The sequence below is a fragment of the Sphingomonas sp. Leaf407 genome (genome assembly GCF_001425385.1).
Classification (GTDB): Bacteria; Pseudomonadota; Alphaproteobacteria; order Sphingomonadales; family Sphingomonadaceae; genus Sphingomonas.
In genome coordinates, this window is record NZ_LMQO01000004.1 from 344,293 (window position 1) to 400,359 (window position 56,067).

Annotated in this window: 54 protein-coding genes and 2 tRNA genes (2 of these 56 cut by a window edge); 26 read left to right on the plus strand and 30 right to left on the minus strand. The window is 68.7% G+C overall.

Features of this window, described 5'->3' with window-relative positions; all coding sequences use genetic code 11:
* From ASG37_RS13790 to argH, 5 genes are all read right to left on the minus strand, one after another.
* Positions 1 to 742: the 5' portion of a CorA family divalent cation transporter gene (locus ASG37_RS13790; protein WP_055761327.1), read on the minus strand. The gene continues 212 nt to the left of window position 1, outside the view; the window shows 742 of its 954 coding nt (coding positions 1-742); it begins with the start codon at positions 740 to 742; its stop codon lies off the left edge, out of view.
* The gene (locus tag ASG37_RS13795) at positions 739 to 1,500 is read right to left on the minus strand and encodes a bifunctional precorrin-2 dehydrogenase/sirohydrochlorin ferrochelatase (protein WP_055761330.1); all 762 of its coding nucleotides are present in this window, start codon (positions 1,498 to 1,500) and stop codon (positions 739 to 741) included. The genes ASG37_RS13790 and ASG37_RS13795 overlap by 4 nt, the downstream gene beginning before the upstream one ends.
* Positions 1,491 to 2,756 carry a diaminopimelate decarboxylase gene (gene lysA / locus ASG37_RS13800; protein ID WP_055761334.1) on the minus strand — a complete coding sequence of 422 codons (1,266 nt, stop codon included), beginning with the start codon at positions 2,754 to 2,756 and terminating at the stop codon, positions 1,491 to 1,493. Before lysA ends, ASG37_RS13795 begins: the two co-directional genes overlap by 10 nt.
* A gap of 153 nt (positions 2,757 to 2,909) precedes the next feature.
* On the minus strand, positions 2,910 to 3,146 hold the full coding sequence (locus ASG37_RS13805) for a hypothetical protein (RefSeq protein WP_055761336.1): 237 nt from the start codon (positions 3,144 to 3,146) through the stop codon (positions 2,910 to 2,912).
* Complete coding sequence (argH, locus tag ASG37_RS13810; RefSeq protein WP_055761339.1) at positions 3,146 to 4,510, minus strand: argininosuccinate lyase; 1,365 nt, start codon at positions 4,508 to 4,510, stop codon at positions 3,146 to 3,148. The genes ASG37_RS13805 and argH overlap by 1 nt, the downstream gene beginning before the upstream one ends.
* Before the next feature lie 16 nt (positions 4,511 to 4,526).
* Between argH and ASG37_RS13815 the strand changes: the two genes are divergently transcribed.
* Positions 4,527 to 5,108: a TlpA family protein disulfide reductase gene (locus ASG37_RS13815; RefSeq protein WP_235525246.1), complete on the plus strand. Its 582-nt coding sequence runs from the start codon at positions 4,527 to 4,529 to the stop codon at positions 5,106 to 5,108.
* A gap of 125 nt (positions 5,109 to 5,233) precedes the next feature.
* Here ASG37_RS13815 and ASG37_RS13820 read toward each other — a convergent pair whose 3' ends face one another.
* Positions 5,234 to 5,572 carry a hypothetical protein gene (locus ASG37_RS13820; protein WP_055761344.1) on the minus strand — a complete coding sequence of 113 codons (339 nt, stop codon included), beginning with the start codon at positions 5,570 to 5,572 and terminating at the stop codon, positions 5,234 to 5,236.
* Positions 5,573 to 5,619: 47 nt separating this feature from the next.
* On the minus strand, positions 5,620 to 5,949 hold the full coding sequence (locus ASG37_RS13825) for a hypothetical protein (RefSeq protein ID WP_055761349.1): 330 nt from the start codon (positions 5,947 to 5,949) through the stop codon (positions 5,620 to 5,622).
* A 181-nt stretch (positions 5,950 to 6,130) separates the two neighbouring features.
* Here ASG37_RS13825 and ASG37_RS13830 point away from each other — a divergent pair, with 181 nt between their 5' ends.
* Positions 6,131 to 7,234 (plus strand): Gfo/Idh/MocA family protein, encoded by a 1,104-nt coding sequence (locus ASG37_RS13830; RefSeq protein WP_055761352.1) that lies wholly within the window; start codon positions 6,131 to 6,133, stop codon positions 7,232 to 7,234.
* Complete coding sequence (locus ASG37_RS13835; protein ID WP_055761355.1) at positions 7,231 to 7,683, plus strand: cupin domain-containing protein; 453 nt, start codon at positions 7,231 to 7,233, stop codon at positions 7,681 to 7,683. Before ASG37_RS13830 ends, ASG37_RS13835 begins: the two co-directional genes overlap by 4 nt.
* A gap of 130 nt (positions 7,684 to 7,813) precedes the next feature.
* Here ASG37_RS13835 and cobA read toward each other — a convergent pair whose 3' ends face one another.
* From cobA to ASG37_RS13880, 9 genes are all read right to left on the minus strand, one after another.
* Positions 7,814 to 8,602 (minus strand): uroporphyrinogen-III C-methyltransferase, encoded by a 789-nt coding sequence (cobA, locus tag ASG37_RS13840; RefSeq protein WP_055761360.1) that lies wholly within the window; start codon positions 8,600 to 8,602, stop codon positions 7,814 to 7,816.
* Complete coding sequence (locus tag ASG37_RS13845; protein ID WP_235525247.1) at positions 8,592 to 11,219, minus strand: nitrate reductase; 2,628 nt, start codon at positions 11,217 to 11,219, stop codon at positions 8,592 to 8,594. Before ASG37_RS13845 ends, cobA begins: the two co-directional genes overlap by 11 nt.
* A gap of 73 nt (positions 11,220 to 11,292) precedes the next feature.
* Positions 11,293 to 11,646 carry a nitrite reductase small subunit NirD gene (nirD, locus tag ASG37_RS13850; protein WP_055761365.1) on the minus strand — a complete coding sequence of 118 codons (354 nt, stop codon included), beginning with the start codon at positions 11,644 to 11,646 and terminating at the stop codon, positions 11,293 to 11,295.
* Positions 11,643 to 14,123, minus strand: a complete 2,481-nt coding sequence (nirB, locus tag ASG37_RS13855) for a nitrite reductase large subunit NirB (protein WP_055761369.1) — start codon at positions 14,121 to 14,123, stop codon at positions 11,643 to 11,645. The genes nirD and nirB overlap by 4 nt, the downstream gene beginning before the upstream one ends.
* A complete protein-coding gene (locus ASG37_RS13860) occupies positions 14,120 to 15,319 on the minus strand; it encodes an alginate export family protein (RefSeq protein ID WP_055761605.1) in 1,200 nt (399 codons plus the stop codon). The genes nirB and ASG37_RS13860 overlap by 4 nt, the downstream gene beginning before the upstream one ends.
* 5 nt (positions 15,320 to 15,324) lie before the next feature.
* The gene (locus tag ASG37_RS13865; protein WP_055761372.1) at positions 15,325 to 16,557 is read right to left on the minus strand and encodes a nitrate/nitrite transporter; all 1,233 of its coding nucleotides are present in this window, start codon (positions 16,555 to 16,557) and stop codon (positions 15,325 to 15,327) included.
* 376 nt (positions 16,558 to 16,933) lie between these two features.
* Positions 16,934 to 18,130: a CmpA/NrtA family ABC transporter substrate-binding protein gene (locus tag ASG37_RS13870; RefSeq protein WP_055761376.1), complete on the minus strand. Its 1,197-nt coding sequence runs from the start codon at positions 18,128 to 18,130 to the stop codon at positions 16,934 to 16,936.
* Positions 18,127 to 18,708, minus strand: coding sequence for an ANTAR domain-containing response regulator (locus tag ASG37_RS13875; protein ID WP_055761379.1), 582 nt, complete (start codon positions 18,706 to 18,708; stop codon positions 18,127 to 18,129). Before ASG37_RS13875 ends, ASG37_RS13870 begins: the two co-directional genes overlap by 4 nt.
* Before the next feature lie 79 nt (positions 18,709 to 18,787).
* A tRNA-Gln gene (locus ASG37_RS13880) sits at positions 18,788 to 18,861 on the minus strand.
* 167 nt (positions 18,862 to 19,028) lie between these two features.
* On the opposite strand from ASG37_RS13880, the gene ASG37_RS13885 reads away from it, so the two are divergent.
* On the plus strand, positions 19,029 to 20,069 hold the full coding sequence (locus tag ASG37_RS13885) for a Ppx/GppA phosphatase family protein (RefSeq protein ID WP_082448485.1): 1,041 nt from the start codon (positions 19,029 to 19,031) through the stop codon (positions 20,067 to 20,069).
* Positions 20,066 to 20,761: an RlmE family RNA methyltransferase gene (locus ASG37_RS13890; protein WP_055761382.1), complete on the plus strand. Its 696-nt coding sequence runs from the start codon at positions 20,066 to 20,068 to the stop codon at positions 20,759 to 20,761. The genes ASG37_RS13885 and ASG37_RS13890 overlap by 4 nt, the downstream gene beginning before the upstream one ends.
* Here ASG37_RS13890 and ASG37_RS13895 read toward each other — a convergent pair.
* Positions 20,751 to 21,815 (minus strand): SDR family oxidoreductase, encoded by a 1,065-nt coding sequence (locus ASG37_RS13895; RefSeq protein WP_055761385.1) that lies wholly within the window; start codon positions 21,813 to 21,815, stop codon positions 20,751 to 20,753. The two genes, ASG37_RS13890 and ASG37_RS13895, sit on opposite strands and share 11 nt — an antisense overlap.
* 101 nt (positions 21,816 to 21,916) lie before the next feature.
* Here ASG37_RS13895 and ASG37_RS13900 point away from each other — a divergent pair, with 101 nt between their 5' ends.
* Complete coding sequence (locus ASG37_RS13900; RefSeq protein ID WP_055761388.1) at positions 21,917 to 22,297, plus strand: winged helix-turn-helix transcriptional regulator; 381 nt, start codon at positions 21,917 to 21,919, stop codon at positions 22,295 to 22,297.
* Positions 22,298 to 22,358: 61 nt separating this feature from the next.
* On the opposite strand, the gene rpoZ is transcribed toward ASG37_RS13900, so the two are convergent.
* On the minus strand, positions 22,359 to 22,703 hold the full coding sequence (rpoZ, locus tag ASG37_RS13905; protein ID WP_055761391.1) for a DNA-directed RNA polymerase subunit omega: 345 nt from the start codon (positions 22,701 to 22,703) through the stop codon (positions 22,359 to 22,361).
* A gap of 128 nt (positions 22,704 to 22,831) precedes the next feature.
* On the opposite strand from rpoZ, the gene ASG37_RS13910 reads away from it, so the two are divergent.
* From ASG37_RS13910 to ASG37_RS13920, 3 genes are read left to right on the plus strand one after another with little or no spacing between them, the layout of a single operon-like run.
* Complete coding sequence (locus tag ASG37_RS13910) at positions 22,832 to 23,980, plus strand: phospholipase D-like domain-containing protein (protein WP_055761395.1); 1,149 nt, start codon at positions 22,832 to 22,834, stop codon at positions 23,978 to 23,980.
* Positions 23,981 to 24,034: 54 nt separating this feature from the next.
* Positions 24,035 to 25,741 (plus strand): Hsp70 family protein, encoded by a 1,707-nt coding sequence (locus tag ASG37_RS13915; protein ID WP_055761399.1) that lies wholly within the window; start codon positions 24,035 to 24,037, stop codon positions 25,739 to 25,741.
* Positions 25,738 to 27,294 carry a hypothetical protein gene (locus ASG37_RS13920; protein ID WP_055761402.1) on the plus strand — a complete coding sequence of 519 codons (1,557 nt, stop codon included), beginning with the start codon at positions 25,738 to 25,740 and terminating at the stop codon, positions 27,292 to 27,294. The genes ASG37_RS13915 and ASG37_RS13920 overlap by 4 nt, the downstream gene beginning before the upstream one ends.
* 35 nt (positions 27,295 to 27,329) lie before the next feature.
* Here ASG37_RS13920 and ASG37_RS13925 read toward each other — a convergent pair.
* The 5 genes from ASG37_RS13925 to ASG37_RS13945 all read right to left on the minus strand — a co-directional run bounded on the left by ASG37_RS13925 (position 27,330) and on the right by ASG37_RS13945 (position 31,928).
* A tRNA-Leu gene (locus ASG37_RS13925) sits at positions 27,330 to 27,416 on the minus strand.
* A 78-nt stretch (positions 27,417 to 27,494) separates the two neighbouring features.
* The gene (holA, locus tag ASG37_RS13930; RefSeq protein ID WP_055761405.1) at positions 27,495 to 28,502 is read right to left on the minus strand and encodes a DNA polymerase III subunit delta; all 1,008 of its coding nucleotides are present in this window, start codon (positions 28,500 to 28,502) and stop codon (positions 27,495 to 27,497) included.
* Positions 28,499 to 28,990, minus strand: a complete 492-nt coding sequence (gene lptE, locus ASG37_RS13935) for an LPS assembly lipoprotein LptE (RefSeq protein ID WP_055761408.1) — start codon at positions 28,988 to 28,990, stop codon at positions 28,499 to 28,501. Before lptE ends, holA begins: the two co-directional genes overlap by 4 nt.
* Complete coding sequence (leuS, locus tag ASG37_RS13940) at positions 28,987 to 31,482, minus strand: leucine--tRNA ligase (protein WP_055761411.1); 2,496 nt, start codon at positions 31,480 to 31,482, stop codon at positions 28,987 to 28,989. The genes lptE and leuS overlap by 4 nt, the downstream gene beginning before the upstream one ends.
* 11 nt (positions 31,483 to 31,493) lie before the next feature.
* Positions 31,494 to 31,928, minus strand: a complete 435-nt coding sequence (locus ASG37_RS13945) for a DUF3576 domain-containing protein (RefSeq protein ID WP_055761415.1) — start codon at positions 31,926 to 31,928, stop codon at positions 31,494 to 31,496.
* Positions 31,929 to 32,174: 246 nt separating this feature from the next.
* Here ASG37_RS13945 and ASG37_RS13950 point away from each other — a divergent pair, with 246 nt between their 5' ends.
* Both ASG37_RS13950 and ASG37_RS13955 read left to right on the plus strand, forming a co-directional pair.
* A complete protein-coding gene (locus ASG37_RS13950; protein WP_055761417.1) occupies positions 32,175 to 32,879 on the plus strand; it encodes a hypothetical protein in 705 nt (234 codons plus the stop codon).
* A 223-nt stretch (positions 32,880 to 33,102) separates the two neighbouring features.
* On the plus strand, positions 33,103 to 33,861 hold the full coding sequence (locus ASG37_RS13955) for a sulfite exporter TauE/SafE family protein (protein ID WP_055761420.1): 759 nt from the start codon (positions 33,103 to 33,105) through the stop codon (positions 33,859 to 33,861).
* A 191-nt stretch (positions 33,862 to 34,052) separates the two neighbouring features.
* On the opposite strand, the gene ASG37_RS13960 is transcribed toward ASG37_RS13955, so the two are convergent.
* Positions 34,053 to 34,664 carry a flavin reductase family protein gene (locus ASG37_RS13960; protein ID WP_055761423.1) on the minus strand — a complete coding sequence of 204 codons (612 nt, stop codon included), beginning with the start codon at positions 34,662 to 34,664 and terminating at the stop codon, positions 34,053 to 34,055.
* Positions 34,665 to 34,739: 75 nt separating this feature from the next.
* Between ASG37_RS13960 and ASG37_RS13965 the strand changes: the two genes are divergently transcribed.
* The 5 genes from ASG37_RS13965 (at position 34,740) to ASG37_RS13985 (ending at position 39,610) form a co-directional block, all read left to right on the plus strand.
* Complete coding sequence (locus ASG37_RS13965; RefSeq protein ID WP_055761426.1) at positions 34,740 to 35,432, plus strand: cytochrome b/b6 domain-containing protein; 693 nt, start codon at positions 34,740 to 34,742, stop codon at positions 35,430 to 35,432.
* Positions 35,429 to 36,181, plus strand: coding sequence for a molybdopterin-dependent oxidoreductase (locus ASG37_RS13970; protein WP_055761428.1), 753 nt, complete (start codon positions 35,429 to 35,431; stop codon positions 36,179 to 36,181). Before ASG37_RS13965 ends, ASG37_RS13970 begins: the two co-directional genes overlap by 4 nt.
* 98 nt (positions 36,182 to 36,279) lie before the next feature.
* The gene (locus tag ASG37_RS13975) at positions 36,280 to 37,497 is read left to right on the plus strand and encodes an argininosuccinate synthase (protein ID WP_055761431.1); all 1,218 of its coding nucleotides are present in this window, start codon (positions 36,280 to 36,282) and stop codon (positions 37,495 to 37,497) included.
* Positions 37,498 to 37,619: 122 nt separating this feature from the next.
* The gene (locus ASG37_RS13980) at positions 37,620 to 39,257 is read left to right on the plus strand and encodes a hypothetical protein (protein WP_414886727.1); all 1,638 of its coding nucleotides are present in this window, start codon (positions 37,620 to 37,622) and stop codon (positions 39,255 to 39,257) included.
* A gap of 26 nt (positions 39,258 to 39,283) precedes the next feature.
* Complete coding sequence (locus tag ASG37_RS13985) at positions 39,284 to 39,610, plus strand: hypothetical protein (protein ID WP_055761435.1); 327 nt, start codon at positions 39,284 to 39,286, stop codon at positions 39,608 to 39,610.
* Positions 39,611 to 39,674: 64 nt separating this feature from the next.
* Here the strand turns inward: ASG37_RS13985 and ASG37_RS13990 are convergent, their stop codons facing one another.
* The 5 genes from ASG37_RS13990 to ASG37_RS14010 are packed head-to-tail and all read right to left on the minus strand — an operon-like array spanning position 39,675 to position 44,791.
* Positions 39,675 to 40,805: a GNAT family N-acetyltransferase gene (locus ASG37_RS13990; RefSeq protein ID WP_055761438.1), complete on the minus strand. Its 1,131-nt coding sequence runs from the start codon at positions 40,803 to 40,805 to the stop codon at positions 39,675 to 39,677.
* A 41-nt stretch (positions 40,806 to 40,846) separates the two neighbouring features.
* Positions 40,847 to 42,127 carry a mechanosensitive ion channel family protein gene (locus tag ASG37_RS13995; RefSeq protein WP_055761441.1) on the minus strand — a complete coding sequence of 427 codons (1,281 nt, stop codon included), beginning with the start codon at positions 42,125 to 42,127 and terminating at the stop codon, positions 40,847 to 40,849.
* Complete coding sequence (metC, locus tag ASG37_RS14000; protein WP_055761443.1) at positions 42,124 to 43,317, minus strand: cystathionine beta-lyase; 1,194 nt, start codon at positions 43,315 to 43,317, stop codon at positions 42,124 to 42,126. Before metC ends, ASG37_RS13995 begins: the two co-directional genes overlap by 4 nt.
* Positions 43,314 to 44,144, minus strand: a complete 831-nt coding sequence (locus ASG37_RS14005; RefSeq protein ID WP_055761446.1) for a sulfurtransferase — start codon at positions 44,142 to 44,144, stop codon at positions 43,314 to 43,316. Before ASG37_RS14005 ends, metC begins: the two co-directional genes overlap by 4 nt.
* A gap of 41 nt (positions 44,145 to 44,185) precedes the next feature.
* Positions 44,186 to 44,791, minus strand: coding sequence for a TetR/AcrR family transcriptional regulator (locus ASG37_RS14010; protein WP_200909820.1), 606 nt, complete (start codon positions 44,789 to 44,791; stop codon positions 44,186 to 44,188).
* A 166-nt stretch (positions 44,792 to 44,957) separates the two neighbouring features.
* Between ASG37_RS14010 and ASG37_RS14015 the strand changes: the two genes are divergently transcribed.
* The 10 genes from ASG37_RS14015 (at position 44,958) to ASG37_RS17430 (ending at position 53,632) form a co-directional block, all read left to right on the plus strand.
* Complete coding sequence (locus ASG37_RS14015) at positions 44,958 to 46,124, plus strand: isovaleryl-CoA dehydrogenase (RefSeq protein ID WP_055761449.1); 1,167 nt, start codon at positions 44,958 to 44,960, stop codon at positions 46,122 to 46,124.
* Positions 46,121 to 47,716: a carboxyl transferase domain-containing protein gene (locus tag ASG37_RS14020; RefSeq protein WP_055761452.1), complete on the plus strand. Its 1,596-nt coding sequence runs from the start codon at positions 46,121 to 46,123 to the stop codon at positions 47,714 to 47,716. Before ASG37_RS14015 ends, ASG37_RS14020 begins: the two co-directional genes overlap by 4 nt.
* 20 nt (positions 47,717 to 47,736) lie before the next feature.
* Entirely contained in the window at positions 47,737 to 49,578 is a 1,842-nt protein-coding gene (locus tag ASG37_RS14025) for an acetyl/propionyl/methylcrotonyl-CoA carboxylase subunit alpha (protein ID WP_055761455.1), read from the plus strand.
* Entirely contained in the window at positions 49,578 to 50,030 is a 453-nt protein-coding gene (locus ASG37_RS14030; protein WP_055761457.1) for a MaoC family dehydratase, read from the plus strand. Before ASG37_RS14025 ends, ASG37_RS14030 begins: the two co-directional genes overlap by 1 nt.
* Positions 50,027 to 50,863, plus strand: a complete 837-nt coding sequence (locus tag ASG37_RS14035) for an HpcH/HpaI aldolase/citrate lyase family protein (protein WP_055761460.1) — start codon at positions 50,027 to 50,029, stop codon at positions 50,861 to 50,863. Before ASG37_RS14030 ends, ASG37_RS14035 begins: the two co-directional genes overlap by 4 nt.
* Positions 50,864 to 50,927: 64 nt before the next feature.
* On the plus strand, positions 50,928 to 51,143 hold the full coding sequence (locus tag ASG37_RS17845) for a hypothetical protein (protein ID WP_055761465.1): 216 nt from the start codon (positions 50,928 to 50,930) through the stop codon (positions 51,141 to 51,143).
* A gap of 171 nt (positions 51,144 to 51,314) precedes the next feature.
* A complete protein-coding gene (locus ASG37_RS14045) occupies positions 51,315 to 51,680 on the plus strand; it encodes a CsbD family protein (RefSeq protein ID WP_055761469.1) in 366 nt (121 codons plus the stop codon).
* An 8-nt stretch (positions 51,681 to 51,688) separates the two neighbouring features.
* The gene (locus tag ASG37_RS14050; RefSeq protein WP_055761615.1) at positions 51,689 to 53,209 is read left to right on the plus strand and encodes a PAS domain S-box protein; all 1,521 of its coding nucleotides are present in this window, start codon (positions 51,689 to 51,691) and stop codon (positions 53,207 to 53,209) included.
* Entirely contained in the window at positions 53,206 to 53,361 is a 156-nt protein-coding gene (locus ASG37_RS17930) for a hypothetical protein (protein WP_164490752.1), read from the plus strand. Before ASG37_RS14050 ends, ASG37_RS17930 begins: the two co-directional genes overlap by 4 nt.
* 130 nt (positions 53,362 to 53,491) lie before the next feature.
* A complete protein-coding gene (locus ASG37_RS17430) occupies positions 53,492 to 53,632 on the plus strand; it encodes an entericidin A/B family lipoprotein (RefSeq protein ID WP_082448487.1) in 141 nt (46 codons plus the stop codon).
* Positions 53,633 to 53,786: 154 nt separating this feature from the next.
* Here ASG37_RS17430 and ASG37_RS14055 read toward each other — a convergent pair whose 3' ends face one another.
* Positions 53,787 to 56,067 carry the 3' portion of a diguanylate cyclase gene (locus ASG37_RS14055; RefSeq protein ID WP_055761472.1) on the minus strand. It continues 752 nt past the right edge of the window, so 2,281 of the gene's 3,033 nt are visible here — the last part of the coding sequence; its start codon lies off the right edge, out of view; it ends in the stop codon at positions 53,787 to 53,789.

The window sequence follows — 56,067 nt, forward strand, 5'->3', positions numbered from 1 at the left end:
CGCGCAGGTCGGTCAGCGTTTCGTGGATCAGCGCGGCGCGTTCGCGGATCGCATCGACCTCCTCGGCCATGCGCGCGGCGCGATCGGCGGCAGCGGACAGGTGGAGGCGATCGTCGGCCCCCAGCCAGTCACCGGGCATGGTGCCGAGCTTTTCGAGCGCGGCGCGCTGCGGCACCAGAAACCGGCGATAGCCGATCGCGCGGACGCGGGTGCGCGTCACGTCGCGGCGCTGTTCGAAGATGCGCGTCGGGTCGAGCGCTTCCTCGCAGGCGTCGAGCGTGTCGCCGAGATCGGCGATCAGCGGGTCGAGTTCCTCGGTAATCGCGGTGGCGAAGGCGACGATCAGGTCGCCGGGGTCGGCGATCCGGCCGCTTTCGACCTGGGCGATGACCGGTTCGAGCGCGGACAGGCGACGGCGCGTGACCGAATGGACATGGCCGCGGCTGGCATAGAGCCGGACCGAGGCGAGCGGATCGGCGCTCGACAATTCGTCTTGCGACAAGCCACGCAGGTTGACGAACGCACCGTGGCCGATCGCGTCGCAACGCGGGCGCGTTTCGACGGCGGTCAGCGGCTCGACGACATAGTCGGCGAGGCCGGCGGCATCGCGCAGCCATGGCGCGATCGCCTCCCCCTCGCCATGGAGATGGACCCAGACGAAATCACCCTGGGCATGGGCAGCGTCTTCGGGGGGGATGCGCGTCGCCTTGCCGGCAGTGATGACCCATGCGCGGCCGGTCATGCGATCACCACGGTGAGGCCGGGCGGCGGCGGATCGGCGGGCGGCCCGTCCAGCCGCACCGCATCGGCGCGGGCGCGGGCGAGTATCGCAGGCGGCGTGGCGGGCGCGGCATGGAGGCGATCGGCCTGCCCCAGCCAGCGTGCCTCGCGCAGCGTCAGGTCGTCGGGATCGGTCGAGCGCAGGCGGATCGTCACCACCTGCCCGGCGACAGCGGCCGCGCCGTCCAGCCAGTCGTCGACGGCGCCGTCGCCGTGCGGAACCAGCGGGTCGAGCGCGCCGCCCGGCGCCACCGCCGCGCCGATCGCGCGGCGGCGGTCGCCGCCGTCGGGGAAGCGGGCGCGGAGCGGTCCGCGTGCCGCGCCGAGCGCTTCGGCGAGGCGGCCGAGGTTCGGCGGCAGCACCGCCTCCAGCCGCTGGCGGATCGCGGCGGCGAGGCCCGCCGAGACGCCGCCGGTCGACACCGCGACCAGCACCGGCGAGCGGTCGACGATCGCCGGCAGGGTGAAGTCGCAGTCGGCCGGGCGATCGACCGCGTTGACCAGCACGCCGCGCGCCTTCAGCGCATCAATCGCGGCGCGCGCCTCGCCCTCGTCCTCGATCGCGACGACGGCGATGCGGGCGTCGGCGGCGTCCTCGACCACCATCGCGCCGCTGCGTTCCAGCAGGCGGCGCTTGGCGTCGGCGGCCTCGCCCTCGCCTTTCAGGATCACCGCCAGCCCGGCGGTGCGCAGCAGGATCGGCAGGCCGTTCACAGCCAGGGTGGCAGACGGTCGGCGTTGGCCAACGCCTCGATCGGCGGACGTTCGCGCACCACCGCGAAGGCATCGCCCGACACCAGCACCTCGGGCACCAGCGCGCGGGAGTTGTAAGTCGAGGCCATCGTCGCGCCGTATGCCCCGGCGGTCATGAACGCGACGAGATCGTCAGCCTGTACCACGTCCATCGTCCGGCCGAGCGCGAAGGTGTCCCCCGTCTCACAGACGGGGCCGACGATGTTGGCGGGCGCGGTGTCGCCGCTGGGGGCGACGGCGCGGATGTCGTGATAGGCATCGTAGAGGCTGGGGCGCAGCAGGTCGTTCATCGCCGCGTCGACGATGACGAACGGCGCGCTCGCCCCCGCCTTCACGCGGATGACCCTGCTGAGCAGCACGCCGGCGTTGGCGACGATCAGCCGGCCGGGCTCGAACATCAGTCGCGCGTCCCAGCCGGCGGTCGCGCAGGCGACCATCGCGCCATAGGCGGCAGGCGACGGCGGGACGGGCTTGGCGGGATCATAGGGTACGCCGAGGCCGCCGCCCAAGTCGGCATGGGTGATGGTGTGGCCGGCGGCGCGCAGATCGGCGATCAGCGCGCCGACGCGGCCGAACGCGGCCGCCAACGGCGCGAGATCGGTCAACTGGCTGCCGATATGCACCGCGACGCCGCGCACCTGTAACCCCGGCAGCGACGCGGCATGGGCATAGGCGGCGAGGGCGGCGTCATAGCCGATGCCGAACTTGTTCTCCTTGCCCCCGGTCGAGATCTTGGCGTGGGTGCCGGCGATCACGTCGGGGTTCACGCGGATGGCGATGCGCGCGGTCTTGCCCCTCGCGCTTGCCACGGCGGAGAGCATGTCGAGTTCGGGTTCGGATTCGATGTTGAACTGGCCGATGCCGGCGTCGAGCGCGCGGGCCATTTCGTCGGCGGTCTTGCCGACGCCCGAGAACACGATGTTTTCAGGCGCCATGCCGGCGTCGAGCGCGCGGTACAGTTCGCCGCCCGACACGACATCGGCCCCCATGCCGGCGCGCGCCAGCGTCGCCAGCACCGCCTTGTTCGGGTTGGCCTTGACCGCGAAGGCGACCAGCGGCTCGCCCTTGCCCAGCCCGGCCACCGCGTCGCGGAACACGCGGACGTGGCGTTCGAGCGTGGCGGTGGAATAGACATAGACCGGGGTGCCGACCGCCTCGGCGATGGCGGGCAGCGGTACGTCCTCGGCGTGGAGGACGCCGCCGTTCAGGGTGAAATTGTCCATGGGCGGGTCTTTTAGAAGAGAGGAACGGCGGAAGAAATCATCCTTTTCGTCATTCCCGCGCGGGCGGGAATCCATCGACGCAACGGTTGTGAGAACCCACGGACCTTTGCGTATATGGATCCCCGCCTGCGCGGGGATGACGTGTCGGGCGGATCAGCGCGGCGGCAGGACGAAGGGGTCGTCGCCGCGTGCCTTGGATTCGGTCAGCAGTTCGTCGCTGCGCGAGGGGCGTTGCTGCGTCGTCGGGTCGAGCAGCTCGGCCGGGGTCGGCGTCGCGGTCGCACCATAGGGTGCGGGCGGCAGCGCGGCATTTTCCTGCGGGCGCAGGTCGCGGCGCGATCCGCAGGCGGCGAGCGCCAGCACCAGCGCGAGGGGGACGAGGGCGCGCATCACCCTGCCGCCCGTGCGGCGGCGATGGCTTCGCGTACCCGTTCGGGCGCGGTGCCGCCGAAGCTCTTGCGGCTGGCGACCGAGGCATCGACGCTCAGCACGTCGAAGATGCCCGCCGTGATGCGGTCGTCGATGCCGGTCAGATCGTCGAGCGTCAGGCCGTCCAGCCGGCAGCCCTTGCCCTCGGCCAGCTTCACCGCGCGGCCGGTGATGTGGTGCGCCTCACGGAAGGGCACGCCCGCTTCGCGCACCAGCCAGTCGGCGAGGTCGGTCGCGGTCGAATAGCCGGTTTCGGCGGCGGCGCGCATCCGGTCGGTGCGGAAGGTGGCACTTTCGATCATGCCGGTCATCGCCGCGATCGAGAGTGCCAACAGGTCGGTCGCCTCGAACACCGGCGGCTTGTCGTCCTGCATGTCCTTGGAATAGGCGAGCGGCAGGCCCTTCATCGTCACCATCAGCGCGGTCATGCAGCCCATGATCCGCCCGGAGTGCCCACGCACCAGCTCGGCGGCATCGGGGTTGCGCTTCTGCGGCATGATCGAGCTGCCGGTCGACCATTGGTCGGAAAGGCTGACGAAGCCGAACATCTGCGACGCCCAGATCACGAACTCTTCGGCGAGGCGCGACAAATGGAGCGAGCATTGGACGCAGGCGGTCAGATATTCGATCGCGAAGTCGCGGTCGCTGACCGAATCGAGCGAGTTGCGCGTCGGGCCATCGAAGCCGAGCGCCTTCGCCGTCGCCTCGCGATCGAGCGGAAAGCCGGTGCCGGCCAGCGCCGCCGAGCCGAGCGGATTGCGGTTCAACCGCGCGCGGGCATCGGCGAAGCGGCCGCGATCGCGCGCGATCATCTCGTGATACGCCATCAGGTGATGGCCGAGCGTCACCGGCTGCGCGACTTGCAGGTGAGTGAAGCCGGGCATGACGCTGGCGGCGTGTTCCTCGGCCCGGACCAGCAGCGCGGCCTGCAACTGGCCGACGGCTGCGTCGACCGAATCGATCGCGTCGCGCACCCACAGGCGGAAATCGGTCGCGACCTGATCGTTGCGCGAGCGCGCGGTGTGGAGCCGTCCGGCGACGGGGCCGATCTTGTCGGCCAGCCGCGCCTCGGTCTGCATATGGATGTCTTCGAGGGTCAGGTCGTCGGAGACGCCGTGTTCGGCGTAATCCTCCGCCACCGCGTCCAGCCCGGCGAGGATCGTGGCGATATCGGCCGCGTCGACGATGCCCTGCGCGCCGAGCATCGTCGCATGCGCCTTCGATCCGGCAATATCCTGTCGCCACATCCGCTTGTCGAACGGGATCGAGGCGTTTATCTCGCGCATCACGGCCGAAGGACCTTCGGCGAAGCGTCCGCCCCACATGCTGTTGGAGCCTGTCATGCGCCCAGTAATCGCGCTTCTCCTTGGATTGGCGATGTTCGTCGGCGGTTGCGATAAACGCGCCGACCCGCCGGAGCAAGCAGCACCGGTCGAGGACGGCACCGTTCCCGACGTCCCCGCCGCCAATACCGCCGCCGCGCCCGAAGCGGCGGGCAAGATCGACCGCAGCCACAAGGGCGAGGCACTGCCCGCCTATGGCTTCGAGGATGCGGCGGGCAAGCCGGTAACCTTGGCAGCGTTCAAGGGCAAGCCACTGTTGCTCAACGTGTGGGCGACATGGTGCGCGCCGTGCGTGCGCGAGATGCCGACGCTCGATGCGCTGGCGACGAAGGCGGGCGATACCCTGTCGGTCGTGGCGGTGTCGCAGGATCTGGAGCCGGCGAAGGTGCAGCCGTTCCTGACCGAACGCGGACTGAAGCTCGTCGGCTACCGCGACCCGAAGTTGCAGTTCACCAGCGGCATGAGGCTGAACCTGCCGACAACGATCCTGTACGATGCCGCCGGCAAGGAAGTGTGGCGCGTGGTCGGCGGCATGGACTGGGCCGGGGCGGACGCGGCGAAGCTGATCGCCGAGGCGTAGCGAAGCGTATTGCTCCCCTCCCTGGACAAGGGAGGAGTTGGGGATGGGTCGGCATGGGGCGTGCGCTACGTTCCCTCGCGGGCCTACCCACCCCCGGCCCCTCCCTTCCAGAGAGGGGAGGGGTTCTACTCCCGGTCGGGTGCTGCCCCGGCCTGCGGGATTTCGGGGGCGGCACCGGGCGAACCTTCGTCGAAATCCTCGCCTGCCGCGCCGCCGCCCGCGCCCATGCCGCTGCCGTGCGCTTCGCCGTTGGGCGCGATCCATGCGCGGCGGCCGTTGTCGGGCGGCAGGTCGCGGCCATCCTGCGCGTTCAGCGACGGTGCGGGGCCGGCGTCGGCGCGGGCCTGATCGGCATCGCGCGTCCGGTCATATTCCTGCCCGGTGCGCCCGTCGGGCCGGTCGAAGGCGTTGTGGGGTCGGGTCCGTTCGGGATCGACGGCGGGATGTGCGGGGGTGTCGGCCATGGAAACTCTCCTCAGGCGATCAACCGCTCGGGAGCGGGCGACGTTCCCTATTCGGTCGCGGCTGGCTTGCGTTCCAGCCGGTTGCGGACGCGCAGTCCGACGAACAGCATCGTCGGCCAGAACATGGTGTTGACGATGTCGAGCGAGGTATCGCCCCAGCGCCATGACCCATAATGCAGCCGGTCGAGCAGTTCGTTGCTGAATTCCGCCAGCGCCACGACCAGCAACGGGACCGGCGTCGACAACCGCCGTCCGGTAATGACGCGGGTGGCGAGCAGCACCGCCATGCCGGCATGGACGTGCAGCAGGCTGTCGGCCATGCCGGTGCCGTCGCCGATCTCGTGGATCAACTGGGCGTAGAGCGCGGGAATATCCATGGCATGCGACGTTGGCGCAGCCGGGCCTTGCCCTCAAGCGGAAAGCGATGGGCGGGAACCGAATTTGCTGCAGTGCAGAAGGGCCGTTGCGCCCATTTTGCCGCAACCATACGAAAGCATTGAACTTTCCCGGCACCGCGCGGTAGCATGGCTGACAACGCGGTCAGGAGGGATACGGGCGATGACGATCGAACGCCGGGACGTGCTGCGATCGGCGGCGATGCTGGGGCTGGGACTCGCCGCCCCCGCGATCGGGCAGCCGACCCGCAAGCTCGGCTATGCGATCGTCGGCCTTGGCTATTATGGCCTCGGCGTCATCATCCCGCAGTTCGCGAAGTGCGCGCACAGCCGGCTGGCGGCGGTGGTCAGCGGCGACCGCGCCAAGGCCGAACGGGTCGCGCGCGAACACGGCTTGTCGCCCAAATCGATCTATTCCTACGCGAATTTCGACAGCATCCGCGACAACCCGGACGTCGACATCGTCTATGTCTGCCTGCCCAACGGGTTGCACGCCGAATACACCATCCGCGCGGCGCGGGCGGGCAAGCATGTGTTGTGCGAGAAGCCGATGGCGGTATCGGTTGCCGAAGGACAGGCGATGATCGCCGCGTGCAAGGCGGCGAACCGCAAGCTGATGATCGGCTATCGCTGCCATTTCGAACCGTTCAACCGCGAGGCGATGCGGCTGGCGCGGAGCGGTGCGGCGGGCAAGATCCGGTTCGTCCGGTCGGAACATGGCTTCGTGCAGGGCGATCCCGGCGCGTGGCGGCTGAAACGCGCGCTGTCGGGCGGCGGCTCGCTGATGGACATGGGGGTCTATAGTTTGCAGGCGGCGCGCTACATGACCGGCGAGGAACCGGTCGCCGTCACCGCGCGCGAATCGACCGACCGGCGCGATCCGCGCTTTGCCGAGGTCGAGGACATGATCGACTGGACGCTCGAATTTCCGTCGGGCGCGATCGCGGGCTGCCTGTCGATGTACAGCGCCAACCAGAACCGCATCCTGTTGATGGGCGACAAGGGCCGGATCGAGCTGGAGCCGGCCACCCGCTATGACGGCAACCGGATGTGGACCGGCCGCGACGGGCGCGAGCGCGAGGTGACGCCGCCGGACGCGCAGGCGAACCAGTTCGCGGGGCAGCTCGACCATCTCGCCGACTGTGCGGTGAGCGGTCGCGAGCCGATCGTGTCGGGCGAGGAAGGGTTGCGCGACATGGCGATCATCAAGGCGATCTATCGATCGGCGCGCGAGGGGCGGACCGTGCGGCTGGAGCGCGGGGCATGATCGGCGCGTTGTTGCTGGGCGTCGTCATCGCGCAGGCGGCCCCCGCCCCCACGCCATTCGCGGACCAGCGGACGATCGACACCGCCATCGCCGACATGCGCGCCGAGATGCGGCGCAGCGGCAGCGGTTTCGCCTATCGCCCGCTGGTCGAAGACGGGCGCAGCGTCGCGGCGATCGAGGTATGGGGGCGGCCGGGCAAACCGGCGGTCCACCCGGATGCGGCGGAATATGCGATCGTCCTCGACGGTACGGGGACATTGGTGTCGGGCGGCACGATGGCCGATCCTACGAAAAGCGCGCCCGGACTGGTCGAGGGCAGCCGGATCGAGGGCGGCATCACCCGGCGGCTCGCCAAGGGCGACGTGATGTTGATCCCCGCCGGCGTGCCGCACTGGTTCGGCGTGACCGGCGACCGGCTGGTGCTGCTGGGGATGAAGCTGGGGCGGTAGGGTTCGATTCCGCCCCAAAACACACGTCATCCCAGCGAAGGCTGGGATCTCCCAGGGCTGATGCGCGACAGGAGCCGCTGGAGGCCCCAGCCTTCGCTGGGGCGACGTTTCCGTGCAGGCGAATTGAACGCTAACCAGCCACGACGACCGCCCGGCCGGCGTCGGCCGGCGCTTCCGCCGCGAGCGTCGCGCGGACCGCTTCGCCGACGATCAGCATCGCCGGATCGTGCGCGCTGATCGCCTCGACCAGAAAGGCGAGCGACGACAGGCGGCCACGGATGATCCGTTCGGTCGGCAGCGAGGCGTTGACCACCACCAGCACCGGAGTGTCGGGTGCGCGCCCGGCGGCGATCAGTTGCTGCATTACCGTCTGCGCGGCGGCGCGGCCCATATAGACGGCCAGCGTCGTGTCGGGCGCGGCCAGCGTCGCCCAGTCGAGGTCGAGCGGCTCGCCCGCCTTCGCATGCGCCGTCACGAGCGTGAGGCGACGGGCGCACCCGCGCAGCGTCAGCGTGGCCCCGGCCGAGGCGGCGGCCGCGCTGGCGGCGGTGACGCCGGGGCAGATGCGGACCGCGATCCCCGCGGCGGTGCAGGCCGCCAGTTCCTCGGCGGTGCGGCCGAAGATCGCCGGATCGCCGCCCTTCAGCCGGACGACGCGCTTGCCGGCAAGCGCCGCCGCGACGATCAGCCGGTCGATCGTCCCCTGATCCTTCGAATGGCGGCCCGAGCGTTTGCCGACGCTGATCCGGTCGGTGGCGGCGGGAATCAGGTCGAGCACGCCCGGCCCCACCAGCGCGTCGTGGAACACCACGTCGGCGGTGGCGATCAGCCGCGCCGCCTTGCGCGTCAGCAGGTCGGGGTCGCCGGGGCCGGCACCGACCAGCCAGACGCTGCCGGCGGGGAAATCGTCATGCGGCATGGGTGTTCTCCGTGGACAGGATGCGGGCGAGCGCGGGGCGGCACGATCCGCAATTGGTGCCGGCGCCGATCGCCGCGCCGATCGCGGAAACGTCGGCAAGCTGCCGGTCGCGGATCGCGGCGACGATGGTGCGCAGGCCGAGGTCGAAGCAGCTACACACGATCGGCCCGCGATCGACCTGCACGCCGGGCGCGCGGCCGGCGAGGACGGTCGGCGCGACCTGGGGTGCGGCAAGCTGGTCGATCAGCCAGTCGCGCGTCGGCAATTCGCCGGTTTCGGTCAGGAACAGCGCGGCGACCAGCCGGCCGTCGTTCAGCACCGCCACCCGCCGCGTGCCGCGCGCGGCGTCGATCGCCTCGATCCGCTCGCCGGCGGGCAGGCAGCCATCGAGCCGCAGCGGATCGCCGTCGCCCGCCAGTTCCCACAGGCTGCCCGCCGGCACCGTCACCCGCGTCGCCCACAGGCAGTCGGGTCGGCGCGCCGGATCGCCGGTCACGATCAGGAAGCCGCGCCAGCGGGTGGCGACGGCGGCGACGCTCGCCGGGGTCGATTTGAAGCCGGGCTGGCCCGACACCGGATCGACGAGCGGACGCGGCAACAGCCCGGTACGCCCGCCGCTCGACGTCTGGTCGGTCCAGTGGATCGGCACGAACAGTTCGCCCACGCGCTGCGCATCGGTGACGCGCGCGCGGTAGAGGCTGTCGCCCTGCGGGGTCGCCACGCGGGCGAGGCCGCCGTCGACGATGCCGAGCCGGTCGGCGTCCGCCGGATGGACCTCGACCAGCGGTTCCTCGCGGTGGCGAGCGAGCTTGGGCGCGAGGCCAGTGCGGGTCATGGTGTGCCACTGATCGCGATAGCGGCCGGTGTTGAGCGTCAGCGGCCAGTCCCTGAGTGGTGCGGGCAGCGGCTTCTGCACCGCCGGCACCAGCCGGGCGCGGCCGTCGGGCGTGGAGAAGCGACCATCAGCGAACGGCGTGCCGCCCCAGCGGAACGGCGTCATCGCGTCATAGGCGGCGTTGCCGCCATTGGCGCGGCCGGGCAGCGCGAACAGGCGCGCGCCATCGTTCTGATAGGTCGACAGGCGGACATGCTCGCGCCAGATGTCGGCGGGGCGATCATAGGCGAAGGCGGTCTTCCAGCCCATGCGCCGCGCCACTTCCTTGACGATCCACCAGTCGGGCTTCGCCTCGCCCGGCAAGGGGAAGATCGCGCGCTGGCGGCTGACGGTGCGGTCCGAATTGGTGACGGTGCCGTCCTTTTCGCCCCATGCGGCGGCGGGCAGGCGGACATGGGCGAAGGCCCCGGTATCGGTATCGGCCATCACGTCGCTGACCACCACGAACGGACAGCCGGCCAGGGCCTCGCGCACGCGGGTGGCGTCGGGCATCGACACGGCGGGGTTGGTCGCCATCACCCACAGCGCCTTGATCCGGCCGTTGCCCAGCTCGCGGAACAGGTCGACCGCCTTCAGCCCGGGCTTGGTCGCGATGGTCGGCGAGGCCCAGAAGCGCTGGACGCGGGCGCGGTTGTCCTCGGCGAAGTCCATGTGCGCGGCGAGCGTCGAGGCGAGTCCGCCGACCTCGCGTCCGCCCATCGCATTGGGCTGTCCGGTGATCGAGAAGGGCTGGGCGCCGGGCTTGCCGATGCGGCCGGTGGCGAGATGGACGTTGAGAATGGCGTTGACCTGATCGGTGCCGGCCAGCGCTTGGTTCACGCCTTGGCTGAACATCGTGACGGTGCGCGGGGTGGCGGCGAACAGCTCGTAGAAGCGGCGCAGGTCGGCGACGGGCAGGTCGCAGGTGCGCGCGACCGACCACAGGTCGCTGCCCGCGCCGGTACGCTCCCAGAAATCGCCGGGCAGGCTGAGGTGATCGGCGACGAAATCCTGATCCAGCACGCCCGCGTCGCGGCACCAGTGGAGCAGCCCGTTCATCAGCGCGACGTCGCTGCCCGGACGGATGGCGAGGTGGAGATCGGCCTCGTCCGCCGTTTCGGTGCGGCGCGGATCAATGACGACCAGCTTCGCGCCCGCGTCGCACCGTGCGCGAATCCGCTGATAGACGATCGGGTGGCACCATGCGGTGTTGGATCCGACCAGTACGATCAGGTCGGCGGCGTCGATGTCGTCGTACGAGGCGGGAACGATGTCCTCGCCGAACGCGCGGGTGTGGCCGGCGACCGCGCTCGACATGCACAGCCGCGAATTGGTGTCGATGTTGGCCGAACCGATGAAGCCCTTCATCAGCTTGTTGGCGACGTAATAATCCTCGGTCAGCAACTGGCCCGAGACATAGAAGGCGACGCTGCCGGGACCATGGCGGGCGATCGTGTCCTGAAATTTGCGCGCGACGAGGTCGAGCGCCTTGTCCCAGCTTGCGTGGCGCTTGCCGATCATCGGATGCAGCAGGCGACCCTCAAGGCCGACCGTCTGGCCGAGGTGGGTGCCCTTGGAACACAGCCGGCCGTGGTTGGCGGGGTGGTCGGGATCGCCCTCGATCTGGACCGATCGCTCGCCGGTGCGCGTGGCGACGATGCCGCAGCCGACGCCGCAATAGGCGCAGGTGGTCTTGATAGCCCTCTCACCTTCAGGGGAGAGGGTTGGGAGAGGGGCAGTCACGGGCGCTTCGGACATTGGACAACCCCCTCTCCCCGACCCTCTCCCCTGAAGGGGAGAGGGAGGTTGGTCGCGTTCACGCCGCTGCCTTCAGCGTTCCGGCGCGGCACAGCAGGACGCGGCCGCCGCTGATCCGGACCGGCACGGTCGGGGTGCAGCCCCTGTCCTCGCCCAGTGCCTCGCCGGTGCTGAGCGAGATGCGCCAGTTGTGCAGCGGACACGCCACCGCGCCGCCGTGGACGATGCCCTGCGACAACCGGCCATGCTTGTGCGGGCAGCGGTCGAGCAGCGCGAACACCTTGTCCTCGCCGGTGCGGAACACGGCGATGTCGTCGCCACCCTCGACCTGCACCGTGCGACTGCCGCGCAGCGGGATTTCATCGACCCAGCCGATGTCGAGCCATTCGCCCGCCAGAAAATCAGGGGTCATGCCATCGCTCCTGCGGGCTGGAAGCGCGCCATCGGCGCGTGTTGTTCGCGGTCGGCCCCGGCGACGCGCGCCGCCCATGGATCGTCCTGCATGAATTGCTGCGAGAAGCGGAACCGCCGGGCGTATTCGGCACGGACACCGGCGTCGGGCAGCAGCCGCGACTGGATATGGGCGAGGCCGACCCGCTCGATCCACGGCGCGGTCCGCTCCAGATAGCGCGCCTCCTCGCGGTAGAGCTGGATGAAGGCAGCGCACATGTCCATCGCCTCCTCCTCGGTCGCCACCTTGCACAACAGGTCGGTCGCGCGGACCTTGATCCCGCCGTTGCCGCCGACGTGCAGTTCGTACCCTGAATCGACGCAGACGATGCCGAAGTCCTTGATCGTCGCCTCGGCGCAGTTGCGCGGGCACCCCGACACCGCGATCTTGAACTTGTGCGGCATCCACGACCCCCATGTCGCGCGCTCGATCTTGACGCCCAACCCGGTCGAATCCTGCGTGCCGAAGCGGCACCATTCGGAACCGACGCAGGTTTTGACGGTGCGCAACGACTTGCCATAGGCATGGCCGCTGACCATGCCGGCGGCGTTGAGATCGGCCCAGACGGCGGGCAGATCCTCCTTCTTGATCCCGAAGATGTCGAGCCGCTGGCCGCCGGTCACTTTCACCATCGGCGCGTCGAACTTTTCCACTACATCGGCGATCGCGCGCAGCTCGCGGGGGTTGGTGAGGCCGCCCCACATGCGCGGCACGACCGAATAGGTGCCGTCCTTCTGGATGTTGGCGTGCATCCGTTCGTTGACGAAGCGGCTCTGCTGGTCGTCCTTGTAGACGCCGGGCAGCGCGCACAGCAGATAATAGTTGAGCGCCGGGCGGCACGACGAACAGCCGTCGGGCGTCGACCAGTGCAGTTTCTGCATCACCTCGGGGATCGAGCGCATATCCTGCGCGACGATCTCGCGGCGCACGTCGTCATGGCCGAAGCTGGTGCATTTGCACATCGTCTTCGGCCCCGCCTCGACCGCGTCGCCCAGCCGCAGCGCCAGCAGGCTCTCGACGATGCCGGTACACGACCCGCAGCTCGCCGATGCCTTGCACCCGGCGCGCACCGCGTCGAGGCTGCCCGCCCCGCCGTCGATGCAGGCCAGCACCTTGCCCTTGGTCACGCCGTTGCAGCCGCAGATTTCCGCATCGTCGGAAAGCGCCGCAACGGCCGCCTTAGGGTCCGCCTGCCCCCCTCCCGAGGCGAAGGCCTGGCCGAAGATCAGCGCGTCGCGGATGTCGGCGACGTCGGTGCCCTTCTTCAACAGGTCGAAATACCAGTTGCCGTCGGCGGTATCGCCATACAGCACCGCGCCGACGATACGGTCGCCCTTCACCACGACGCGCTTGTAGATGCCGCGCGAGGCGTCGCGCAGCACGATGTCCTCCGCGCCGTCGCCGCCGGAAAAGTCACCGGCGGAGAATACGTCGAGCCCGGCGACCTTCAGCTTGGTCGAGGTGGCGGAGGGCTTGTAGCCGCTGGGCGCGCCGACCAGCGCGTCGGCCAGCGAGCGGCACATGTCCCACAAGGGGGCCACGAGGCCATAGACCTGTCCGTCATGCTCGACGCATTCGCCGACCGCGAGGATCGCCGGGTCGCTCGTCACCATATGGTCGTCGACCCTGATGCCGCGCCCGACGTCGATCCCCGCCGCGCGGGCCAGCGCGACCGAGGGGCGGATGCCGACCGCCATCACCACCAGATCGGCAGGAATGACCGTGCCGTCCTTCAGGTGGACCGCCTCGACCTTGCCGTCGCCGACGATCGCGGCGGTGTCGGCGCCGGTCAGGATCGTCTGGCCGCGCGCCTCCAGCGCGGTCTTGAGCAGCCAGCCCGCCGCCTCGTCCAACTGGCGTTCCATCAGCGTCGGCATGATGTGCAGCACCGTGACCTTCATGCCGCGCAGCGACAGGCCGTGCGCCGCCTCCAGCCCGAGCAGGCCGCCACCGATCACCACCGCCGATCCGCCGCGCCCGGCGGCGGCGAGCATCGTCTCGACATCGTTCATGTCGCGGAAGCTGATGACGCCGGGCAGGTCCTTGCCCGGCACCGGAATGATGAACGGATCGGAACCGGTAGCGATCAGCAGCCGGTCATAGGCAAGCGTTCGTCCGCTGCGGCTGGTGACGGTGTGCGCCGCGCGGTCGATCGCGACGACCGGATCGCCGCTCATCAGGGTGATGGCGTTGTCGGCGTACCAGCCGGTCCCGTTGATGACGATGTCGTCGAACGTCTTTTCCCCGGCCAGCACCGGCGACAACATGATCCGGTTGTAGTTCACCAGCGGTTCGGCACCGACGATGGTGATGCGATAGCGTGCGGGATCGCGCGCCAGCAGTTCCTCGACCGCGCGGCAGCCGGCCATGCCGTTGCCGATGACGACCAAGTGTTCCCGGGCGTCGCCCTCGGGTAATTGAATGGGGTCGTGCTTCATATCGTCCAGTCCAGTTGGAGCCAGAATTTGCGGGTATCGGTCGCGAAGCGATCGGCGCGATAGTCGGCGTAGCGGACGCTGGCGGTGGTGCGGCCGAGCGTCGCCTGCGCGAGAAAGTTCAGTTCGTCGCCATAATGGCGGACCAGCCGGTCGCTTTCGAACCGGTGCCAGATCGCCTGCACGCTGACGTTCTTCGCCTGGCCGACCTGCTTCCAGCCCCAGCCGCCGCTGGCGTACAGGTCGCGCAGGCCGTCGGCGGGCTTGGGGGTGAATTTCTCGGCCCAGCCGTTGAATTTGAACACGGCGGCAAGCGGCGTCTGAAAGCTGGTGAACGGCCGCCCGTCGTCGGCGCCCAGCACTTCGTAGCCCAGCCCGAGCCGGGGTCCGGCAAGGTCGAGCGAGGCGTCGGCCAGCCAGTAATCGGCGCTATAGTCGTTGGGATTGCGGCCATGATCGGACTGGCGCGCCCAGCTTGCCTGATAGCCAAGCTTCGCCTTGCCGATCGCGCGGCTGCCGGCGAAGCGGAGGCCATAGGTCTGGCTCGACAGACGATAGGCCTGCACCGCCGCCTCGTCCTGATCGACCAGATAGGCGAAGCCGGTCAGCGTGCCGAGCGGCGTGGCATAGCCGAGGTTGGCGAGGATATTGTTCCCCTCGATCACGCCCTGCCGCGCAGCCGTGCCGTCGATGCCCCACACGGTATGCACCGCCCACGCATAGGTCACGTCGGCCTTCAGCCCCTTTGCCGGGGTCAGTTCGGCGCGCACCGCGTCGAAGGTCTGGCCGTTGTTGCGGATCGCCGCCGCGCCGACGAAGCGTTCGTCGTCGATCACGATCCGCTGCCGCCCGGCGGTAAGCGTCATCCCCGGCGCGCGATACTGCACCTGCGCGCGGTAGAGGGCGATCGACTGCGGATCGGCGATCAGCGGACGGGTGGCATCGGGGTGCAGCCCGTCGAAATAATCGCCGACGATCGCGAGATTGCCCTGCGCCTCGGCCAGCGCCGACCAGCGGCCGTCGCTGACCGACAGTCCGGCACGGACCCGCGCCGTCACCCCGTCGGCGGTGCGCGGCAGGCCGTCCTGATCGGCATGTTCGTAGCGCAGCCGGGCGTCGACGAGCGGCTTCACGCTCTGGGCCATGGCCGGCGACGCGATGCCGAGCAGGAGGAGGGTGGCGGGGGCGATACGCGGCATGGCGATCAGATCCTCACGCCCTGGGCGGTGCCCCACCGCGCGCGCCATCCCGCCTTCACCACGACGAGCCCGGCGAGCGCCACCAGCGCCAGCGCGGCGAAGACGAGAAAGCCGGGGGCGAAGCTACCGGTCCACTGCTTGGCGAGGCCGAGCGAGGAGGCGAGGTAGAAGCCCCCCACCCCGCCGGCCATGCCGACGAGGCCGGTCATCACGCCGATCTCGGCGGCGAAGCGCTGCGGCACCAGTTGGAACACCGATCCGTTACCCACCCCCAGCGCGAGCATGGCGATGACGAACAGCGCGAGTGCGGCGGGCATCGTCGTGACGCTGGCCACCCCGGCCAGCGCGACGGCGGCGACCACGAACACCGCCATCAGCGTCTTCACGCCGCCGACCTTGTCGGCCAGCGCGCCGCCCATCGGCCGCACCAGCGACCCGGCGAACACGCAGGCGGCGGTGGCATAGCCGGCATGGATCGTCGACAGGCCGAACCGGTCGGTGAAATAGATCGGCAGGCTGGCAGCAAGGCCGACGAACCCGCCGAAGGTGACGGCATAGAAGCCCATCAGCCACCACGCATCGCCCTGCTTCAGCGGGGACAGATATTCCCCCAGCCGCTTGGGCGCAGGCGCGTTCGGCGGGTCCTTGGCCATCGCCATATAGGCGACGAACACGAGACTAAGCGGGATGCAGGCGAGGCCCAGTACCGCGTTCCAACCGAACAGCTTGGCGAGGCCAGGCGCGAACAGCGCGGCGAGCACCGTGCCCGAATTGCCCATGCCGGCCAGCCCCATCGCCTTGCCCTGATGCTCGGGCGGATACCAGCGGCTGGCGAGCGGCAGCGCGATCGCAAAGCTCGCCCCGGCGAAGCCCAGCACCACGCCCAGCGCCAGCGTGCCGGCAAAGCTGGTGACGCCGAGCATCCATGCGGTGGCTAGCCCCAAGATGACGATGATCTGGCTGATCGCGCCCGAGCGCTTCGGCCCGATCCGGTCGACCAGCAGCCCGTTGACGACGCGCAACAGCGCGCCGGCCAGCGTCGGCACCGCGACCATCAGCCCCTTCTGCGCCGGGGTCAGCCCCAGCGTCGTGGCGATTTCAGGTGCCAACGGTCCGAGCAGCACCCACACCATGAACGCGAAGTCGAAATAGAGAAATGCCGCGATCAGCGTCGGCGTATGCCCGCTGTTCCAGAAGCTGTCGGGCGTGTCCTTCGCCCCGTTCCATGCCGTCGCCATGCCCTGCGCTCCCCCATGAGCCCGAAAATGAAAAAGCCGCCAGAACGACGACCCATCTCGGGCGCGTTCTGGCGGCTTCGTTGCCTCTGTTCGGATACCGGACGCCTCGCGTCCGGTGGTCCGTCAGCGGGAACCCCCCCGGCATTGGAGAGGCATGTCGCTGCTATGTCGTGTCCGACGCCATTGCCGGAACCCCATCAAGCTGCCTGATTCGCGGGTTCCGCACAAGCCCCTTTTCGCAGGTGCAACATTCGGATGATGCGGGGTGTCGTGCGGAGCGCGGTTCCGGCCCGCTCCCCCTCCCGGCCACCCTTCGAGAAGACCGTGTGGGTGGCCGGGAGGGAGAGCGGGCCGGAACCGCATTCGCGTCAGCGGATCAAGGCAACGACGCGAGATAGCCCGGAATATCGTCGGGATCGAACGCGCGCCCGTCGAAGAATCCGTCGGGGCCGAGCACGAGCCGCCCCTGAGTCGATCCCGCGCCGATCGCCTGGCCCAGCGCCCCTTCCAGCTTCGAACTGGCCCCCGGCAGCGGCGCACCCGATCCGGCAAGCGCCGCGCGATAAAGGTCGGGGCGGAAGGTGCCGACCGCCACCGCAGCGTCGGCCGGATCATGGCCGCGCCCGTCCCAGCGCGCCATCTGGGCATAGAGCCATGCCGCCTGGCTGCGCCACGGAAAGTTCGCCGCCTCGCGATACTGGAACATGAAGTCGGGATAATGGACCGGCACGCCACCGGCGACGAGGCGGATGCGATCGGTGATCGCGCGCAGGACCGCATCGACCGGCGCATCGAGATAGCACGCGCGCGCAAGGATCGCGGCGCTCGTCTCCGCCGTGTCGGGCTCGACGAAATGCGCGGCGGCGGCGTGGAGCGCGCGGACCAGCCGCAGCGTGGCATCGTGCCGTTCGGCGGCGACCCCGGCGCGCATCGCCAGCACCTTTTCGACGCCGCGCCGCCAGATCTGCGCGGTCGCCAGCGCGATCCGCCCGACGCCGCGATCGACCGCGATCGAATTCCACGGCTCGCCGACGCAGATGCCGTCGACCTCGCCCGCCGCCAGCGCGTCGGCGGCGAAGGTCGGGCTGGTGACGACGATCTCGACGTCATGATCGGGGCGGATGCCGACGCCGGCCAGCCAGTAGCGCAGCATGTAATTGTGGCTCGAATGGCGATGGACCACGCCGAAGCGCAACCGCCGGGTCCGCGTGACCTCGCGCAGCGCCGCGCCCACCGCGCGCGGATCGCCGAGCGTATCGCCAAGGCCACATGCCTGCCCAAGCGCGGTCGAAAAGGTGATCGCATTGCCGTTCAGCCCCAGCACGAACGGCACCGCCAGCGGCGTCGCCGGCCGGTCGCGGCCAAGACTGGTCGCGATGGCGAGCGGCGCGACCATGTGCGCGGCATCGGTATGGCCATACAGCAGCCGGTCGCGCACCGTCGCCCAAGTGACGTCGCGCACGAGGTCCAGCGCCAGCCCCTGTTCCTCGGCGAAGCCCAGTTCGTGCGCGAGGATCGGCAACGCGGCATCGACCAGCGGCAGGAAGCCGATGCGAAAGCCTTCGGTGCTCACGGCAAATCCCCCATCAGCGCGTCGCTGGTCACGATCGCCTCCGCCACTTCGGCGATCCGCCGGTTCGATTGCATCGCATGGCCGCGCAGCAGCGCATAGGCGGCCGGCTCGTCGATCGCGCGCCGGCGCATCAGGATCGCCTTGGCCCGGTCGATCGTATGGCGATCGGCCAGCGCGGTCTTGGCCTCGGCCAGTTCGGCCTGCAACCGCGAGAACGCCTGGAACCGGCGGATCGCGACGTCGAGCACCGGCTTGATCCGCTGCTTGGCGAGGCCATCGACGACATAGGCCGACACGCCCGCATCGACCGCCGCCAGCGCGCTTTCGGCATCCGACTGGTCGACGAACATCGCGATCGGCCGGTCGAGCGCGCGCGACATGGCGAAGAAATCCTCCAGCAGATCGCGGCTGGGATTTTCGAGGTTGATGAGCACGACCTGCGGCGCGCACGCCTCGATCTGGCGGGCGAGCGGTCCTGCCGGATCGATCACGACCTGATCGTCCAGCCCGGCCTCACGCAGCCCTTCGGCGATGATCGCCGCGCGCGTGGTGCTGGTATCGATGATCGCGATCCTCATGGCCCAGCCCGAATACCGTTACGCACGCGGTTCAGCCAGCCGGTTTCGGCGTGGGATGGCGATGGGTCGGGAAAAGCGCTGGATGCCCCGTGAGGATTCGAACCTCAATTAACGGAGTCAGAGTCCGTAGTCTTACCTTTAGACGACAGGGCAGCGTCGCAGCGAGGGCGGTCCGATAGGCTGCCCATTTTGCGGTGTCAACGCAAAATCGTCGCGGTTCGTCGCACCGCCTTGTCGTTCGCGGGGCGTTCCGCTACGTTCCTTGCCAACCACCGAGCGGCCGGATGCCGTGACGGACAGACCATAAAGCGAGTGACGGCATGGGGGATGTTTCCGCCCGGTTGCCGCACCGGGGAGCGCCCGACGCCCCCCGACAGGCAACTTCTTCGCCAGCGCGGCCACGCTGGCCGGGTGCGCGTCATTATGCCGCGCTCGATCTTGGCACCAACAACTGCCGGCTGCTCATCGCGCGGCCGCAGGGGGACGGCTTCGCGGTCGTCGACGCCTTCTCGCGGATCGTCCGGCTGGGCGAGGGGCTGGCGGCGACCGGCCGCCTGTCCGACGTGGCGATGGACCGCACCGTCGCCGCGCTGAGGATCTGCGCCGAAAAGCTCAAGCGCCGCGAGGTGACGCTCGCCCGCTCGGTCGCGACCGAGGCCTGCCGTCGCGCCAGCAACGGCGCGGCGTTCGTAAGGCGGGTGTTCGACGAGACCGGCATCCATCTCGACATCATCACCGCCGAGGAGGAAGCGCGGCTTGCCGTGCTCGGCTGCCATGCGCTGCTGGAGCCGGGCGACGGCCCGGCGCTGGTGTTCGACATCGGCGGCGGATCGACCGAACTGGTGCTGCTGGATGCCACGGGGCCGGTGCCGCGCGTGCTCGACTGGCATTCGGCGCCATGGGGCGTGGTGTCGCTGACCGAAAGTCTCGGCAGCGGCAAATCCGCGCCGATGACCTCCGGCGCCTATGACCGGATGCGCTCGTGCGTCGCGGAGAGCTTCGCACCGTTCGCCAAGCGGCTGCCGCCGGCCGATGGCCTGCGCCGGCTGCTCGGCACCAGCGGCACGGTGACGACGCTCGCCAGCGTGCATCTGGGGCTGCCGACCTACGACCGGTCGCAGGTCGACGGGCTGATCGTGCCGGCGCAGTCGATGCTGGCGGTCAGCCGGCAACTGGCCGGCATGACGCTGGCCGAGCGCGGGCAGGTGCCGTGCATCGGCACCGAACGCGCCGATCTGGTGGTGGCGGGCTGTGCGATTCTCGAATCGATTCTGGCGTTATGGCCCGCCGAGCGGCTAGGGATCGCCGACCGTGGGATTCGCGAAGGAATCCTGCGTCGTTTGATGGCAGGAACCCGATGACCCGCGGACTCCCCCCCGGCCGCCAGCGCGTGCGCACCGCCCGCGCCCGCTCGGCCCAATCGACCCGCTGGCTCGAACGCCAGTTGAACGATCCGTATGTGAAGAAGGCGCGTGCCGAAGGCTATCGCAGCCGCGCGGCGTACAAGCTGATCGAGCTGGACGAACGCTTCAAGCTGCTGCGCGGCGTGAAGCGGGTGGTCGATCTCGGCATCGCACCGGGCGGCTGGACGCAGGTGGTGCGCAAGAACCGGCCCGAAGCGACGGTGGTCGGCATCGACCTGTTGCCGGTCGACCCGATCGACGGCGTGACCATCCTGCAGATGGATTTTCTGTCGGATCACGCGCCCGAACGGTTGCGCGAGGAACTGGGCGGCGAGGCGGACCTCGTCCTGTCGGACATGGCGGCGAACACGGTCGGCCATCCGCAGACCGATCACCTGCGCACCATGGCGCTGGTCGAGGCGGCGGTACTGTTCGCCTGCGAGATATTGCGCCCCGGCGGCGATTTCGTGGCGAAAGTGCTGGCGGGCGGCGCGGACAACGAACTGGTCGCCGAACTCAAGCGCAATTTCCAGACGGTGAAGCACGCCAAGCCGCCGGCCAGCCGCAAGGATTCGTCCGAATGGTATGTGATCGCCAGCAACTTCAAGGGGCGGCGCGACGCACCGCCCCCCAAGCCGGTTACGGAATGATCCGCTCGGCGCGCAGCCGGTCGAACAGCGCGAAAAAGGCGTCGTCGGTCGCGCGGTAGCCGGTGAAGCCCATCCGGCGGCTTTTCGACATGTCGGTGACGACCTCGATCGGGCGGCCTAGATCGGCGTCGGTGTGCCATGGCGAGGCCAGCCGGTGCAGATCGGGTTCGATCAGACCGTTCGCCTGCGCGATCGCCGCCCAGCGCGGGGCGGCATCGGCCATCTGCGCTTTGAGCGGACGGAGCGTGCCGTCGAACGGTGCTGCCTCGACGCCGAACCAGTCGGCGATGCGGCCCCACATCCACTGCCAGCGAAAGACGTCACCGTTGACGACGTTGAACGCCTGATCGTGCGCCGCCGGGGTTTCGGCTGCCCACAACAGATGGTCGGCAAGCTGCCCGGCATCGGTCATGTCGGTCAGCCCGTGCCACTGCGCCGCCGATCCGGGGAAGACCATCGGCCGGCCCGCCTCGCGGCACAGCGTGGCATAGGCCGCCAGCGTCGTGCCCATGTTCATCGCATTGCCGACCGCCTTGCCGATCACGGTATGCGGCCGGTGGACGCTCCACGTGAAGCCGTCGCGCGCGGCGGCGGCGAACAGCTCGTCCTCCTGCGCGTAATAGAAATTGGCGACGTCGAGCCGTTCCTGTTCCTCGCGGAACGGCGTCTGCGGCAGATGGCCGTGCCCGTACGCCTCGAACGGTCCCAGATAGTGTTTCAGGCCGGTGACGAGCACGACATGGCGCGGCTTGTCGGGTTTGGGCAGGGCATCGAGCAGGTTGCGCACCATCGCTCCGTTGACGCGGATATTCTCCGCTTCGCTGTCCTGCCGCGCCCAGGTGGTGATGAACACCGCGTCGGGGCGAAGGTCGCGCAGCGCCTGTGCCGTGCCCGCCGCGTCCTGCAGGTCCGCCACGACCGGCTGCATCCCGTCTTGCGCGCCCGGCCGGCGGGCGAGGCCATGGACGCTCCAGCCCTTGTCGGCGAGCAGCGCCGCCGTTGCGCCGCCGACGATCCCGCTCGCGCCCACTACCAATGCCGTCCTGCCCGTCATTCGCCGTTCCTTTTCATTGTGATGCCTAGAAGCTAGGCAGCGACGCCACGATGTTGAAGACGGCACCGGGTCCGACCCCAGGCACCAAAAGGTATCCAGCCATGTACGCCGGAAGCGACGAGAACGAATGGCGCGAGGATTGCGCGCCGCGCCGGGTGTTGTCGCTGTTCGCGACCAAATGGACCAGCATGGTGCTGCACACGCTGCACGCCCGGCATGGCGGCGCGGCGCGGACCGGCGTGTTGCTGCGCAGCCTGCCCGGCATTTCCAAGAAGATGCTGACGCAGACGCTGCGCGAGATGGAGGCGATCGGCCTGATCTCGCGCGAGGTGCAGGCGGTGATGCCGCCCGCCGTCGAATATCACCTGACGCCGCTGGGCGAACGGTTCGTCGAGCCGGTTGCGCTGCTCTACGACTGGGGACGTCGCAATGGCGACGCGCTCGACGCGCTGGGCAGCCGTCCCGGTGCGCGGCGGCCGTAGAAACGCGAAAGGGCGGCCCCGAGGGACCGCCCTTTCGTTGTTCGGGAGGAACGCGACCGGCTCAGCCGTCGTAGTCGCCGCCGACGTTCTGGTTACGCGGCGGCGCGGCGGCGGTGAGGCGCAGCGCCTCCGCCGATGCGGCCAGCGAACCCAGTTCGTCGGGTGCTTCCTCGTCGTCGATCTGCACCTTCTGCATCGAACCGATCACCGATTCGCGCAGATGGTCCGGGGTGACATTCTCTTCGGCGATCTCGCGCAGGGCGACGACCGGGTTCTTGTCACGGTCGCGATCGAGCGTGAGTTCGGCACCGCCCGAAATCTGGCGGGCGCGCTGTGCGGCCAGCAGGACCAGATCGAACCGGTTGGGGATCTTGTCGACGCAATCCTCGACGGTGACGCGCGCCATGAAACGCCTTCCTTGTAAAACGGAGGGTATCGGAAAGCACCGCCCCTACGGGTGCATGTCCGAAAAGTCAATGAAACTGATCGGCCGCCCGCACCGTTACCCGATCGTATCGTTCCTTCGGAGTCGTCATGCCCCCTGCCCCGCATCCCGTCTTCACCGTTGCGGGCAATCGGTTGACGCTGCTGACCGAAGGGCCGGAACGAATGACCGCGCTGCTGGCGCTGATCGACGGTGCGAAGCGGTCGCTGCGCATCCTGTTCTATATCTGGGAACAGGATCGGGCGGGGACGCGGGTACGCGACGCGCTGGTCGCGGCGGCGGGGCGCGGCGTGCGGGTGTCGTTGATCGTCGACGGGCTCGGCGCGGAAGCGGCGACCAATCGCGGCTTTTTCGACTCGCTGCGCGCGGCGGGTGGCGAGGTGTGCGTCTTCGTGCCGCGGCTGGGCCGGCGCTATCTGCTGCGCAACCACCAGAAACTGGCGCTGGCCGACGAGGCCCGGGTCATCGTCGGCGGGTTCAACATCGAGGATGCCTATTTCGGGACCGAGGCCGATCAGGCGTGGCGCGACATCGGCCTGCTGGTCGACGGCCCCGCCGCCGGGCGGCTGGCGGGATATTTCGATGCGCTCAAGGCATGGATCCAGCTTCCCGGTGCGCCTCTACGCAAATTGTCGCGGATGCTGAACCAGTGGAGCGAGCATGACGGGCCGATCCGCTGGCTATTGGGGGGGCCATCCAGGCGGCTGTCGCCATGGGCGCGGACCGTCAAGCACGAGATTCGACGCGGGCAGCGGATCGACATCATCGCCGCCTATTTCGCGCCCGGACCGCTGATGATGCGCCGGCTGGACCGCGCCGCCGAACGCACCCGGCTGCGCATCGTCGTGCCGGCAAAGACCGACCATGCCATCGCCATCCTCGCCGCGCGCTTCACCTATCGCAACCTGCTGCGCCACGGCATCGAACTCTACGAATATCGCCCGACCAAGCTGCACAGCAAATTGTTCATCGCCGACGATGCGGTGCATATCGGATCGGCCAATTTCGACGTGCGATCGATGTTCCTCAACATGGAGCTGATGCTGCGCGTCGAGGATGCCGCCTTCGCCGCGCACCTGCGCGCTTATATGGACGGCGAAGTCGCGCGCAGCGAACGGGTGACGCGCGAACTGCACCGTTCGCGATCGGGCTGGTGGGCGCGGGTCAAGCAGGCCGGGGCCTATTTCATCATGTCGGTGCTCGATCCGCAGGTCACGGTACGCCTCAACCGCGACTGAGTGTTGCGTGGCACTTTCAAGCGGCTACACCCGGTCCGATTGAGAGGGACGGGCATGATCGTCGGAATAGACCTTGGCACCACCAACAGCGCCTGCGCGATCTGGCAGGGCGGTACATCGGTAATGGTGCCCAACGCACTGGGCGAGTTCCTCACCCCGTCGGCGGTCAGCATCGGCGACGACGGGGCGGTGCTGGTCGGCCGGCCGGCGCGCGACCGGATGGCGACGCATCCCGACCGGACCGTCACCAGCTTCAAGCGCCGCATCGGCACGCGCGAGACCGTCACCCTCGCCGGCAAGGCGTTCGATGCCGAGGCGCTGTCGGCGCTGGTCCTCGCCAGCCTGAAACGCGATGCGGAAGCGTTCACCGGCGAGGCCGTGACCGGCGCGATCGTCACCGTCCCCGCCTATTTCAACGATCGCCAGCGCAAGGCGACGAGGCGGGCGGGCGATCTTGCCGGGCTGACCATCCACCGCCTCATCAACGAGCCGACCGCCGCCGCGCTCGCCTTCGGCATCGCCGACCGGGCCGACCGCGAACCGTTCCTCGTGTTCGATCTGGGTGGCGGCACGTTCGACGTGTCGATCGTCGAAATGTTCGACGACATCATCGAGGTTCGCGCCTCGGCCGGCGACAATCGCCTCGGCGGCGACGACTTCAACGACTGCCTGATCGATCTCGCCCGCCCGCGGCTCGACCCCGAGGGGGTGCTGGGCAAGCTGCCGCCCGACAAGGCCGCCGCGCTGCTCGCCCAGGCCGCCGAACGCGCGCGCCGGGCACTGAGCGACAGCGACACCGCCGAGCTGACCGTCACCACCGGCGACGTGACCCTGACCGCGCCCGTCACCTCGACGCAGTTCGAGGACCATGCCAAGGGATTGATCCAGCGCATCCGCGAACCCGTGCTGCGCTCGCTGCGCGACAGCGGCATCGCCGCCGATACGCTGTCGGAGGTCGTGCTGGTCGGCGGGGCGACGCGCATGCCGATCGTGCGCCGCGCCGTCACCCGCATGTTCGGGCGGTTTCCGGCGATGACGGTCCATCCCGACCATGCGGTGGCGCTGGGCGCGGCGGTGCAGGCGGGGCTGAGCGCGAAGGATGCCGCGCTCGACGAAATCCGGCTGACCGATGTCTGCCCGTTCACGCTGGGCGTCGACACCAGCGAGCCCGACGGGCGCGGCGGGCACCGCACCGGGCTGTTCGCGCCGATCATCGAACGCAATTCGGTGGTGCCGATCAGCCGCTCGTCGATCTTTTCGACCGTCGCCGACAACCAGCGGCAGGTGGTGTTCGGCGTCTATCAGGGCGAGGCGCGCGAGGTTTCGGCCAACGTGAAGCTCGGCGAGGTGAAGGTGCCGGTGCCGCCCAAACCCGCCGGCATGGTCGCGATCGATTGCCGCTTCAGCTACGACAGTTCGGGACTGCTCGAAATCGACGTGACCGTGGCCGAGACGGGGCAGAGCCGCAATCTGGTGATCGTCGACGACGAGGACGCCCCCGACCCTGCCGAGCTGGAAAAACGCCGCAAGGCGCTGGCGGTGCTCAAGGTCCATCCGCGCGACGATGCGGTGAACGCCGCGCTGCTGGCGCGGGCAAGGCGCGCGTATGAATCCTTCCTCGGCGACCGGCGGACGGCGATCGGCCAGATGCTCGGCCAGTTCGAAAGCGCGCTGGAGACGCAGGACGCGCGGGTGATCGCCGAGGCGCAGGCGGCGTTCACCCAGGTCCTCGACCAGATCGAGGGCGAGCGCTTCCTGTGAGCCGCGGCATCTGGCGGACGCTCGGGATCGAGCCGACGACCGATCGCAGCGTCATCCGCCGCGCCTATGCCGCGAAGCTGCGCGCGATGGATGTCGAAGCCGATCCCGCCGGCTTCGCCCGGCTGCGCGACGCGCGCGACGCCGCGCTGGCGGGGATGGTCGATCCGGTGGCGATGCTGCCCGATCTCGACGACGATTCCGATGACGACGAGGTCGTTGCCGATGGGTTTTTCACCCCGGAACCCGAACCCTTGCCGCAAGCGAGGGTCGACCCGGTCGAAGCCGAGCGCGACGCCGCGATCGACCATAATTTCCGCGCGCTCGAAGCGCTGCTGTTCCCCGGCCACGACGATCCGTCGACGGCGGAGGAAGCGGCGGCGATCGCCCATCATGGCTATGCGCTGCTGGCCGACCCCCGGCTCGAACGGATCGACTTCGCGGTGGGGGCGGAGCGCTGGTTCGCCGAGCATCTCGCCATCGCGATTCCCCGCTCCGATCCGTTGCTCGAACGGGCCGCCGCCGTGTTCGGCTGGATCGCGCGGCGCGACGATCATACGCTGTCGTATCATGCGCGGCAGATCGTCGACCGGATCGGCGCGATCCGCTTTGCCACGCTGGTCGGCGATCCGGGCCACCGGCTGCATGGTGCGTGGGTCGAGCTGGTCCGTTCCGACGATGGCCAGCGCGATTGGCGCACGACCAAGGGGCGGGTGCGCGAACTGCTGTCGATCGTCCGCCAGCGCTATCCCGATGCCGAGCAATGGATGAACCCGGTTCGCCTCGCGAAATGGGACAGGCCGGCGTCGAACAATCCGCGAATCGGCTTCTATGTATGGATGGCTATCATCGTGATCGTAGCCGGACTGCGTATTTTCCTCTCGCCCGGCGGAGAACCGAACGCCGTCCCCGATACGCCGCCGCAGATCGCCTATGTCGCCGACCCGAACCGGATCGCGCTTGATCTGACTGGTCTGGGCTTCGCCCGGACAAAAGCTGTGAATCCCGACCTTGCGGCGGATATTCGATCGACCGCCACCACGATCAATGCAGGGCTGACACCGCAGCGGACACGGCAGGTGCTGATCGATCTCGCCAACCGGCGGCTGGATTCCGGACGTGCCCACGCACCCGACGGATTACTCCGCGACATTGTCCGGTTCGAGGTCGACGGAAAGAGGAATTTCGCGACGTCCGATCCGATCAAGTGCCACGATTTCCAGTTCCCGGCCAGCGCCATGCTGTTGCCCCCGCAAGCAGGTGCCCGGCAAACGGCGCTGATCCACCGGACCACGCTCGAATCCAACAACCGGCCTGTCACAGTGAGCCGCGGATTCGATGTTCCCGGAACCATAATCGAGGATATGCTACGTCGAACCGGAATACCGGAAAGCCGGCTGGTCGACGCACTGGCGCAAAAGGGCGAACACGCGGACATCTGTCGTGTGCAGATCGCGCTGCGAGAAGCCGGGCTGGCGGGTGGGAACGTCGGGATGAAGCTGCTGCGCAACATGCAGCCTAAAGTCATCGTACCGGCAACGACCGGATCGAACTGACCGGAAAGCTTCCCCCCGGCACCCGCCGGGGGAATTGGTGCGGTCGAGAAGACTCGAACTTCCACGGCCTTTCGGCCACAACGACCTCAACGTTGCGCGTCTACCAGTTCCGCCACGACCGCACAGTCACCTTCGGGGAAGCCCCCTGAGGCTGGTAGGAGGGTGCCCCTAGCAGCGGTTTTTCCGCCACGCAAATGCTTTTATCGCCCGCGCCCCGCCGCCCGCGCGATGGCGATCGCCTCGGCGGCGGTCATCACTTCGCCAAGGCCGCTGCCCGACAGGGCGGCGCGTTCGGCATCGCGCACCCGCTCGACCGCGCGGGCAAGGCGGGCTGCATCCCAGCGGCGCAGCGCGTCGCGCGTCGTCGCCTGTTCCTTGAAGAAGACGCGGTGTCGCTCCAGCACCTGATCGACCGGCTGGCCGTCGTCGATGTCGGCGCGCATCTCGGCCAGCGACAGCAGCCGCCGGGCAACCGCGCGCAGCAGCGGGATCGCACCGCCGCCGGGCGGTTCGGGCAGCGCCGCCGCAGCGGCATTGCCCGCGATCATCGCCGCGACGACGTTGTTCGCCTCGGCATCGGCGATCGACGCGCCGATCGCATCGAACACCTCGGCATCGGCATCGCGCGGCCGGTCGGGCGCGGCGTCGAGGTACAGCGCCAGCTTCTCGATCTCGCTGGCCAGCACCGCACGGTCGCCCATCGTCACCACCGCCAGCCGTTCGGGCACGTCGCCGAGCAGCCGCACCCCCTGTTCGCGCGCCAACCCGACCGCCAGCTTCGCCGCCTGCGCCGCATCGGGCACATAGCAGGCGACCGCGACCGCGTTGAGCGAGGCGGTGACGAGCTTGACCAGCTTCGACGTCGCCTTGGCGGTGGGCGCGATCGCGGCGACGGGGTTGCCGGCCGATGCGGCGTTCAGCAGCAGCGTCACTGCTTCGACCGATTCCTCGCCCATGCCGGTCACGCGGATATGGCGCTTGTCACCGAACAACGACATCGACGCCGATTCGTCGGCAAGCAATCCGGGCCGGGCTTTCAGCATCGCCCCGTCCATGTCGACGCGCTCGGCCCCCTCGCCCACGCCCTTCGCCAGCCGCGCGGCCAGCGCCATCGCGCCGGCCGTGTCGGGGCCGTGGAACAGGTAGAGGCGAAGATCGGGGCCGGGCCGGTCGAGCTTGGCGCCCACCTGCTCGGGTTTCAGCTTCACGGGCGCTGGCGCTCGGTGCCGAGCGCGATGCGGGTGACGATCTGATCGGCGACGATCACTGACAGCCGTTCGAGCGCGGTGCGTTCGGCGGCGATCGTGGCATATTCCGACGTGACGACGTCGATGCCCGCGTCCGATCCGGCGGTGGCGTCGAGCGTCACCGCGCCGTTCGACAGGTCGATCAACTGATAGCGCGCGCGCAGCGTCCGCCGCTCGCGCGTGATCGAATCGTCGCGCCGCACGCCCAGCCCGGTGATGTCATCGTCGAGCCGGATTTCGAGCCGGTAGCGCGCCGGTCCCTCCGCGCGCAGCCGGTCGCGCAGCGCATTGGCGACCAGCCAGCCGTTCTGCCCGGCGATCGGCGCGACCTCGACGCCTGACAGCGTCTGGCGCACCACGCCCGCCTCGCCCCCACCATATAGCGGCCGCAAGCCACAGCCGCCGAGCAGCAGGGTAAGGGCGAGCGCGGAGGCAGCGATGCGGATCATGCGACGATGTTCACCAGACGGTCGGGGACGACGATGATCTTGCGCGGCGTCTTGCCGTCCAATGCGCGGACGATCTTTTCGCTCGCCAGTGCTGCGGCTTCGGCTACGTCCTTCGCCGCACCCTTGGGCAGCGTGATCGTGTCGCGCAGCTTGCCGTTCACCTGTACCGCGATCGTCGATTCGCTGTCGACCAGCATCGCCGGATCGACCACCGGCCAGCCTGCATCGGCGATCAGCCCGGCGCGGCCCAGTTGCGACCATGCCTCTTCCGCCAGATGCGGGATCATCGGGCTGACGAGCAGCAGCAGCGCGTCGAGATCGGCGTCGGACACCGCATCCGCCTTCTCCGCCTCGCCGAGCAGCGTGTAGAGCTTGGCCACCGCCTTGTTGAACTGGAGCGCCTCAATATCGGCGGCGACGCCCGCGACGGTGCGATGCACCGCGCGGGTCAGCACCTGCGGACTGGTGCCGCCGGGGGTATAGCCTGCGACGAGCTTCCAGACGCGCTTGACGAAACGTTCGGCGCCTTCGATGCCCGCCTCGCTCCACGGCAGGTCGCGTTCGGGCGGACTGTCGGACAGCATGAACCAGCGCGCGGCATCGGCGCCGTAGCGATCGAGAATCGGTTCGGGATCGACCGTGTTCTTCTTCGACTTCGACATTTTTTCGATGCGGCCGACGGTGATGGCGTCACCGGTCGCGGCTTCGATGCCGTCGGTCACTTCGGCGGGGGCAAGCCAGCGGCCATCCGCCGACTTGTACGTCTCGTGCGTGACCATCCCCTGCGTGAACAGTCCGGCGAACGGTTCCTTCAGGTCGATCAGCCCGACATGGTTGAGCGCGCGGGTCCAGAAGCGCGCATAGAGCAGGTGGAGGATCGCATGCTCGACCCCGCCGATATATTGCCCGACCGGCAGCCAGCTTTCGGCGACCGCGCGGTCGAACGGTTTGTCGTCGGGCTGGCTGGCGAAGCGGATGAAATACCACGACGAATCGACGAAGGTGTCGAGCGTGTCGGTCTCGCGCCGCGCCGGGCTCCCACATGCCGGGCAGTCGACATGCTTCCATGTCGGATGACGGTCGAGCGGGTTGCCGGGGATGTCGAACGACACATCCTCGGGCAGCTTGACCGGCAGTTGCTCGCGCGGCACCGGCACTACGCCGCAGGCGTCGCAATGCACGATCGGGATCGGCGTGCCCCAATAGCGCTGGCGGCTGACGCCCCAGTCGCGCAGGCGCCACACCGTCGTGCCCTTGCCCCAGCCTTCGCTTTCGGCACGGTCGATGACAAAACGCTTCGCGGCGGCGACGTCCAGCCCGTCGAGCGGACCCGAGTTCACGAGGCGGCCGGGGCCGGTATAGGCTTCATCGCCGGCGAACACCGGATCGGCAGTCTCGTCGTCCGCCACCACGCGGCGCACGTCGAGGCCGTATTTGCGCGCGAAGTCGAGGTCACGCTGGTCGTGCGCGGGCACGCCCATCACCGCGCCGGTGCCATAGTCCATCAGCACGAAGTTCGCGATATAGACCGGCAGCGTCGCCGCCGGGTCGAGCGGGTGCCGCATCCGGTAGCCGGTGTCGAACCCCAGCTTCTCGGCGGTATCCAGTTCGGCGGCGGTCGTGCCGCCCTGCTTGCACAGTTCGATGAACGCGGCGGCTTCCGCATTGCCCTCGGCCAGCGCGCGCGCGACCGGATGGTCGGCGGCGATCGCGACGAAGCTGGCGCCGAAGATCGTGTCGGGGCGGGTCGAATAGACTTCGATCCCCTGATCGAACGGGGCGACCGGCGCGAAGGCGAATTGTAGCCCCTCGGACTTGCCGATCCAGTTTTCCTGCATCAACCGGACCTTGTCGGGCCACTGGTCGAGCGACCCCAGCCCGGCGAGCAGGTCGTCGGCGAAGTCGGTGATCTTCAGGAACCACTGGCTGAGCTTGCGCTTCTCGACCAGCGCGCCCGAGCGCCAGCCGCGCCCGTCGATCACCTGTTCGTTGGCCAGCACGGTCATGTCGACCGGGTCCCAGTTGACCGCCGATTCCTTGCGATAGACCAGACCGCCGTTCAGCAGTTCGAGGAACAGCGCCTGTTCGTGCCCGTAATATTCCGGGTCGCAGGTCGCGAATTCGCGGCTCCAGTCGAACGCGAGGCCCAGCCGCTTCAACTGCGCCTTCATCGCCGCGATATTGGCGTAGGTCCACTGGCCGGGATGGACCTTCTTTTCCATCGCCGCATTCTCGGCGGGCATGCCGAAGGCGTCCCAGCCCATCGGATGCAGCACCTCATGCCCCGTCATCCGCAGGAAGCGCGCAAGCACGTCACCCATCGTATAGTTGCGGACATGGCCCATGTGGATGCGCCCCGAGGGATAGGGAAACATCTCGAGGACATAGCGCTTCGGCTTGGGCGACGAATCGTCGGCGACGAAGGTGCCGGCCGCGTCCCACGCGGCCTGCCAGCGTGCATCGGCCTCTGCGGGCATGAAACGGGAAGTCATAAGGGTATCGCTCAGCCCGTCACTGCCCCGCGGCGCAGGTCGCGCGCCCGCGTCAGGATGATGTCTTCCAGCTTCTGCACGGTCGCGGCGGCGACCGGTGCCTCGACCCACTGGCCGTTCTGGTTGATCTGGCGCAGCGCCGCGACCCGCAGCGCGTCGGCACGCAAATCCTGGTCGAGGATCGACACCGTCACCTTGGTGCGCTCGGTCGGGGTCTGCGGATTGACGTACCAGTCGGTCACGATGACGCCACCGTTCGAATCGGTCTGGGTCAGCGGCATGAACGACAGCGTGTCGAGGCTGGCGCGCCACAGATAGCTGTTCACGCCGATCGTCGTCACCTTGGACGCGGCGAGATCGCCCGACACCCGGCCCTTGCCGCCGCTGCACGCGGCCACGGGCAGGGCGATCGTTGCCAGCAACGCGAGAAGCAGCGGGCGGTTCATCGGCGGATTCCTTGACTACAGGCCAATATGGCGGTTCCGCCCGCTTCTATAGGCGGTGACGCTATCGCGGCAAGCGTGATGCGTGTCCGTCTGGCCATGCCTCATCCCCACATCAACTCCGACAAATATGTGGGTTCGATGCAACAGGTGGCGGGAAAGCGACTTGCACCAGTGGAATGGCGCAACCGAATCGTGATAGCGCCATTAGCGGGGAGTGAGGAAACCATGACGGGCAGCCGGATAGCGATGAGCGTGGGATTGGGGGCGATGATCGCCGCCGGTCTTGGTGCGTCGCCTGCGCTGTTCGCGCAGGAGCAACGCTCGCCGCGCGTGTTGAAGCGGCTGTCGTCGGAAGCAATGCCGCTGACCGGTATCGGTTCGTTCACGCCCGCGTCGGCCGATCCGCGACTCGTCGCCGCCCTGTCGCGCACCGGCCTCAACGCCACCGGATTTCAGTTCACTCCGTCCGAAGGCGCGGTGATCGGCAATCGCACGGTGAAGGTCGCGGTGCGGTCGCGGACGCTGCGGCCCAACCGCCTGCCCGACCGCGTTGCGGCGGCGGCGCCGATGCCCACGCTCAACCCGCTCGCCTACAACCTCGGCGTCTCGGTCGGCTGGAAGCGATTCGCGGTGTCGGGCGATCTGGCGCGGCTCGACCTCGCCGGACAGCCGGGCAGCCGCGAGCAGATGGGGCTGGGCGTCAGCTACACCGGTCGCAAGCTTGCCGCCCGCGTCGGTGCCAGCAGCGATCGTCCGCTGGCCGACCAGCCCGCGCTGATCGCCGATCCGCAGGGCTATTCGCTCGACATGGGCGGATCGTACAAGCTGACCCGCAACCTCGATGTGACCGCCGGGGTCCGCTATCGTTCGGAACGCGAGCGGATGCTGCGCGTCGATCCCGATCGCCGCGACAGCCAGGCGGTCTATGTGGGCACCGCCTTCCGCTTCTAGGCTGGATCAACCGTCACATCCGCAGCATCACCCCGGACTCGTTCCGGGGTCTACGGCGCGGCAATCGATGCCGCTCGAGCCATTATCGATAGCCCAGGCGGCTGGGTGGACCCCGGAACAAGTCCGGGGTGACGATATGGAGATGAAAGCCCATCGGGGCTGAGTCCGGCGGGCATCGGCCTGCCCCTCGACAGATCGCCCTCGCTCCGCTCTAGCGGCGGCGATGCTCGATCCCCTTTCCCTGACACTTGCCGCCGGTGCCGGCATGGCCGGCGGCGCGATGAACGCGCTGGCCGGCGGCGGCACCTTTGCCACCATGCCCGCGCTGATCGCGCTCGGCCTGCCCGGATCGGTCGCCAACGCGACGTCGAATGTGGCGTTGCAGCCCGGCGCGATCGCCAGTGCATGGGCCTATCGCAACGGACTGGGGCCGCTCGGCGGGCTGCCGATCCGGTTGCTGGCGACGATCACCTTCGTGTCGGGGCTGCTCGGCAGCATGTTGCTGGTGTGGACGCCGAGCGACCTGTTCGATGTGATCGTGCCGTGGCTGTTGCTGGTCGCGTTCCTCGCCATTGCGCTGGGGCGGCGCGCGGCGGCGTGGCTGCACGACCGGGTGACGATCGGCCCCGCCACGCTGATCGTCGCGCAGGTGCTGCTCGGCGTCTATGGCGGCTATTTCGGAGGTGGCGTCGGCATGATGGTGACGGCGACCTATGGCCTGCTCGCCGGACAGAGCGTGCAGTCGATGGCCGCGCCGCGCACGCTGATGCTGGCGACCGCCAACAGCGCGGCGGCGATCGTGTTCATCGCCACCGGGATCGTCGCGTGGGCGGCGTGTATCCCGATGATCCTCGGCGGCATTCTCGGCGGATGGCTCGGCGCGAAGCTGACCGGCCGGCTGACCGCCGGACAGATCCGGGCGTGGACGTTGTTCGTGACCGCGAGTGTCACCGCCGTGTTCTTCTGGCGCGCCTATGGCTGAGTTTTAGGACCGATCGACATTTAGCCAGACGGCGGCTCCTGCATCTCCCCTCCCTGACAAGGGAGGGGTTGGGGGTGGGTTGGCCGGTTGTGGAGCGCTTACGTTTCCTCGCGGGCCGACCCACCCCCGGCCCCTCCCTTGTCAGGGAGGGGAGCAGATCGGGACGGCATTTCGTCGACTGCCGATCCCGACTAGCGCGGACGGTCCATGACGAAGTGCGCATCCTCGCCGATCTCGAAATAATCGCCTGCCCCGCCGCCGCGCAGGATCGGACGGGCGCGTGCCGTTTGATAGACACCGTCGTCAAGCAGCGACCGGTCGATATGGACGTGGACGACCTCGCCCAGCACCAGCCATGTCGGGATCGCGCCACCGCCCGCGTCGGTCAGTTGCACGATCTGGGTCAGGCGGCATTCGAACTGCACCGGCGACCCGGCGACACGCGGCGGTGCCACCGCCACCGAGGGCAGCGTATCGAGCCCGGTGAGCGCGAACTCGTCGCGGTCGGTCGTCGCCGATGTGGCGTTCATCGCCTCCCCCTGCGCGCGGGTGGCGAGGTTCCACACGAACGCGCCCGTTTCGCGCACATTCGCCAGCGTGTCCTTGGCCCCGGTCGACGCGAAGCCGATGATCGGCGGGCGATAGTTGAAGGCGTTGAAGAAACTGTACGGCGCGAGATTGCGTTTGCCACCCGCCGACACGCTGGAAATCCAGCCGATCGGCCGCGGGGCGACGATCGCGTTGAACGGATCGTGCGGCAGGCCATGGCCATCGGCGGGAACATAGGAATGGAAGTCGGTCATGCCACCCCAACGCACGAGGCGGACGAAGCGTGCAAGCCCCTTCGCAGCGCGTGGCAGGGCGGATAGGGTGCGGCGATGAACGCACGCACCGTCTATCGCCACCGGCTGGCCACCCGGTTGTGGCACTGGGTCAATGCGGTGGCGATCGTCATCCTGATCGGCAGCGGGCTGATGATCCTCAACGCCCATCCCCGGCTCTACTGGGGGCGTTATGGCGCGAACTTCGACACGGCGTGGCTGACGTTCGATCGCTTTCCCGGCTGGGTGACGATCCCGCAGACCTATAATCTGGCACTGGCGCGCAACTGGCACCTGAGCTTCGCGCTGGTGCTGGGGTTCGGCTTGCTGGCCTATATGATCGTCAGCCTCGTCAACCGCCATTTCCAGCGCGACCTGACGATCCGGGCACGCGAACTGTCGCGCACCCACCTGATGGCCGACGTGAAGGCGCATCTGGCGTTCCGCTTCCACAATCCCGAACGGCCGGGCGACTATAACGTGTTGCAGAAACTGAGTTATGCGCTGGTGCTCTTCGGGCTGCTGCCACTGGTGATCGCGACCGGCATCGCCATGTCGCCGGGGCTGAACGCGGCGTTCCCGTGGCTGCTCGACATTCTCGGCGGGCGGCAGTCGGCGCGGTCGATCCATTTCCTCGCGGCCAGCGGCATCACGCTGTTCGTCATCGTCCATCTGGTGCTAGTGATCCTCGCGGGCGCGGTGAACGAGGTGCGATCGATGCTGACCGGCTGGTGGCGGGTGCCACGATGAGCCGGCTGGTCTCGCGCCGTTCGGCGCTGGTCGTCGGGGCCGGCGGCCTTGTCGCTGCGTGTGACAGGGTGGCGCAACTTCCCGCAGCGCAGACCCTGCTCGGCGGGGCGGAGGACGTGCATCGCGGCCTCCAGCGCTCGATCACCGCGCGCGATGCGCTGGCGGTCGAATATTCGGCCGACCAGCGCTCGCCGGTCTTTCGCGCGAACGGCACCAACAACCCGAACACGCCCGATTACAACGCCCATGCCGCCAACCGCTTCGCCGACTGGAGGGTGGTCGTCGACGGGCTCGTCGCCCGGCCGCTGTCGCTCCGGCTCGATCAGGTCCGGCAGATGCCGTCGCGCCAGCAGATCACGCGGCACGATTGCGTCGAGGGGTGGAGCGCGATCGGCAAATGGACCGGGCCGCGGCTGTCGCGCCTCCTCGATCTCGCCGGGCTGCGGCCACAGGCGCGCTATCTGGTGTTCCACTGTGCCGATGCGATTGGCGGGCGGCGATATTATGAATCGATCGACCTGATCGACGCTTTCCACCCGCAGACGATCCTCGCTTGGGCGCTCAACGACCGGTTGCTCGGCATCCCCAACGGCGCGCCGCTGCGGCTGCGGGTCGAACGGCAACTGGGCTACAAACACGCCAAATATGTCGAGCGGATCGAGGCGGTGGCATCGCTCGGCCCCATCGCCGGGGGCAAGGGCGGCTTCTGGGAGGATGTCGCCGGCTACGACTGGTACGCCGGTATCTGACGCTGCCGACGGCCTCAAGGCTACACGCATTTCTTGCGCCCGCTGCGCGGCTCGCCTAGGCGCGCGGCAAACGTCCCCTTTGCACAAGGAGCCTTCGCATGGCCGACCCCATCAATCGCGTCGTGCTCGCCTATTCGGGCGGGCTCGACACCAGCGTCATCCTCAAATGGCTTCAGCAGAACTATAATTGCGAAGTCGTGACCTTCACCGCCGATCTGGGCCAGGGCGAGGAGCTAGAGCCGGCGCGCAAGAAGGCCGAGCTGATGGGCGTGAAGCCCGAGCATATCTTCATCGACGATCTGCGCGAGGAATTCGTCGGCGACTTCGTGTTCCCGATGATGCGCGCCAATGCGCTGTACGAAGGGCTGTACCTGCTCGGCACCTCGATCGCGCGGCCGCTGATCGCCAAGCGCCAGATCGAAATCGCGCGTCAGGTGAACGCCGACGCCGTCAGCCACGGCGCGACCGGCAAGGGCAACGATCAGGTCCGCTTCGAACTGGGCTATTACGCGCTCCAGCCCGACATCAAGGTGATCGCGCCGTGGCGCGAATGGGACCTGACCAGCCGCACCGCCCTGATCGCGTTTGCCGAGGCGCACCAGATCCCGGTGCCCAAGGACAAGCGCGGCGAATCGCCGTTCTCGACCGACGCGAACCTCCTGCACACCTCGTCGGAGGGCAAGGTTCTCGAGGACCCGTGGGAAGAAGTGCCCGAGTACGTCTTCTCGCGCACCGTCAGCCCCGAGGACGCGCCCGATCGCCCACAGATCGTCACCATCGCGTTCGAGCGCGGCGATGCGGTCGCGGTCGATGGCGAAGGCATGTCGCCCGCGACGCTGCTCGCCAAGCTGAACGACCTTGGCCGGGCGCATGGCATCGGCCGGCTCGACCTCGTCGAGAACCGCTTCGTCGGCATGAAGTCGCGCGGCATGTACGAAACGCCGGGCGGCACGATCCTCCACGCCGCGCACCGCGCGATCGAACAGATCACGCTCGACCGTGGTGCCGCGCATCTGAAGGACGAACTGGCGCCGCGCTATGCCGAGCTGCTCTACAACGGCTTCTGGTTCTCGCCGGAGCGCGAGATGTTGCAGGCGGCGATCGATCACAGCCAGCTCAAGGTATCGGGCGAAGTCCGGCTGAAGCTGTACAAGGGCGGGTGCCACATCATCGGCCGCCGCTCGCCCAATTCGCTCTACAGCGAAAAAGTCGTGACGTTCGAGGACGATCAGGGCGCGTACGACCAGCGCGACGCTGCCGGCTTCATCAAGCTGAACGCGCTGCGCCTGCGCCTGCTCGGCCGCCGCGACCGCTGATCCCGGATGGATTTGCGCCGTGTTAGACGGCATGGCGCAAATCCATCCCCCTCCCTTGCTAAACCGCCCCGTCCCGCCGTATCGCGGTGGACGGGATGGGACGGCAACCGGGGGATAGTTTGTTGGAGTCAGGCACCGATCGCCGCTTGTGGTGGCAGACGCGGTGGTTCGTGGCGGCGATGGCGTTCCTTGCCATGGTGCCGCTGCTGTGGCCCGACGTGCCGCCGATGGTCGACCTTCCCGGCCATATGGGCCGGTATCGCGTCCAGCAATTGTGGGACACCGGACAGGCCCCGTGGTTCCACCAATGGTACAACTTCGACTGGAGCCTGATCGGCAATCTGGGCGTCGACCTGCTGGTGTGGCTGCTCGAACCGCTGATCGGCCTCGAACCCGCGGTCAAGCTCATCATCCTGACGATCCCGCCGCTGACCGCGATCGGGCTGCTCTGGATCGCGCGCGAGGTGCATGGCCGCATCCCGCCGACCGCGCTGTTCGCGCTGCCGATCGTCTACAGCTTTCCGTTTCATTTCGGTTTCGCTAATTTCGCGCTGTCGATGGCGCTGGCGCTCAACGCCTTCGCGCTGTGGCTGCGTCTGGGGCGGCAGGGGCGGCTGGTGCTGCGCGGCGTCGTGTTCGTACCCGTAGCCGGGCTGATCTGGCTGACGCATACCTTCGGCTGGGGCACGCTGGGGGTGCTTGCCGCCTCGGCCGAGCTGATCCGCGAGCATGACAAGCGGCGCAACTGGTTTGCCGCCGCCTTTTACGCCGGGCTTCACTGTCTGGTGCTCGCTCCCCCTGCGCTGCTGATGCTGTTGTGGCGATCGGGTGGCCATGTCGGCGGGCAGACCGCCGACTGGTTCAACTGGCGCGCCAAGATGCAGTGGATGACGATGAGCCTGCGCGATCGCTGGCGGCTCTATGATCTGGCGTCGGTCGCGGTCTTCTATCTGGTGCTGTTCAAGGGCGTGCGCGACCCAAACATCGGCTATTCGCGCCACCTTGGCCTGTCCGCGCTGTTCCTGATCGCGGTCTATGCGCTGCTGCCGCGCATCGTGTTCGGATCGGCCTATGCCGATATGCGCCTCGTCCCTTATCTCTTCGGCATCTGCCTGATCGCGCTGCGTCCCAAACCCGGCGTGTCGATCCGCAACGCGGCGACGCTGGCGGCGATCGGGCTCGCCCTGTTCGTCGGTCGGATCGGGGCGACCACCGTCAGCTTCTGGCTCTACGACCGGGATTACGACCGAGAACTGGCGGCGCTCGATCATCTGCCGGTGGGTGCCCGGCTCGTCACCTTCGTCGGCGAGACGTGCTACAACGAATGGAAGATGACCCGGCTGCAACATCTGCCCGGCATGGCGCTGACCCGGCGGCTGGCCTATGCCAACGACCAGTGGTCGATGGCCGGCGGGCAGTTGCTGACGGTGCGCTATCGTATTGCGAAGGGCTTCGCCCACGACCCGTCCGAGCTTGTCACCGACGTGCAGTGCCCGCGCCAGTTCTGGCGGCCGGTGGCGGCGGCGCTGTACAAATTCCCGCGCGATGCGTTCGATTATGTGTGGATGATCCGCCCGCCCCGCTACGACCGGCGGCTGGAACAGGGGCTGATCCCGGTATGGCGCAGTGGCCGCAGCGCGCTGTTCCGCATCGATCACAGCGTTCCCCCGCCCGAATTGACGTGGAGCGATCTGGGCAATCGTCCGTTTGCCCGGCCCCGCCGCCGCGCGCCGCGCCAGATGGCGGCGAGCGGAAACTGACCGGCCCGATTTTACAGGAGTATATCATGGACCTGCTGAACAACGCCCTGAACTTCGCCGGGCGGTTCGACCTGCCCGCCATCGCCGAAAAGGCCGGCCTCTCGCCCGAACAGGTGCAGACGGTGATGGGCCTGCTCGCGCGCTTCGCCGACCATGCCGATCCGGCACAGGAAGCCGCCGACCACAGCGGCGTGTCGCGCCACCAGATCGAAGCGATCCTGTCGGAGATCGGCGGCGCGGACGCGCTCGGCCAACTGGCGCAACTGTTCGGCTTCGATACGGGCACGGGCACCGGCACCGGAGGTCTGGGCGACGTGCTCGGCAATCTGGGTGGCATGTTCGGGCGGAAGTAGGCGCCGGGACGCTGATCCAGCACTGCTGGATCAGCGCGGGACCGACCAGCTCCACCGAATACCCCTATCCGCGCCGGAACGGGGCCAGTTCGCCGAGATATTCCTGCTCCTGCGCGACCGCCGCACGCTCGCGCGTCAGGAAATCGGCGACGGCGGCGCGAAATCCGGGGTCGGGCAGAAAATGCGCCGACCATGTCGTGACCGGGGTATAGCCGCGCGCCAGCTTGTGCTCGCCCTGTGCCCCCGCCTCGACCCGGGCCAGACCGCGCGCGATCGCAGCGTCGATCGCCTGATAATAGCATAGCTCGAAATGGAGGAACGGCACCTCCTCCACCGCGCCCCAGTAGCGGCCGTAGAGCGCATCGTCGCCGATCAGGTTGAGCGCCCCGGCGATCGGCACCCCGTCGCGTTCCGCAAGGATCAGCAGCACCCTGTCGCCCATCGCCTGCGACAGCAGCGGAAAGAAGCTGCGGGTGAGGTAGGGCTGGCCCCATTTGCGGCTACCGGTGTCCTGATAGAAGCGCCAGAAGGCGTCCCAATGGTCGGGGCGGATGTCGGCCCCGCTCAGATGACGGATCGTCAGCCCCGCGACGGCGGCGGCGCGTTCCTTGCGGATCGCCTTGCGCTTGCGGCTGGCGAGGTCGCCGAGGAAATCGTCGAAGCCGGCATAGCCGCGATTGGCCCAGTGGAACTGCGTGCCGGCGCGGGTCAGCCATCCCGCCGCCTCGAACAGCGGGAGTTGCTCGTCGGTCACGAACGTCGCGTGCGCCGACGACAGCCCGTTTTGCGTCACCACCGCCTCGAGTCCCGCGATCAGCGCGCTGGCCTGTGCTCCGTCGCGCAACAGCAGGCGGGGACCGGGAACGGGCGTGAAGGGCACCGCGATCTGAAGCTTGGGATAATAGTCGCCCCCTGCCCGGCCCCATGCGTCGGCCCAGCCATGGTCGAACACATATTCGCCCTGGCTGTGCGCCTTGGCATAGGCCGGGGCGATCGCGGCGGGAACGCCGCCGGCATCATCGACGATCACCGGCAGCGCCTGCCACCCCGATCGCCCACCGACGCTGCCCGATTCCTCCAGCGCGGCGAGGAAGGCATGGGACAGGAACGGATTGCCGGGGCCGGCGCAGGCGTCCCACTGGTCGGCGGGAACGGCGCGGACGCCCTGGGCGATGCGGGCAGTGATGGTCGTCACAGGGTCCAAGATAAGCGCGCCGCTTCGCCCCGCAACGGTGCTCAGTCGCGCGTCATGCGGATTTCGTCACGGATCATCACCTCGCGCCGCGGCACGGGGATGGTGATGCCATTCTCCTTGAACAGATCCCACAGCCGGTTGAGCACGTCGGAGCGGACATTGCCGACACCCTGTTCGGGATCGCTGATCCACGCGAGGATTTCGTGCTCGACGGCATATTCGCCGTAGGAGATCAGCCAGACATTGGGCTTGGGACTGCGCAGCACGCGCGGGCTTTGCTGCGCCGCCTGCAACATCAGCTTCTGCGCGAGGCGCAGATCGGTTTCGTAGCCGACGCCGACGGGGATGCGCACGCGCACGTTGCGGTCGGAGAAGGACCAGTTCTCCACCTCCTGCGTCATCAGATTCTCGTTGGGGATCAGATGCTCCTTGCCGTCGCGGGTGATGACCGAGACGGCGCGCACGCCGATCTTGTTGACCCAGCCGAAGCTGTCGCCGACGACGATGACGTCGCCCGGCTTGATCGATCGGTCCATCAACAGGATGATCCCGGCGATCAGGTTGCCGATCGTTTTCTGCAGGCCAAAGCCGACCGCGAGGCCGAGCCCGCCCGAAAAGATCGCGAAGGTCGTCAGGTCGATGCCGAGCAGGTCGACGCCGAAGAAGAACGCGACGATGACGATCGCGATCGACGCCAGCTTCTGCGCCAGCAGCTTCTGCGCCGGATCGAGGCTGCCCGCCTGCGCGACGCCGTGGGCGACGATACGGTTGGTCAGGCGGACGACGGCATAGAGCACGACCACGGTCAGCAGCGTGCTGACCACCGCCAGCAGCGACAGGCGGCGTCGCCCGACCGAGAAGCCGATCGCGTCGAGCGTGTTCGTAATCGGTCCCAGCCCGCCGATCGCGCCCGACAATGCCGAGACGAACAGGATCGCCGCCACCGTCCACGCGATCCAGCGGGCAAGGCCGACGCCGCGCAGCAACTGCACCGCCAGCCGCGCGACCGCCGCGCCCAGCGCCAGCCCGATGACGATGTCGGCCAGCGCCCCCCAGTCGCGGACCTGCGCCACCACCGCCAGCACCAGCACCGCGACCAGATGGCGCAGGATGTCGCAGATGCGCGGGGCGATGCCGACGACATGGTCGCCGACCCGCTTCGCCCAGGCTTGCGACAGCGCCGGCCCCCACCGCCGCCCGGCGAACCAGCCGAGCGCGAGCGACAACAGGACGCAGCCGAGCGCCACGCCCGCCTCGACCAGTTGCGGCGGGTCCGGCAACGGCACCCCGCGCGCCGCCAGCCATGCCGCCGCCGGGTTCATCGCGCCGCGCGGAACCGGGCGAGGCCGGCGTCGAGGTCGGCGATCAGGTCGGCCGGATCCTCCAGCCCGATCTGGAGCCGGACCATCGGCCCCTGCGCCTGCCAGCGGGTGGCGGTGCGGTGGCGCTGCGGATCGATCGGCAGCGCGAGGCTTTCGAAGCCACCCCAGCTATAACCGATGCCGAACAGCGCGAGGCCGTCGATCAGTGCGGCGCGGGCGACATCGCTCCCACCGTCGAGCACGAAGGCGAACAACCCGGCGCTGCCCCGGAAATCGCGCACGAACAGGTCATGCCCCGGACAGCCGGGCAATGCCGGGTGCAGCACCCGCGCGACGCCGTCCTGCCTAGCCAGCCAGCGGGCGATGGCTAGCGAACTTTCGCCATGCTGTTTCAGCCGCACCGCCATGGTGCGCAGCCCCCGCGCGCCGAGCGCGGCATCGTCGGGGCCGACATGCTGGCCGAGCTGATAGGTCGCGTGGCGCAACCGCTCCCAGTGCGATTCGACCACCGTCGCCGATCCCAGCATCGCATCCGAATGGCCGACGACATATTTGGTGCAGGCCATGATCGTCACGTCGACGCCGTGGGCGATCGCCGGGAACAGCAGCGGCGTGGCCCAGGTATTGTCGAGGATCGTCGTTATCCCCCGCGCCCGCGCGACCGCCGCCATCGCCGGCACGTCCTGCACCTCGAAGGTCAGGCTGCCGGGGCTTTCGAGGAACAGTACGCGCGTCGCATCGGTCATCAGTCCGGCGATGCCCGCCCCGATCATCGGATCGTAGAAGGTGGTCGCCACCCCCATCGCCGCCAGCATGCCGTTCGCGAAGGCGCGGGTCGGGTCATAGGCGCTGTCGGGCAGCAGCAGGTGATCGCCGGGCTTGAGAAACGCGAGCAGCGCGGTGGTGATCGCCGCGACGCCCGACGGATACAGCAACGTGCCGTGCGCGCCGGGTTCGAGGTCGGTCAGCGCCTCGGCCAGCGACCATTGCGTCGGCGTGCCGCGCCGGCCGTAGAACAGCCGGTGGTGGGTATCGCTCCCCGCCGCCGCGCGCAGGTCGGCGACGCTGTCATACAGGATCGTCGAGGCGCGCCACACCGGCACGTTGACCACGCCGGTGGTCCATTCGGGGCGACGCCCGCCGGTGACGGCGCGGGTGGCGGGGGATACGGACAAGTCGGTCGGCTTCATGGCGTCACTTTCGGGGTGGCGGGGTCGGCGGCCCATTCGGTCCAGCTTCCGTCGTAGAGCGCGGCATCGCGGCCGAGCAGGTGGAGCGCGAAGGCGGGTACGGCGGCGGTGATCCCCGATCCGCAGGTCGCGGTGACTGGCCGGTCGAGATCGATCCCGGCATCGGCGAACAGCGCGGAGAGGGCCTCGGGCGACTGCCATGTCCCGTCGGTCTTAAAGAAGCGCGCGTAGTGCAGGTTGCGGCTGCCCGGGATATGGCCGGAGGGCAGCCCCCGCGGATCGGCCTCGCTCCCGTCAAAGCGCGCGGGCGAGCGCGCGTCGACCAGTTGCTCGCTTCTCCTGTCGAGCGCGGCCAGCACCATCGCCTTGGTCCGCACCGCCGCCAGATCGGGATCGGCGACGAAGCGCGTCGCATGTACCAGTGTCGTACCGGCTTCGACCGGACGCCCCTCGGCGCGCCACTTCGCCAGCCCGCCGTCGAGCAACGCGACCGGCAACGACGGCGCGAAGCGGCGCAGCAGCCACCACGCCCGCGCGCTCGTGCGGTGCGGCGAGTCGTCGTAGAGGACGATCCGGTCTTCGGGTCCGATACCGATCGCGCCCAGCCGCTCGGCGATCTTGTCTGCGGCGGGCAGCGAGGTCACCTGCCCCGACGACAGGCCACGCAGGTCGAGGAAGTGCGCGCCGGGGATATGGCCGGTGGCGAACTCGGCGGCCTCGTCGCGCGGCGGATCGGTCTGCACCGCGACATAGGTGGCGTCGAGGACGACGAGGCCCAGATCGTCCAGACGATCGGCGAGCCATGCGGTGGAGACGAGCGGTTGCATGACCGCCGGCTTAGGCGGCACCCCGCCAAACGGCAACGGCTTCAGGTGACGCTGCGCACCGCCAGATCGACATGCAGCGCGACCACCTCGGCGCTGTCCAGCCGACCGCCCGGCCGGAACCACGTGCAGACCCCGGTGAGCAGCCCAAGCAGCGCATAGGCGGTGACGCGCACGTCGCCGATACGCAAGCTGCCGTCGCCCGCCCCTTGCGCCAATATGTCGATCAGCCGCGCTTCGTACTCGCCGCGCAGGCCGGCGACGATCGCGTGGTTTGCCGGCGTCAGCGCGCGCAGTTCGGAATTGCCGACGAACACCGCCTGCTGCCGGGTGATGTGATGCTCGACATGGAAGGCGGCGAACCGCTCCAGCCGCGCCCTTGCCCCCGTCACCCCGTCGAGCGCGGCATCGCAGGCGGCGATCAGGTCGCGCAGATGCCCCTCGACCACATCGAACAACAGCCCCTGTTTGGTGTCGATATGGTTGTAGAGCGATCCGGGCTGAATGCCGACCGCCTGCGCCAGCATGCGCAGGCTCATCGCCTCATAGCCATGACGCGCCAGCAGTTCGAGCCCCTTGGCCCGGATCGCCGCCAGCGTCTGGGGACCGTTCGATCCGATCGTGCGCATCTGGCCGCGTTCCTTCCCCATGGCTGCGGGAACAAGCGGGTTGCTCCCTGCGTAAACGAACGTATGATCGTTTCTATAACTGTCGGGCAAGGGCGAATCGTCCCTGGACCCGTACGAACGATGGAGAGATGCCTTGGCCCCTTGCCGCCCCGCGCCCGCCCCTCGTCCGTCGACGAAGGGTTGAGCGATGCAGGACTTTGATTTCGCGCTGGGCGAAACCGCCGACATGATCCGCGAGACGGTACGCCGCTTCGCCGCCGATCGCATCGCGCCGCTGGCGGCGCGGATCGATGCCGAGGACTGGTTCCCGCGCGACGAACTGTGGACTGCGATGGGCGAACTGGGCCTGCACGGCATCACCGTCGAGGAGCAATGGGGCGGCCTTGGCCTCGGCTATCTCGAACATGTCATCGCGTGCGAGGAGGTCAGCCGCGCCAGCGCGTCGGTGGGGTTGAGCTACGGCGCGCATTCCAACCTGTGCATCAACCAAATCCGTCGCTGGGGCAGCGACGCGCAGCGCGAGAAGTATCTGCCCAGACTCATCAGCGGCGAGCATGTCGGCGCGCTGGCGATGTCGGAAGTGAGTGCGGGCAGCGACGTCGTGTCGATGAAGCTGCGCGCTGCCAAAGCCGATGGCGGCTATGTGCTGAACGGCACCAAATTCTGGATCACCAATGCGGCGTACGCCGACACGCTGGTCGTCTATGCCAAGACCGGCGAGGGATCGCGCGGGATCACCGCCTTCCTGATCGAGCGCGGCATGGCCGGTTTTTCGATCGGGCAGAAGATCGACAAGATGGGCATGCGCGGATCGCCGACCGCCGAACTGGTGTTCGACGATTGTTTCGTGTCGGACGATCAGGTGGTGGGACCGCTCAACGGCGGTGTCGGCGTGTTGATGAGCGGGCTGGATTACGAACGCGCGGTGCTGGCCGGCATCCAGCTCGGCATCATGCAGGCGTGTCTCGACGTGGTCATCCCCTATGTCCGCGAACGCCGCCAGTTCGGCACGCCGATCGGCAGTTTCCAGCTCATCCAGGCCAAGATCGCCGACATGTATGTCGCGCTCAATTCGGCGCGGGCCTATGTCTATGCCGTCGCGCGGTCGTGCGATGCCGGGCGGACCACCCGCTTCGATGCGGCGGGCGCGATCCTGCTGGCGAGCGAGAACGCCTTCCGCGTTGCGGGCGAGGCGGTGCAGGCGCTGGGCGGGGCGGGCTATACCAAGGACTGGCCGGTCGAACGCTTCCTGCGCGATGCCAAGCTGCTCGACATCGGGGCGGGCACCAACGAGGTCCGGCGGATGCTGATCGGGCGCGAACTGATCGGCCATGACGCGCCGAGGGCGCAATGACCCGGCTGACCAGCGCGATCGATCCCGCCGACGCGACGTTCAAGGCGAACGATGCGCATAACCGCGCGCTCGCAGCCGAACTGCGCGACCGGGTGGCGCGGACCGCGCTGGGCGGCGCGGAGAAGCACCGCGCGCGCCATGTCGCGCGCGGCAAGCTGCTGCCACGCGACCGGCTGGAGCGGTTGCTCGACGCCGGATCGCCGCTGCTCGAAATCGGGCAACTGGCGGCGAACGGCATGTACGATGGCGAGGCACCGGGCGCGGGCGTGCTGGCCGGGATCGGCCGGGTGTCGGGGCGTGACTGCATGATCGTCGTCAACGATCCGACGGTGAAGGGCGGCGCGTATTTCCCGATGACGGTGAAGAAGCATCTGCGCGCGCAGGAGATCGCGCAGGAAAACCGGCTGCCCTGTATCTATCTGGTCGATTCGGGCGGCGGTAACCTGCCGCATCAGGCCGAATTCTTTCCCGATCGCGATCATTTTGGCCGCATCTTTTTCAACCAGGCGCAGATGAGCGCGGCGGGTATCCCGCAGATCGCGTGCGTGATGGGAAGCTGCACCGCCGGCGGAGCCTATATCCCGGCCATGTCGGACGAAACGGTGATCGTGCGCGGACAGGGCACGATCTTCCTCGCCGGCCCGCCGCTGGTGCAGGCCGCGACCGGCGAGGTCATCAGCGCCGAGGATCTGGGCGGTGGCGACCTGCACGCGCGCACGTCGGGCGTGGTCGACCATCTGGCGGTGAACGACGATCATGCGCTCACCATCGTGCGCGACATCGTCGCGACGCTAAACGATGCACCGGTCAGCGACATCACCCGCCGCGAGCCGCACGCGCCGCTGTACGACGCGGAGGAGCTGTACGGCATCCTCCCCACCGACGTGCGCGCGCCGTACGACGTGCGCGAGGTGATCGCGCGGATCGTCGACGGGTCCGAGCTGCACGAATTCAAGCCGCTGTTCGGCACCACCCTCGTCTGCGGCTTCGCGCATATCCACGGGATACCGGTCGGCATCATCGCCAACAACGGCGTGCTGTTTTCGGAAAGCGCGCAGAAGGGCGCGCATTTCATCGAACTCGCCTGCCAGCGGCGTATCCCCCTGTTGTTCCTCCAGAACATCTCGGGCTTCATGGTCGGCGGCAAATACGAGGCGGAAGGGATCGCCAAGCACGGCGCCAAGCTGGTGACGGCGGTGGCGACCGCCAGCGTGCCCAAGATCACGCTGCTGATCGGCGGCAGCTTCGGTGCTGGCAATTACGGCATGTGCGGGCGCGCCTATTCGCCACGCTTCCTGTTCACCTGGCCCAATAGCCGGATCGGCGTGATGGGCGGCGAGCAGGCGGCATCGGTGCTGGCGACCGTCCACCGCGACGCGGCCGGCTGGTCGGCGGAGGAGGCTGAGGCGTTCAAGGCCCCGATCCGCGCGAAATACGAAGCAGAGGGCAATCCCTATTACGCGACCGCGCGGATGTGGGACGACGGGATCATCGATCCGGCGCAGACCCGCGACGTGCTGGGCCTCGCGCTCGCCACCACGCTGAACGCGCCGGTGCCGCAGCATCCGCGCTTCGGCCTGTTCCGCATGTGATCGGACGAAGGACCCTGACCATGATCGATTCCGTCCTGATCGCCAATCGCGGCGAAATCGCCTGCCGCATCATCCGCACCGCGCGCGCGATGGGCGTGCGGACGATCGCGGTCCATTCCGACGCGGACGCCGGCGCGCGGCACGTCGCGATGGCCGATGCAGCGATCGCCATCGGCCCGGCGGCGGCGCGTGATTCCTACCTGAACACCGACCGGATATTGGCGGCGGCGCGTGCGAGCGGCGCGGCGGCGATCCATCCCGGCTATGGCTTCCTGTCGGAGAACGCCGATTTCGCGCAGGCGGTGATCGATGCCGGCCTCGTCTGGATCGGCCCCCGGCCCGACAGCATCCGCGCGATGGGGTTGAAGGACGCCGCCAAGGCGCGGATGATCGCCGCAGGGGTGCCGGTGACGCCGGGCTATCAGGGTGCGGACCAGTCGCCCGAACGGCTTGAGGCCGAAGCAGCGACGACCGGCTATCCGATACTCATCAAGGCGGTGGCGGGCGGCGGCGGCAAGGGCATGCGCCGCGTCGACGACCCCACCGATTTCCTCGGCGCGCTGGAGAGTTGCCGGCGCGAGGCGGCGGCGAGTTTCGGCGACGACCGGGTACTGATCGAGAAATACATCCTGTCGCCCCGCCATATCGAGGTGCAGGTGTTCGGCGACACCCACGGCAAGATCGTCCACCTGTTCGAGCGCGACTGCTCGCTCCAGCGTCGCCACCAGAAGGTGATCGAGGAAGCCCCCGCTCCCGGCATGGACGACGCGACCCGCGCCAGCGTGTGCGCAGCGGCGGTACAGGCGGCGCGCGCGGTCGACTATGTCGGCGCGGGCACGATCGAATTCATCGCCGATGCGTCGCACGGCCTGCGCGCCGATCGCATCTGGTTCATGGAAATGAACACCCGGTTGCAGGTCGAGCATCCGGTGACGGAAGCGATCACCGGCGTCGATCTGGTCGAGTGGCAGTTGCGCGTCGCCTCGGGCGAGCCGCTGCCGCTGGCGCAGGACGAATTGTCGATCAACGGCTGGGCGATGGAGGCGCGGCTCTATGCCGAAAATCCCGCGACCGGCTTCCTGCCGTCAACCGGCCGGCTCGACCGGCTGGCGCTGCCCGATACGATCCGCGTCGACACCGGGGTGCGCGAAGGCGATGTGGTGACGCCGCACTACGACCCGATGATCGCCAAGCTGATCGTCCACGCGCCCGACCGGCATGATGCCGCCGCGCGGCTGGCGCAGGCAGCGGGATCGGTGCGGGTGTGGCCGGTGCGGACCAATGCCGGCTTCCTCGCGCGGGCGGCGGCGCATCCCGACTTCGTCGCCGGCCATGTCGATACCGGCTTCATCGAACGGCATCTGGCGACGCTGGTGCCGGGCGACACGCCGCCGCTGGTGGTGCAACAGGCAGCGGCGGCGGCGCTGCTACCACCAGCAAACGCCCCGCTCGCCGGGTTCCGACTGAACGCGCCGGTGCAGTGCGACGTGTCGGTCGAGATCGGCGGGGCGATCGTCCGCGTCACGCCGCAGCCGGCGGATGCGGTCGTGATCGATAGCGGCATCGCCTATCATGGCGGCGAGGGCTGGTCGTTCGGTCACCCACGCAGCGACCGGTTCGTCGGCGGGGCCGGCACCGCCAGCGGCACGATCGTCGCACCGATGCCGGGACGGATCGTCGCCGTGCTGGTCGCGGAAGGCGAGGTCGTGACCAGGGGCACGCGCCTCATCGTGCTGGAGGCGATGAAGATGGAACAGGCGCTGACCGCGCCGTTCGACGGCATCGTCGCCGAAGTGAAGGTGGAAGCCGGACAACAGGTGCGCGAGGGGCTGACGCTCGCGCGGATCGAGGAACAGGACTGATGGCGGGACGCTATTTCGAGGACTGGGCGATCGGCGACCGGATCGACCATGACATCCGCCGCACCGTGACCGAGACCGACAATCTGCTGTTCTCGTGCATGACCCACAACCCCCAGCCGCTGCACCTCGACGCCGAAGCGGCGAAGGCGAGCGAGTTCGGGCGGATCCTCGTCAACGGCACCTTCACCTTCGCGTTGCTGGTCGGCCTGTCGGTCGGCGACACCACGCTCGGCACGCTGGTCGCGAACCTCGGCTACAACGACGTGGTGATGCCGCATCCGGTGTTCATCGGCGACACGCTGCGCGCGTCGACCGAGGTCAGCGCGCTGAAGGACAGCCGGTCACGGCCGACCGCCGGCATCGTCACCTTCGCCCACACCCTGACCAACCAGCGGGACGAGGCGGTGTGTCGCTGTCTGCGCACCGCGCTGATCCAGCGGCGGCCGGCATGAGGCTGCGCTCGCTGCTGTTCGTGCCGGGCGACCGGGGCGACCGGATGGAAAAGGCGCTGGCGAGCGGCGCCGATGCGCTGATCCTCGATCTGGAGGATGCGGTCCTGCCCGCCGCCAAGGCGGCAGCGCGCGACACGACCGCGGCGTTCTTGCGCCTGTCCGACCGGCCGATTCCGTTCTACGTCCGGGTCAATCCACTCGGCAGCGGCATGACAGCGGACGATGTCGCGGCGGTACTCGACGCGCGGCCCGACGCGCTGGTGCTGCCCAAGGCCGAGGGGGCAATGAGCGTCGCGGCGCTGTCCGCGCTGGCCCCCGGCGTACCAATCCTGCCGATCGCCACCGAAACCCCGGCGGCGATCTTCGCGCTGGGCAGCTATGCGCAGGTCGCGGGCAGCCTCGCCGGACTGACATGGGGGGCGGAGGACCTGCCCGCCGCGATCGGCGCGACCAGCGCCCGCGAGGCCGACGGGCGCTACACCCCGCCCTATGAACTGGCCCGGTCGCTGACGCTGTTCGCCGCGCATGCCGCGCAGGTCCCGGCGATCGAGACGGTCTATCCGGCGTTTCGCGACCTGGAGGGGCTGGCGCACTATGTCGCCCGCGCCGCGTGCGACGGCTTCACCGCGATGCTGGCGATCCATCCGGCGCAGGTGCCGGTCATCAACGCCGGGATGACGCCCGATGCGGCGACGGTCGCCCATGCGCAGGCGGTGATCGCCGCCTTTGCCGCCGCCCCCGGCGCGGGGGCGGTACAGATCGACGGACGGATGCTCGATGCACCGCATCTGGCGCTCGCCCGGACCGTTCTGACGCGGGCGGGCAGGGATTAAAATACCAGTAAACTGGTATTTATAGCGCATAGCCCCGTGGCGAACGGCTGGTAGCATCGTTCTTATGAATGATCCGCGCGAACCCACCGCCATCTTCCGTTCGGGGCCGGATGAATGTGCCTATTTGCGGCGCCGTGCCGCCGATCACCGCCAACTCGCTGAAAAGAGCGGGGAAGCGCATGCCCGGTCGATCCACCTGCGACTGGTGCAGCTTTATGGGGACCGGGTACGGCTGCTGGATCTGGTGCTTCCCGACCAGCATACGGCGCAAAGATACTAGGAACGCGACACCCTGCAATCGGTTGATACGTCGGACCGGCGCACCCCCAGCACCGGCGGCGGGATGTCGTTCCTGCGGACTCCACGGCACAGGGCGCGTCCCCCGCGTCCGCCGCGCCGGGGAGGCCGACGGACCGGCTCCCGCTCCTTCTTCCCGGACAGGATCGAGGCGATGAACAAGGACGAATTTCACGGCGGCGTACGCTATGCCACCGGCAAGGTCGAGCAGGCGATCGGCGACACGGTCGACAGCCGCGAATGGCAGGTCGACGGGATCGTCGATCAGGTCGCGGGTGGCGCCCGCCACCTTTATGGCCGGGCGCGTTCGGTACTGCACGACGCGATCGACGGCGCACCCGAACTGGTCGACGACGCGCGCGACCGGTTGCGCAGCGTGTCGGCGCGGGCGGGTGATCGGGCGCGCAAGGGCGGCCGGGTCGCGAGCGACACCGTGCGCGATACGCCGCTGCTGTGGGTCGTGGCCGCAGCGCTCGGAGGCTATGCGCTGGCATGGGCCTTCCACGGGCGTCGCGCCTGATTCCGACGATGACCGCGCCGTCGTTCAAATCGCTTCGCGAGACCGCCGATCTGCGCCATTTGCGCCAGATCGTCGTCGGTCTGGACGAAGGGGTGATCCTGATCGATCCCGATCAGAGCCTGTTATGGGCCAACCAGGCGGCGCTGACGATGCACGGCGTGTCCGACATCGCCGAACTGGGGGCGACGGTCGACGAATATCGCGACCGGTTTCGCCTGCGCTATCGCAACAATCACCGGCTGGAGGCCGACGACTATCCGATCGACCGGGTGGTCGCGGGCGACCGTTTCTCCGAAGTGGTGGTCGAGGTGACGGTGGCGGGCGAGGAAAGCCCACGCTTCGTGCATCAGGTGCGCAGCCTCGTCCTGAACGACAGCGACGACGGCGAACCGGCCTGTCTCGTCCTCATCCTCCAGGACGTGTCGGCACGGTACGAGGCCGAGGACCGGTTCGAGCAGTCGTTCAATGCCAACCCCGCACCCGCCGTCATCTGCCGGTTGAGCGACCTGCGGTATGTGAAGGTCAATCAGGGCTTTCTGGATATGACCGGCCTGTCGCGCGATCAGGTGCTGTGCAAGACGGTGTACGACATCGACGTGCTGCGGCTGGCCGACCGGCGCGATCTGGCCAAGGAGCGGTTGAGCGAAGGGCGCACCATCCCGCAGATGGAGGCCGAGCTGGAACTGGCCGACGGCGCCACGCGGCTGGTGATCGTCGCCGGGCAACCGATCGACATGACCGGGCAGCCGTGCATGTTGTTCACCTTCGCCGACCTCGAACCCCGGCGGAAAGCCGAAGGGGCGCTGCGCCATAGCGAGGAACGCTTTACCCGCACCTTCCAGATGGCACCGGTGCCGATGGCGATCGGCGCGCGCGACGGGCATCTGCTGTGCGAAGTGAACGCCAGTTTCACCCAGATGACCGGCTATGGCGCGACCGAGATCATCGGCCGGCCGCTGGGCGAGGTCGAGCTGTGGGACAGCGGTGCCGTGCGCGAGACGATCGAGGCGGCGATCGCGGAAGGGCGCGACCTGCGCGGCCACGAGGCACGTATCCATGCCAAGGACGGCGCGACGATCGATTGCCTGATCTCGACCGAGGCGATCCGGCTGGGCGACGACGCCTGCGTCCTGTGGGCGTTTCAGGACATCACCCAGCGCAAGGCGACCGAACTCGAACTGGTCGAGGCGATCGAATCGGTGATGAAGGACACGAGCTGGTTCAGCCGATCGATCATGGACAAGCTGGCCCGCCTGCGCGCACCGCAGGAGGCGGCCGACGGACCCGGACTGGACGATCTGACGACGCGCGAGCGCGAGGTGCTGGCGCTGATCTGTCGCGGCTATGACGACAAGCGGATCGCGCGGACGCTGGATGTCGCGGGCAATACCGTGCGCAACCATGTCGCGCGGATCTACGCCAAGATCGGCGTCAACCGCCGGATCGCGGCGGTCGCCTGGGCACGGGCACGCGGGTTCGATGGCGAGGGCGTGCGGATCAAACGGGATCAGCGGGAGACGGCGGCATGAGCGCCAGCAGCGATAGCAACGGCACCCGGCGCACCAAGGCGTCGGTACAGGACGCGATCGGCAAGCTGATCGGCGACGATGCGGCGTGCGAACGGGCGCGCCGCGATGCCGACGAACCGGCCCCGGCCGAGAAACCGCCGGCCAAGGATTAGCGAGATTGCCGCAGCGCATGCGGCACAGCGTTCCGGCACGATGGCACTGCCCGCCGTCGTGCCGGGTGTACCGCGACGGGCCGGCGTATCGGGTCCGTCGCACCCCCGGATTCAAACGAGGAGAAGCATCATGAAGACCAAGATCGGGCTCGGCGTCGCATTGGGTGCCATGGTCCTGCTGTCGGCGTGCAACACCGTGAACGGCGCGGGCAAGGACCTGCGTTCGGCCGGTTCGGCGGTGTCGGGCGCATCGGGACAGACGAAGAAGTGACGCATCGGGTTCGGCCTGGCCCGGTAACGCCTTAAGGACCGATCGACATTCATCCGCGCGCCGTCACCCCGGACCTGTTCCGGGGTGACGAAAGGGGCGGCTGTTTCGGCCGGAAACGACGAAGGTTGACCGGAAATGCCAAATGTCGATTGGCCTAGGCGACGATCGACAGCGATGCGGGTGCCGCCTCGATCCGGTCGCGGCCGTCACGCTTGGCACGATAAAGTGCCTGATCGGCGCGGTGGAGCAATATGCCGATCGTCTCGGTGCCGTCGCTGGCCGCCACGCCGCCGCTGATCGTGATCGGGATGGCGATGCCATCGATCTCGACCGGCACGGTGCCGATCGACCGGCGGATGCGATCGGTCAGGACGCCCGCCTCGCCGAGCGTCGTCGCCGGCAGCAGGATCGCGATCTCCTCGCCGCCATAGCGCGCGACGCAATCGACGGTGCGCACCGCCTGCCCGATCCGTTCGGCGATCGCGCGGATCACGCGGTCGCCGGTCTGATGGCCATGGGTATCGTTGACCCGCTTGAAATGATCGATGTCGATCATCGCCAGCGCGAAGCCGTGCCCGGTGCGCGCGGCACGTTCGCGCTCCTCCTCCAGCCGCGCCATCAACGTGCGTCGGTTGGCGAGGCCAGTCAGCGGGTCGGTGGCGGCGAGGTGGGCGAGCGAGACGTTGGCAGCGCGCAGTTCCTGCGTCCGCTGGTCGATCAACGCTTCGAGCGTGCGGGTCCGCCGGCGCAGCACCAGCGTGCGCGTCTGCACCACGCCGAGGATCGCCAGCACCACCACCATCAGTCCGATCAGGCGGACCCACCAATGTTCGTACCACGACGGCGCGACGCTCAGGTCGACCGAGGTGGTGACGAAGCGCGGATCGACGCCGGGGATATAGGCCGACAGGTGCAGCACGTAATTGCCGCCGGGCAGGTTGGTATAGGTGGCGCTGGCGGGCGTTCCCTCCGGCACCGCCACCCATGCGTCGTCGAACCCCTCCAGCCGGTAGCGGTAGCGGACCTCCTGCGGCGCGGCATAATCGGTCAGCGCGAAGGCGATCCGTACGCTGTGCCGCCCGCCGGCGATGCGGATCGGATGGCGGCCGGGAAAGGGATCGACCGGCAGCGCGCGTCCGTCCTGCTCGACCTCGGTCGTCACCAGCGATGGCGGCGCGGTGCGACGCGCGCCGAGCATCGCGTCGGGCCGGACGACCAGCAACCCGCCGGTGCCGCCGAACAGCAGGTCGCCGCCCTGCGTCACCGCCGCTGCCCGTTGGTTGAACGAATCGGGGGTCAGCCCGTCGCGGCGGCTGACGATGCGGACCCCGGTGCCACCGGGCGGCACGACCGAGATGCCGGTGGCGCTCGCCGCCCAGATGCGGCCCCGGCGATCGGCGAGCAGCGAGGCGACATTGTCGTTCGCCAGCCCGTCGCCCTCGGTGATCGCCCGAAAGCGCCAGTCGCCGCCGTGACGGGTACCACGCGCCACCCCGCCATAGGTGCCGACCCACAGCACCGGACCGGCCGCGACGATCGATCCGGTATAGTTTTGCGGCAGGCTGGCCGGATCGTCGCTGCGGTTGCGATAGGTGGTGAAGCGCCCGGTCGCGGGATCGTACCGGCTGACGCCGGCCGGCGTCGCGATCCATGCGCCGCCGTCGCCGGCGGCGACGATGTTGATGACCTCGTTGTTCGCGAGGCTGGTGTCATCGCCGTCGACATGCCGATAGCGACGGACCGCATTGGTGGCCATGTTCCAGTCGAACAGCCCCTTGTAGGTGCCGATCAGCAGCCGATCGCCCATGCGCGCCAGCGAGATGACCGGCAGGTTGCCGAGGTCGGGCACCGCCAGCGGCCGTTCGCGAAGCGTCCGGGGATCGATCGCCACCACGCCGCGCCCCCCTGCGAGGATCCCGCCGTCGGCGGCCTCGGCGAACGCCTTGATGTCCTGCCCGGCATGGCCGCCCGACAGTTTCAGGTGGCGGATCGCGCCACCCGCCCGGTCAATCCGGTCGATCAGGCCGTTGCTCATCCCCACCCAGATGCGGTCGGCGCGATCGACCATCACTCCGCGGACGTTGGTGTCGGCCAGCGACTGCGCGGGATCGGGCATGGCGTTGGTGAGCGAGAGGATCGCATCGCGCGCGGGATCGGTCTGCGACACGCCGACGTCGGTCGCGGCCCACAGCCGCCCGGTGCGATCGAGCGTCACGGCGCGCACGGTATCGCCGCCAAGCGAGGCGGCATCGGCGGGAATGTTGCGCAGCGCGCGCACGGCATAGCCGCGATCGGGATCGATCCGCAGCACGCCCATGCCATCGGTGCCGACCCACATCGCGCCATCGGGACCCGGGGCGAACGAACGGATGGTGCGATGGCCGATCAGCGCCGACGAACCGGCGAGCGCCGGCGGACGGACGAAGCGGCCATCG

Coding starts and splice junctions, on each gene's coding strand:
- lysA (WP_055761334.1), bottom strand. CDS start 2,756: ATGGACAATTTCACCCTGAACGGCGGCGTCCTCCACGCCGAGGACGTA.
- ASG37_RS13805 (WP_055761336.1), bottom strand. CDS start 3,146: ATGCGCGCCCTCGTCCCCCTCGCGCTGGTGCTGGCGCTCGCCGCCTGC.
- argH (WP_055761339.1), bottom strand. CDS start 4,510: ATGTGGGGCGGACGCTTCGCCGAAGGTCCTTCGGCCGTGATGCGCGAG.
- ASG37_RS13815 (WP_235525246.1), top strand. CDS start 4,527: ATGCGCCCAGTAATCGCGCTTCTCCTTGGATTGGCGATGTTCGTCGGC.
- ASG37_RS13820 (WP_055761344.1), bottom strand. CDS start 5,572: ATGGCCGACACCCCCGCACATCCCGCCGTCGATCCCGAACGGACCCGA.
- ASG37_RS13825 (WP_055761349.1), bottom strand. CDS start 5,949: ATGGATATTCCCGCGCTCTACGCCCAGTTGATCCACGAGATCGGCGAC.
- ASG37_RS13830 (WP_055761352.1), top strand. CDS start 6,131: ATGACGATCGAACGCCGGGACGTGCTGCGATCGGCGGCGATGCTGGGG.
- ASG37_RS13835 (WP_055761355.1), top strand. CDS start 7,231: ATGATCGGCGCGTTGTTGCTGGGCGTCGTCATCGCGCAGGCGGCCCCC.
- cobA (WP_055761360.1), bottom strand. CDS start 8,602: ATGCCGCATGACGATTTCCCCGCCGGCAGCGTCTGGCTGGTCGGTGCC.
- nirD (WP_055761365.1), bottom strand. CDS start 11,646: ATGACCCCTGATTTTCTGGCGGGCGAATGGCTCGACATCGGCTGGGTC.
- nirB (WP_055761369.1), bottom strand. CDS start 14,123: ATGAAGCACGACCCCATTCAATTACCCGAGGGCGACGCCCGGGAACAC.
- ASG37_RS13860 (WP_055761605.1), bottom strand. CDS start 15,319: ATGCCGCGTATCGCCCCCGCCACCCTCCTCCTGCTCGGCATCGCGTCG.
- ASG37_RS13865 (WP_055761372.1), bottom strand. CDS start 16,557: ATGGCGACGGCATGGAACGGGGCGAAGGACACGCCCGACAGCTTCTGG.
- ASG37_RS13875 (WP_055761379.1), bottom strand. CDS start 18,708: ATGAGGATCGCGATCATCGATACCAGCACCACGCGCGCGGCGATCATC.
- ASG37_RS13885 (WP_082448485.1), top strand. CDS start 19,029: ATGGGGGATGTTTCCGCCCGGTTGCCGCACCGGGGAGCGCCCGACGCC.
- ASG37_RS13890 (WP_055761382.1), top strand. CDS start 20,066: ATGACCCGCGGACTCCCCCCCGGCCGCCAGCGCGTGCGCACCGCCCGC.
- ASG37_RS13895 (WP_055761385.1), bottom strand. CDS start 21,815: ATGACGGGCAGGACGGCATTGGTAGTGGGCGCGAGCGGGATCGTCGGC.
- ASG37_RS13900 (WP_055761388.1), top strand. CDS start 21,917: ATGTACGCCGGAAGCGACGAGAACGAATGGCGCGAGGATTGCGCGCCG.
- rpoZ (WP_055761391.1), bottom strand. CDS start 22,703: ATGGCGCGCGTCACCGTCGAGGATTGCGTCGACAAGATCCCCAACCGG.
- ASG37_RS13910 (WP_055761395.1), top strand. CDS start 22,832: ATGCCCCCTGCCCCGCATCCCGTCTTCACCGTTGCGGGCAATCGGTTG.
- ASG37_RS13915 (WP_055761399.1), top strand. CDS start 24,035: ATGATCGTCGGAATAGACCTTGGCACCACCAACAGCGCCTGCGCGATC.
- lptE (WP_055761408.1), bottom strand. CDS start 28,990: ATGATCCGCATCGCTGCCTCCGCGCTCGCCCTTACCCTGCTGCTCGGC.
- leuS (WP_055761411.1), bottom strand. CDS start 31,482: ATGACTTCCCGTTTCATGCCCGCAGAGGCCGATGCACGCTGGCAGGCC.
- ASG37_RS13945 (WP_055761415.1), bottom strand. CDS start 31,928: ATGAACCGCCCGCTGCTTCTCGCGTTGCTGGCAACGATCGCCCTGCCC.
- ASG37_RS13950 (WP_055761417.1), top strand. CDS start 32,175: ATGAGCGTGGGATTGGGGGCGATGATCGCCGCCGGTCTTGGTGCGTCG.
- ASG37_RS13955 (WP_055761420.1), top strand. CDS start 33,103: ATGCTCGATCCCCTTTCCCTGACACTTGCCGCCGGTGCCGGCATGGCC.
- ASG37_RS13960 (WP_055761423.1), bottom strand. CDS start 34,664: ATGACCGACTTCCATTCCTATGTTCCCGCCGATGGCCATGGCCTGCCG.
- ASG37_RS13965 (WP_055761426.1), top strand. CDS start 34,740: ATGAACGCACGCACCGTCTATCGCCACCGGCTGGCCACCCGGTTGTGG.
- ASG37_RS13970 (WP_055761428.1), top strand. CDS start 35,429: ATGAGCCGGCTGGTCTCGCGCCGTTCGGCGCTGGTCGTCGGGGCCGGC.
- ASG37_RS13975 (WP_055761431.1), top strand. CDS start 36,280: ATGGCCGACCCCATCAATCGCGTCGTGCTCGCCTATTCGGGCGGGCTC.
- ASG37_RS13985 (WP_055761435.1), top strand. CDS start 39,284: ATGGACCTGCTGAACAACGCCCTGAACTTCGCCGGGCGGTTCGACCTG.
- ASG37_RS13995 (WP_055761441.1), bottom strand. CDS start 42,127: ATGAACCCGGCGGCGGCATGGCTGGCGGCGCGCGGGGTGCCGTTGCCG.
- metC (WP_055761443.1), bottom strand. CDS start 43,317: ATGAAGCCGACCGACTTGTCCGTATCCCCCGCCACCCGCGCCGTCACC.
- ASG37_RS14005 (WP_055761446.1), bottom strand. CDS start 44,144: ATGCAACCGCTCGTCTCCACCGCATGGCTCGCCGATCGTCTGGACGAT.
- ASG37_RS14010 (WP_200909820.1), bottom strand. CDS start 44,791: ATGGGGAAGGAACGCGGCCAGATGCGCACGATCGGATCGAACGGTCCC.
- ASG37_RS14015 (WP_055761449.1), top strand. CDS start 44,958: ATGCAGGACTTTGATTTCGCGCTGGGCGAAACCGCCGACATGATCCGC.
- ASG37_RS14020 (WP_055761452.1), top strand. CDS start 46,121: ATGACCCGGCTGACCAGCGCGATCGATCCCGCCGACGCGACGTTCAAG.
- ASG37_RS14025 (WP_055761455.1), top strand. CDS start 47,737: ATGATCGATTCCGTCCTGATCGCCAATCGCGGCGAAATCGCCTGCCGC.
- ASG37_RS14030 (WP_055761457.1), top strand. CDS start 49,578: ATGGCGGGACGCTATTTCGAGGACTGGGCGATCGGCGACCGGATCGAC.
- ASG37_RS14035 (WP_055761460.1), top strand. CDS start 50,027: ATGAGGCTGCGCTCGCTGCTGTTCGTGCCGGGCGACCGGGGCGACCGG.
- ASG37_RS17845 (WP_055761465.1), top strand. CDS start 50,928: ATGAATGATCCGCGCGAACCCACCGCCATCTTCCGTTCGGGGCCGGAT.
- ASG37_RS14045 (WP_055761469.1), top strand. CDS start 51,315: ATGAACAAGGACGAATTTCACGGCGGCGTACGCTATGCCACCGGCAAG.
- ASG37_RS14050 (WP_055761615.1), top strand. CDS start 51,689: ATGACCGCGCCGTCGTTCAAATCGCTTCGCGAGACCGCCGATCTGCGC.
- ASG37_RS17930 (WP_164490752.1), top strand. CDS start 53,206: ATGAGCGCCAGCAGCGATAGCAACGGCACCCGGCGCACCAAGGCGTCG.
- ASG37_RS17430 (WP_082448487.1), top strand. CDS start 53,492: ATGAAGACCAAGATCGGGCTCGGCGTCGCATTGGGTGCCATGGTCCTG.